This window comes from Aureimonas altamirensis (assembly GCF_023702225.1).
GTDB lineage: Bacteria > Pseudomonadota > Alphaproteobacteria > Rhizobiales > Rhizobiaceae > Aureimonas > Aureimonas altamirensis_B.
Window position 1 is genome coordinate 1 of the sequence record NZ_JAMQCO010000016.1, and the last position, 56,146, is coordinate 56,146.

General features: G+C 66.4%; 54 protein-coding genes, 1 tRNA gene and 1 pseudogene (1 of these 56 cut by a window edge). 22 read left to right on the forward strand and 34 right to left on the reverse strand.

The window, feature by feature from the left end; genetic code table 11:
• From NDN16_RS19435 to NDN16_RS19445, 3 genes and pseudogenes are all read right to left on the reverse strand, one after another.
• Nucleotides 1–248, reverse strand: a pseudogene (locus NDN16_RS19435) (hypothetical protein); the annotation flags it as partial.
• Between the two features lie 167 nt (nt 249–415).
• Nucleotides 416–491, reverse strand: a tRNA-Ala gene (locus NDN16_RS19440).
• A 131-nt stretch (nt 492–622) separates the two neighbouring features.
• A complete protein-coding gene (locus tag NDN16_RS19445) occupies nt 623–1,048 on the reverse strand; it encodes a TIGR02300 family protein (RefSeq protein WP_251115160.1) in 426 nt (141 codons plus the stop codon).
• A gap of 267 nt (nt 1,049–1,315) precedes the next feature.
• Here NDN16_RS19445 and aroA point away from each other — a divergent pair, with 267 nt between their 5' ends.
• The 6 genes from aroA to NDN16_RS19475 all read left to right on the forward strand — a co-directional run bounded on the left by aroA (nt 1,316) and on the right by NDN16_RS19475 (nt 6,423).
• A complete protein-coding gene (aroA, locus tag NDN16_RS19450; RefSeq protein ID WP_251115116.1) occupies nt 1,316–2,665 on the forward strand; it encodes a 3-phosphoshikimate 1-carboxyvinyltransferase in 1,350 nt (449 codons plus the stop codon).
• A complete protein-coding gene (gene cmk, locus NDN16_RS19455) occupies nt 2,662–3,315 on the forward strand; it encodes a (d)CMP kinase (RefSeq protein WP_251115117.1) in 654 nt (217 codons plus the stop codon). Before aroA ends, cmk begins: the two co-directional genes overlap by 4 nt.
• 261 nt (nt 3,316–3,576) lie before the next feature.
• Nucleotides 3,577–5,280, forward strand: coding sequence for a 30S ribosomal protein S1 (gene rpsA / locus NDN16_RS19460; RefSeq protein WP_251115118.1), 1,704 nt, complete (start codon nt 3,577–3,579; stop codon nt 5,278–5,280).
• Between the two features lie 146 nt (nt 5,281–5,426).
• On the forward strand, nt 5,427–6,041 hold the full coding sequence (locus NDN16_RS19465; protein ID WP_251115119.1) for a GNAT family N-acetyltransferase: 615 nt from the start codon (nt 5,427–5,429) through the stop codon (nt 6,039–6,041).
• A gap of 53 nt (nt 6,042–6,094) precedes the next feature.
• Nucleotides 6,095–6,232 carry a hypothetical protein gene (locus NDN16_RS19470; protein ID WP_353050238.1) on the forward strand — a complete coding sequence of 46 codons (138 nt, stop codon included), beginning with the start codon at nt 6,095–6,097 and terminating at the stop codon, nt 6,230–6,232.
• Nucleotides 6,233–6,285: 53 nt separating this feature from the next.
• Nucleotides 6,286–6,423: a hypothetical protein gene (locus NDN16_RS19475; protein WP_353050238.1), complete on the forward strand. Its 138-nt coding sequence runs from the start codon at nt 6,286–6,288 to the stop codon at nt 6,421–6,423.
• A gap of 6 nt (nt 6,424–6,429) precedes the next feature.
• On the opposite strand, the gene NDN16_RS19480 is transcribed toward NDN16_RS19475, so the two are convergent.
• From NDN16_RS19480 to NDN16_RS19510, 7 genes are all read right to left on the reverse strand, one after another.
• Nucleotides 6,430–7,056, reverse strand: a complete 627-nt coding sequence (locus NDN16_RS19480) for a ribonuclease D (RefSeq protein WP_251115120.1) — start codon at nt 7,054–7,056, stop codon at nt 6,430–6,432.
• 133 nt (nt 7,057–7,189) lie between these two features.
• Nucleotides 7,190–7,339: a DUF1127 domain-containing protein gene (locus tag NDN16_RS19485; RefSeq protein ID WP_082016246.1), complete on the reverse strand. Its 150-nt coding sequence runs from the start codon at nt 7,337–7,339 to the stop codon at nt 7,190–7,192.
• A 209-nt stretch (nt 7,340–7,548) separates the two neighbouring features.
• Nucleotides 7,549–8,397 carry a glycine betaine ABC transporter substrate-binding protein gene (locus tag NDN16_RS19490; RefSeq protein WP_251115121.1) on the reverse strand — a complete coding sequence of 283 codons (849 nt, stop codon included), beginning with the start codon at nt 8,395–8,397 and terminating at the stop codon, nt 7,549–7,551.
• Nucleotides 8,398–8,442: 45 nt separating this feature from the next.
• Nucleotides 8,443–9,285, reverse strand: a complete 843-nt coding sequence (locus NDN16_RS19495) for an ABC transporter permease (protein WP_251115122.1) — start codon at nt 9,283–9,285, stop codon at nt 8,443–8,445.
• Nucleotides 9,201–10,505: a quaternary amine ABC transporter ATP-binding protein gene (locus NDN16_RS19500; protein ID WP_251115123.1), complete on the reverse strand. Its 1,305-nt coding sequence runs from the start codon at nt 10,503–10,505 to the stop codon at nt 9,201–9,203. The genes NDN16_RS19495 and NDN16_RS19500 overlap by 85 nt, the downstream gene beginning before the upstream one ends.
• A gap of 176 nt (nt 10,506–10,681) precedes the next feature.
• Complete coding sequence (locus NDN16_RS19505; RefSeq protein WP_251115124.1) at nt 10,682–11,728, reverse strand: GlxA family transcriptional regulator; 1,047 nt, start codon at nt 11,726–11,728, stop codon at nt 10,682–10,684.
• A gap of 83 nt (nt 11,729–11,811) precedes the next feature.
• Nucleotides 11,812–12,855 (reverse strand): glycosyltransferase family 4 protein, encoded by a 1,044-nt coding sequence (locus NDN16_RS19510; RefSeq protein WP_251115125.1) that lies wholly within the window; start codon nt 12,853–12,855, stop codon nt 11,812–11,814.
• Between the two features lie 95 nt (nt 12,856–12,950).
• Here NDN16_RS19510 and NDN16_RS19515 point away from each other — a divergent pair, with 95 nt between their 5' ends.
• Nucleotides 12,951–14,129 (forward strand): NAD-dependent epimerase/dehydratase family protein, encoded by a 1,179-nt coding sequence (locus NDN16_RS19515; protein ID WP_251115126.1) that lies wholly within the window; start codon nt 12,951–12,953, stop codon nt 14,127–14,129.
• A 56-nt stretch (nt 14,130–14,185) separates the two neighbouring features.
• On the opposite strand, the gene NDN16_RS19520 is transcribed toward NDN16_RS19515, so the two are convergent.
• Entirely contained in the window at nt 14,186–14,515 is a 330-nt protein-coding gene (locus NDN16_RS19520; RefSeq protein WP_251115127.1) for an antibiotic biosynthesis monooxygenase family protein, read from the reverse strand.
• A 26-nt stretch (nt 14,516–14,541) separates the two neighbouring features.
• Entirely contained in the window at nt 14,542–16,647 is a 2,106-nt protein-coding gene (locus NDN16_RS19525) for a TonB-dependent hemoglobin/transferrin/lactoferrin family receptor (RefSeq protein WP_251115128.1), read from the reverse strand.
• A gap of 209 nt (nt 16,648–16,856) precedes the next feature.
• Here NDN16_RS19525 and hemP point away from each other — a divergent pair, with 209 nt between their 5' ends.
• From hemP to NDN16_RS19550, 5 genes are all read left to right on the forward strand, one after another.
• A complete protein-coding gene (gene hemP, locus NDN16_RS19530) occupies nt 16,857–17,039 on the forward strand; it encodes a hemin uptake protein HemP (protein ID WP_251115129.1) in 183 nt (60 codons plus the stop codon).
• Nucleotides 17,036–17,932: a heme/hemin ABC transporter substrate-binding protein gene (locus tag NDN16_RS19535; protein WP_251115130.1), complete on the forward strand. Its 897-nt coding sequence runs from the start codon at nt 17,036–17,038 to the stop codon at nt 17,930–17,932. The genes hemP and NDN16_RS19535 overlap by 4 nt, the downstream gene beginning before the upstream one ends.
• On the forward strand, nt 17,929–19,011 hold the full coding sequence (locus NDN16_RS19540; protein WP_251115131.1) for a FecCD family ABC transporter permease: 1,083 nt from the start codon (nt 17,929–17,931) through the stop codon (nt 19,009–19,011). The genes NDN16_RS19535 and NDN16_RS19540 overlap by 4 nt, the downstream gene beginning before the upstream one ends.
• A complete protein-coding gene (locus NDN16_RS19545; protein ID WP_251115132.1) occupies nt 19,008–19,790 on the forward strand; it encodes an ATP-binding cassette domain-containing protein in 783 nt (260 codons plus the stop codon). Before NDN16_RS19540 ends, NDN16_RS19545 begins: the two co-directional genes overlap by 4 nt.
• Before the next feature lie 122 nt (nt 19,791–19,912).
• Nucleotides 19,913–20,740 carry a lytic murein transglycosylase gene (locus NDN16_RS19550; RefSeq protein ID WP_435301135.1) on the forward strand — a complete coding sequence of 276 codons (828 nt, stop codon included), beginning with the start codon at nt 19,913–19,915 and terminating at the stop codon, nt 20,738–20,740.
• A 12-nt stretch (nt 20,741–20,752) separates the two neighbouring features.
• Here the strand turns inward: NDN16_RS19550 and NDN16_RS19555 are convergent, their stop codons facing one another.
• The 4 genes from NDN16_RS19555 to NDN16_RS19570 form a co-directional block, all read right to left on the reverse strand.
• Nucleotides 20,753–21,556, reverse strand: a complete 804-nt coding sequence (locus NDN16_RS19555) for an ATP-binding cassette domain-containing protein (protein ID WP_251115133.1) — start codon at nt 21,554–21,556, stop codon at nt 20,753–20,755.
• Complete coding sequence (locus tag NDN16_RS19560; protein ID WP_251115134.1) at nt 21,532–22,620, reverse strand: ABC transporter permease; 1,089 nt, start codon at nt 22,618–22,620, stop codon at nt 21,532–21,534. The genes NDN16_RS19555 and NDN16_RS19560 overlap by 25 nt, the downstream gene beginning before the upstream one ends.
• Before the next feature lie 69 nt (nt 22,621–22,689).
• Nucleotides 22,690–22,881 carry a hypothetical protein gene (locus NDN16_RS19565; protein WP_251115135.1) on the reverse strand — a complete coding sequence of 64 codons (192 nt, stop codon included), beginning with the start codon at nt 22,879–22,881 and terminating at the stop codon, nt 22,690–22,692.
• A complete protein-coding gene (locus NDN16_RS19570) occupies nt 22,866–23,858 on the reverse strand; it encodes a substrate-binding domain-containing protein (protein ID WP_435301136.1) in 993 nt (330 codons plus the stop codon). Before NDN16_RS19570 ends, NDN16_RS19565 begins: the two co-directional genes overlap by 16 nt.
• Nucleotides 23,859–24,028: 170 nt before the next feature.
• Between NDN16_RS19570 and NDN16_RS19575 the strand changes: the two genes are divergently transcribed.
• From NDN16_RS19575 to NDN16_RS19585, 3 genes are all read left to right on the forward strand, one after another.
• The gene (locus NDN16_RS19575) at nt 24,029–25,282 is read left to right on the forward strand and encodes an ROK family transcriptional regulator (RefSeq protein ID WP_285292858.1); all 1,254 of its coding nucleotides are present in this window, start codon (nt 24,029–24,031) and stop codon (nt 25,280–25,282) included.
• A 75-nt stretch (nt 25,283–25,357) separates the two neighbouring features.
• Nucleotides 25,358–27,532, forward strand: a complete 2,175-nt coding sequence (locus NDN16_RS19580) for a malate synthase G (RefSeq protein WP_251115137.1) — start codon at nt 25,358–25,360, stop codon at nt 27,530–27,532.
• Nucleotides 27,533–27,605: 73 nt separating this feature from the next.
• The gene (locus NDN16_RS19585) at nt 27,606–28,010 is read left to right on the forward strand and encodes a VOC family protein (RefSeq protein WP_251115138.1); all 405 of its coding nucleotides are present in this window, start codon (nt 27,606–27,608) and stop codon (nt 28,008–28,010) included.
• Between the two features lie 100 nt (nt 28,011–28,110).
• On the opposite strand, the gene NDN16_RS19590 is transcribed toward NDN16_RS19585, so the two are convergent.
• Entirely contained in the window at nt 28,111–28,884 is a 774-nt protein-coding gene (locus tag NDN16_RS19590; protein ID WP_251115139.1) for a L,D-transpeptidase, read from the reverse strand.
• A 173-nt stretch (nt 28,885–29,057) separates the two neighbouring features.
• On the opposite strand from NDN16_RS19590, the gene NDN16_RS19595 reads away from it, so the two are divergent.
• Nucleotides 29,058–29,564, forward strand: coding sequence for an MmcB family DNA repair protein (locus tag NDN16_RS19595; RefSeq protein ID WP_251115140.1), 507 nt, complete (start codon nt 29,058–29,060; stop codon nt 29,562–29,564).
• A 7-nt stretch (nt 29,565–29,571) separates the two neighbouring features.
• On the opposite strand, the gene NDN16_RS19600 is transcribed toward NDN16_RS19595, so the two are convergent.
• The 3 genes from NDN16_RS19600 to NDN16_RS19610 all read right to left on the reverse strand — a co-directional run bounded on the left by NDN16_RS19600 (nt 29,572) and on the right by NDN16_RS19610 (nt 33,892).
• Nucleotides 29,572–30,147 carry an ActR/PrrA/RegA family redox response regulator transcription factor gene (locus NDN16_RS19600; protein ID WP_285292860.1) on the reverse strand — a complete coding sequence of 192 codons (576 nt, stop codon included), beginning with the start codon at nt 30,145–30,147 and terminating at the stop codon, nt 29,572–29,574.
• Between the two features lie 89 nt (nt 30,148–30,236).
• Nucleotides 30,237–32,690 (reverse strand): ATP-dependent helicase HrpB, encoded by a 2,454-nt coding sequence (gene hrpB, locus NDN16_RS19605; RefSeq protein ID WP_251115141.1) that lies wholly within the window; start codon nt 32,688–32,690, stop codon nt 30,237–30,239.
• Nucleotides 32,687–33,892: an ABC transporter substrate-binding protein gene (locus tag NDN16_RS19610; protein WP_251115142.1), complete on the reverse strand. Its 1,206-nt coding sequence runs from the start codon at nt 33,890–33,892 to the stop codon at nt 32,687–32,689. Before NDN16_RS19610 ends, hrpB begins: the two co-directional genes overlap by 4 nt.
• A 125-nt stretch (nt 33,893–34,017) precedes the next feature.
• Here NDN16_RS19610 and NDN16_RS19615 point away from each other — a divergent pair, with 125 nt between their 5' ends.
• The gene (locus NDN16_RS19615) at nt 34,018–34,776 is read left to right on the forward strand and encodes an SDR family NAD(P)-dependent oxidoreductase (RefSeq protein WP_251115143.1); all 759 of its coding nucleotides are present in this window, start codon (nt 34,018–34,020) and stop codon (nt 34,774–34,776) included.
• 7 nt (nt 34,777–34,783) lie between these two features.
• On the opposite strand, the gene NDN16_RS19620 is transcribed toward NDN16_RS19615, so the two are convergent.
• The 3 genes from NDN16_RS19620 to NDN16_RS19630 all read right to left on the reverse strand — a co-directional run bounded on the left by NDN16_RS19620 (nt 34,784) and on the right by NDN16_RS19630 (nt 36,806).
• Complete coding sequence (locus tag NDN16_RS19620) at nt 34,784–35,383, reverse strand: HdeD family acid-resistance protein (protein WP_251115144.1); 600 nt, start codon at nt 35,381–35,383, stop codon at nt 34,784–34,786.
• A gap of 91 nt (nt 35,384–35,474) precedes the next feature.
• Nucleotides 35,475–35,762 (reverse strand): DUF2218 domain-containing protein, encoded by a 288-nt coding sequence (locus tag NDN16_RS19625; protein WP_251115145.1) that lies wholly within the window; start codon nt 35,760–35,762, stop codon nt 35,475–35,477.
• A gap of 66 nt (nt 35,763–35,828) precedes the next feature.
• Nucleotides 35,829–36,806 (reverse strand): Bug family tripartite tricarboxylate transporter substrate binding protein, encoded by a 978-nt coding sequence (locus NDN16_RS19630; protein ID WP_435301137.1) that lies wholly within the window; start codon nt 36,804–36,806, stop codon nt 35,829–35,831.
• Between the two features lie 183 nt (nt 36,807–36,989).
• Here NDN16_RS19630 and NDN16_RS19635 point away from each other — a divergent pair, with 183 nt between their 5' ends.
• The 5 genes from NDN16_RS19635 to NDN16_RS19655 all read left to right on the forward strand — a co-directional run bounded on the left by NDN16_RS19635 (nt 36,990) and on the right by NDN16_RS19655 (nt 44,337).
• Entirely contained in the window at nt 36,990–39,464 is a 2,475-nt protein-coding gene (locus tag NDN16_RS19635) for a transglycosylase domain-containing protein (RefSeq protein ID WP_251115146.1), read from the forward strand.
• A 190-nt stretch (nt 39,465–39,654) separates the two neighbouring features.
• Nucleotides 39,655–41,583 carry a molecular chaperone DnaK gene (gene dnaK, locus NDN16_RS19640; protein ID WP_251115147.1) on the forward strand — a complete coding sequence of 643 codons (1,929 nt, stop codon included), beginning with the start codon at nt 39,655–39,657 and terminating at the stop codon, nt 41,581–41,583.
• A gap of 186 nt (nt 41,584–41,769) precedes the next feature.
• A complete protein-coding gene (gene dnaJ / locus NDN16_RS19645) occupies nt 41,770–42,912 on the forward strand; it encodes a molecular chaperone DnaJ (RefSeq protein WP_353050239.1) in 1,143 nt (380 codons plus the stop codon).
• 145 nt (nt 42,913–43,057) lie between these two features.
• Entirely contained in the window at nt 43,058–43,666 is a 609-nt protein-coding gene (locus tag NDN16_RS19650) for a class I SAM-dependent methyltransferase (protein ID WP_251115148.1), read from the forward strand.
• A 41-nt stretch (nt 43,667–43,707) separates the two neighbouring features.
• Nucleotides 43,708–44,337 carry a class I SAM-dependent methyltransferase gene (locus NDN16_RS19655; RefSeq protein ID WP_251115149.1) on the forward strand — a complete coding sequence of 210 codons (630 nt, stop codon included), beginning with the start codon at nt 43,708–43,710 and terminating at the stop codon, nt 44,335–44,337.
• Here NDN16_RS19655 and NDN16_RS19660 read toward each other — a convergent pair.
• The 11 genes from NDN16_RS19660 to polA all read right to left on the reverse strand — a co-directional run.
• Nucleotides 44,326–45,660, reverse strand: a complete 1,335-nt coding sequence (locus NDN16_RS19660) for a bifunctional folylpolyglutamate synthase/dihydrofolate synthase (protein ID WP_251115150.1) — start codon at nt 45,658–45,660, stop codon at nt 44,326–44,328. The genes NDN16_RS19655 and NDN16_RS19660 overlap by 12 nt on opposite strands.
• A 21-nt stretch (nt 45,661–45,681) precedes the next feature.
• Nucleotides 45,682–46,575: an acetyl-CoA carboxylase, carboxyltransferase subunit beta gene (accD, locus tag NDN16_RS19665; protein ID WP_251115151.1), complete on the reverse strand. Its 894-nt coding sequence runs from the start codon at nt 46,573–46,575 to the stop codon at nt 45,682–45,684.
• A gap of 47 nt (nt 46,576–46,622) precedes the next feature.
• Entirely contained in the window at nt 46,623–47,456 is an 834-nt protein-coding gene (gene trpA, locus NDN16_RS19670; RefSeq protein ID WP_251115152.1) for a tryptophan synthase subunit alpha, read from the reverse strand.
• 8 nt (nt 47,457–47,464) lie between these two features.
• Entirely contained in the window at nt 47,465–48,685 is a 1,221-nt protein-coding gene (trpB, locus tag NDN16_RS19675; protein WP_251115153.1) for a tryptophan synthase subunit beta, read from the reverse strand.
• Nucleotides 48,682–49,389 carry a phosphoribosylanthranilate isomerase gene (locus NDN16_RS19680; protein ID WP_251115154.1) on the reverse strand — a complete coding sequence of 236 codons (708 nt, stop codon included), beginning with the start codon at nt 49,387–49,389 and terminating at the stop codon, nt 48,682–48,684. The genes trpB and NDN16_RS19680 overlap by 4 nt, the downstream gene beginning before the upstream one ends.
• A gap of 86 nt (nt 49,390–49,475) precedes the next feature.
• Entirely contained in the window at nt 49,476–50,243 is a 768-nt protein-coding gene (locus NDN16_RS19685; protein WP_251115155.1) for a M48 family metallopeptidase, read from the reverse strand.
• A gap of 91 nt (nt 50,244–50,334) precedes the next feature.
• Complete coding sequence (locus tag NDN16_RS19690; protein ID WP_251115156.1) at nt 50,335–50,760, reverse strand: DUF2852 domain-containing protein; 426 nt, start codon at nt 50,758–50,760, stop codon at nt 50,335–50,337.
• A 107-nt stretch (nt 50,761–50,867) separates the two neighbouring features.
• Entirely contained in the window at nt 50,868–52,205 is a 1,338-nt protein-coding gene (locus tag NDN16_RS19695) for a polyhydroxyalkanoate depolymerase (RefSeq protein WP_251115165.1), read from the reverse strand.
• A 116-nt stretch (nt 52,206–52,321) separates the two neighbouring features.
• Nucleotides 52,322–52,633, reverse strand: coding sequence for a DUF1330 domain-containing protein (locus NDN16_RS19700; protein ID WP_251115157.1), 312 nt, complete (start codon nt 52,631–52,633; stop codon nt 52,322–52,324).
• Nucleotides 52,630–53,337, reverse strand: coding sequence for an orotidine-5'-phosphate decarboxylase (gene pyrF / locus NDN16_RS19705; RefSeq protein ID WP_251115166.1), 708 nt, complete (start codon nt 53,335–53,337; stop codon nt 52,630–52,632). The genes NDN16_RS19700 and pyrF overlap by 4 nt, the downstream gene beginning before the upstream one ends.
• 8 nt (nt 53,338–53,345) lie before the next feature.
• Nucleotides 53,346–56,146: the 3' portion of a DNA polymerase I gene (polA, locus tag NDN16_RS19710; protein WP_251115158.1), read on the reverse strand. It continues 121 nt past the right edge of the window; the window shows 2,801 of its 2,922 coding nt (coding positions 122–2,922); the start codon falls outside the window, past its right edge; its stop codon occupies nt 53,346–53,348.

Here is a 56,146-nt window from a genome sequence, read left to right on the forward strand (position 1 = left end):
AAGGCCGCGTGCGCATCGAGCTTCAAGCGGGACGGTTGGCCCTGCCTACGCGCCATTGTCTCGCCAGTCTCGCGATAGCGGCAATACCAAGCCCCGGCCATCGAGATCCCGATCGAGAAGCGTCGCGCAGCCTCTCGCGTCGAAACTCCATCCTCGATCGCTGCAATCACACGACTACGAAGGTCGCTGCTAAGGCTCCTCGTCATCATCACCTTCTGGCAATCCACCAGGACCAGTGAATCAGACAAAGTCGACCGAGTGAATCCTCAATCCGACTCTGCGTTCATCGAAGATGCTCTAGCGTGAAAGATTGCCGATGGGTCTAAATAACGGCGACGACGAGCCTACCACTGCTCAAACGGAAAACGGCCTCCGCAAGGGGAGGCCGTTTTATCCTGTTTGGCCAGGATTTATCTGGTGGAGCCAATCGGGATCGAACCGACGACCTCTTGAATGCCATTCAAGCGCTCTCCCAACTGAGCTATGGCCCCAGGCGAAGCACCGGGATTTCCGCCCGGCATCGCGCTGTGTGGCGGCTTCGTATTGGAAAGCCGGTGGAAGATCAAGCGCTATTTGTCGCTTTTTTCTCCACCGGTCCCCGCAGCCCCCCCGGTTGCGCCGGTCAGGCGTCGTCCTCGTCGTCGCGACCGCCGCCGATGATGTCGGTCATGTCGTCGTCCTCGTCCTCGTCATCCTCGAGGAAGGTCGAATCGTCGTCGCCGTCGTCGTCGACCACGATGCCGTCGTCGTCGTCGCCGTCGACATCGGGCAGGTCGTCCTTGCCGCTGTCATCGTCTTCGTCGATGTCGTTGATCGAGACCGTCTCCTCGTCGGTGTCGGCCACCTCCGTATTCTCGTTCTCGCTCTCTTCTTCCTCGCGCGGGGCGGCGGCACGGCCGCGCGTCGGCGTGGCCTTGATGGCCTCGAAGAAGGACAGGGGATATTCCTTGCCCGTAAAGGGCGAGACGATGGGATCCTTGTTCAGATCGTAGAATTTGCGGCCCGTCTCGGGATCGACCCGTTTGGTGCCGAGTTCTGGTTTCGCCATCATGACCTCGTTGCCATCCTGAAGGGAAGAAAGCCGGAGCGCGCCGGCCGATTGCTGGCCCGGACGAAGGCCGACGCATGCGCGCCGCCCACCGGAAAAATCGTTGGTCCCTTACGGCCTTGCCTTGCCCTTGTCAAAGCATGTTCGGACGCACGCAAAAGGAAGTAAACCGCGTGACGCGACGCCGGGTTGCGTGATAACGCGGGTTGCGCCCGGACAGGGCGGTGCGAATGCGGCAAACGGCGGTGCAGGGGTTCGGGATACGACATGAGCGGACATGGTGATGGTGCGGGCCCCTTGCGAGCTGCCTTCGGAAGCGGCTTGAGCGGCACGGTCAGGGTGCCGGGCGACAAGTCGATTTCCCACCGCGCCTTCCTGTTCGGCGGCCTGGCCGCCGGCCGCACGCGGGTCACCGGGCTTCTGGAAGGCGAGGATGTGCTGGCCACGGGCCGTGCGATGCGGCAGATGGGCGCGCGCATCGAGCGGGACGGCGATGGCTGGGTCATCGACGGCGTCGGCAACGGCGCCCTGCTGGAGCCCGAGGGCCTCCTCGATTTCGGCAATGCGGGCACCGGCTCGCGCCTGACCATGGGCCTCGTCGGCACCTACGATTTCGCGACGTGCTTCACCGGCGACGCGTCCTTGTCCCGCCGGCCCATGGGCCGCGTCCTGGATCCGCTGCGCCGTATGGGCACGCAGGTCATCGCCCGTTCGGGCGACAGGCTGCCGCTGGCCATCCACGGGCCGCGCGTGGCGGCGCCGATCACCTACCGTGTCCCGATGGCATCCGCGCAGGTGAAGTCCGCCGTGCTGCTGGCCGGGCTGAACGCGCCGGGCGTCACCACGGTGATCGAGCCCGTCATGACGCGCGACCATACGGAACGGATGTTGCAGGGCTTCGGCGCCACCGTGTCGGTGGACACGGATGCCGAAGGCGTGCGCACCATCCGGCTGGAAGGGCAGGGGCGTCTGTCCGCCGTGCCGGACTTCGTCGTGCCGGGCGATCCGTCCTCCGCCGCGTTCCTGGTGGTCGCGGCGCTGATCGTGCCGGGTTCCGACGTGACCATCGAGAACGTGCTGATGAACCCGACCCGAACCGGCCTCGTGCAGACGCTGATCGAGATGGGCGGTTCGATCGACATCCTGAACCAGCGCGAATCGGGCGGCGAGACCGTGGCCGACCTGCGCGTGCGGCATTCCGAGCTGAAGGGCACCGACGTGCCGGCCGAACGCGCGCCGTCGATGATCGACGAGTACCCGGTGCTGGCCGTGGCTGCTGCGTTTGCGGCGGGCACCACCCGCATGAACGGGCTGGACGAGTTGCGCGTCAAGGAAAGCGACCGGTTGGCCGCAGTGGCGGCTGGCCTGGCCGCCAACGGCGTGGCCCACGAAGAGGGCCACGACTGGCTTACGGTCACCGGCCGTCCGGACGGTCGCGGCTATGGCGGCGGAATGGTCGCCACCCATCTCGACCATCGCATCGCCATGAGCTTCCTGGTGCTCGGCCTAGCCTGCGAACGGCCCGTCGCCGTGGATGACGGCGCGATGATCGCCACCAGCTTCCCCGAATTCGTCGGGCTCATCGCCACGCTCGGCGGTACGGTCGAGCCGGCATGATGACGAGCGACGCGGCCCCCGTACGCCTGACGATCGCCATCGACGGCCCGGCGGCGGCCGGCAAGGGCACGCTGGCCAAGCGCATATCGGTACATTACGGCCTGCCCTATCTGGACACGGGTCTGCTGTACCGTGCGGTCGGGCGGCTGGCGGCCGACAGCGGCGTCGACCTCGACGATGCGCAAGCGGTGGGGCGCATCGCGGCGAGCCTGGATACGAGCCATCTCGATGACGGCTCCCTGCGCGGCCGCGAAGCGGGGGAGCGCGCCTCGCGCGTTGCCGTCCATCCGCAGGTCCGCGCCGCGCTGGTCGATTTCCAGCGGCGCTTCGCGTCGGGGCCGCAGGGCGCCGTTCTGGATGGCCGGGACATCGGCACGGTGATCTGTCCCGATGCGCGCGTGAAGATATTCGTGACGGCCTCGCCCGAAGTGCGGGCCCGGAGACGGACGGACGAGCTGTCCGCCAAGGGCCGCGACGTATCCTACGACACGATTTTGGCGGAGGTGCGCGAGCGCGATGCGCGCGATGCCGGACGCGCCGCGGCGCCGCTGAAGCCCGCTGCCGACGCGCACTTGCTGGATACGAGCGAAATGGATATAGAAAGCGCGTTCCGTGCGGCTTGCGGTTTGATCGATCGCGCCACATCTTGAGCGGATGGCTCGGGTTCCATGCCCGATGCCACGCCGGCATGGCCGGAACGGGCCCCTGCGAAAGCGGTGACCATCGATCACGATAATGCAGAACAGCTCCTGGCCGGTCCGCCGCGCCGATTTTCAGCCTGCCGCGCCTTAAGGGCGTCGCCGGCTTCGCTTCCCGGGTTCTTTGTCGGGGAAGCTGGATTGGACAGGGGTTCGACGAAACACCAACCATGGCGCGCGTCCGCTTCGCAAGCGGGCATCCAAGGAGAACGAATGTCCAACACACAAACCGCGCGCGATGATTTCGCCGCATTGCTCGAAGCCTCCTTCCACGATCACGACGTTGCCGAAGGCACCGTGGTCAAGGGGACGGTCGTCGCCATCGAAAAGGACATGGCCGTCATCGACGCCGGTCTGAAGGTCGAAGGCCGCGTCGCCCTGAAGGAATTCGGCTCGAAGGGCAAGGATGGCGAGCTGAACGTCGGCGACACCGTCGAGGTCTATGTCGAGCGCATCGAGAACGCCCTCGGCGAAGCCGTCCTGTCGCGCGACAAGGCCCGCCGCGAAGAGAGCTGGGTCAAGCTCGAAGCCCGCTTCAACGCAGGCGAGAAGGTCGAAGGCCAGATCTTCAACCAGGTCAAGGGCGGCTTCACCGTCGATCTGGACGGCGCAGTGGCCTTCCTGCCGCGCTCGCAGGTCGATATCCGTCCGATCCGCGACGTCGGCCCGCTGATGAACACGCCGCAGCCGTTCCAGATTCTCAAGATGGACAAGCGCCGCGGCAACATCGTCGTGTCGCGCCGCACCGTGCTCGAAGAGAGCCGCGCCGAGCAGCGTTCCGAGATCGTCCAGAACCTCGAAGAGGGTCAGGTCGTCGACGGTATCGTCAAGAACATCACCGATTACGGCGCGTTCGTCGACCTCGGTGGCATCGACGGCCTGCTGCACGTCACGGACATGGCGTGGCGCCGCGTGAACCACCCGAGCGAGATCCTGCAGATCGGCCAGTCGGTCAAGGTGCAGATCATCCGCATCAACCAGGACACGCACCGCATCTCGCTCGGCATGAAGCAGCTCGAGGCGGATCCCTGGGAAGGCATCGGCGTCAAGTATCCGATGGGCGTGAAGGTCACCGGCCGCGTCACGAACATCACCGACTACGGCGCGTTCGTCGAGCTGGAGCCGGGCATCGAAGGCCTGATCCACGTGTCGGAGATGAGCTGGACCAAGAAGAACGTCCATCCGGGCAAGATCCTCTCCACCTCCCAGGAGGTCGAGGTCGTCGTGCTCGAGGTCGATCCGGTCAAGCGCCGCATCTCGCTGGGCCTCAAGCAGACCCTGCAGAACCCCTGGGAAGCGTTCCGCGACCAGTTCCCCGTCGGCTCGATCGTCGAGGGCGAGGTCAAGAACAAGACCGAGTTCGGCCTGTTCATCGGCCTGGACGGCGACGTCGACGGCATGGTGCACCTGTCGGATCTCGACTGGAACCGCCCCGGCGAGCAGGTCATCGAGGAGTTCAACAAGGGCGACATGGTGAAGGCGCAGGTTCTCGACGTCGACGTCGAGAAGGAGCGCATCTCGCTCGGCATGAAGCAGGTCGGTGGCGATCCGTTCGTCAACGCTGCCGAATCCGGCGACATCCGCCGCGGTGCGGTCGTCACCTGCGAGGTCACCTCGGTCAACGAGGGCGGCATCGAGGTCAAGATCGTGGATACGGACCTCACCTCCTTCATCCGTCGGGCCGATCTCGGCCGTGACCGCGAAGAGCAGCGCCCCGAGCGTTTCTCGGTCGGCCAGAAGGTCGATGCCCGCGTCACCCAGTTCGACAAGAAGGCGCATCGCGTCGGCGTGTCGATCAAGGCGATGCAGATCGCGGAAGAGAAGGAAGCCGTCGCGCAGTACGGTTCCTCCGACTCCGGCGCCTCGCTGGGCGACATCCTCGGCGCGGCCCTGAAGAACCGTTCCGACGACGAATAAGGCGTTCCGATATCGCATCATGCGACATCGGTCGAACCAGCCCGCGGCGCTTCATCGGCGCCGCGGGCATTTTTATGGGACAGGGTGCTTGCCAAGCCGGGCTCCAACTTTTTGGATCGCAGGCGGCGGGAATTGAGGACGGCTCGATGAGAAATTGGGAAGAACGGTTCGAGACGCTTCCACGCGGCAAGATCGCCGCGATCGCCACGTCGATGGAACTGGTCGAAAAGCCGGAGCTACGACCCGAGAGGCCCGGAGCGCCGGGTGTCATCCGGCCGGTCGAGCGTCCCGATATAGACTGGTATCTGGAAGTCTATCGGCGCGTCGGCGCGGACCATCTGTGGTTTTCACGGCTGTTCATGGAGCGTGAGACGCTGGCCGCCGTTCTGGCGGATGCGGCCACCTATGTGGCGGCATTGACGATCGACGGACAGGACGAGGGCCTCCTGGAACTCGACTTTTCGGAAGACGACACCTGCGAGATCAAGTATTTCGGCGTCACCGTTCCGCTGCAGGGCGTCGGCGCGGCGCGCCGCCTGATGAACCATGCCATCGAAACGGCCTTCGCGCGCCCGGTCAGCCGCGTCTGGCTGCATACCAACACGCTGGACCACCCCAACGCCATGGCCTTCTACCGGCGCACCGGCTTCGTGGCGGTTTCACAGCAGATCGAGGTTGCGGACGATCCGAGGTTGCGCGGCGTGCTGCCGATGAGCGCCGCGCCGCATGTGCCGATCTTTCCGGTGGAACCCGAAGCCTGAGGTCTGTCAGCCGCGTCTGGCTGCATACCAACACGCTGGACCACCCCAACGCCATGGCCTTCTACCGGCGCACCGGCTTCGTGGCGGTTTCACAGCAGATCGAGGTTGCGGACGATCCGAGGTTGCGCGGCGTGCTGCCGATGAGCGCCGCGCCGCATGTGCCGATCTTTCCGGTGGAACCCGAAGCCTGAGGTCTGTCAGCCGCGTCTGGCTGCATACCAACACGCTGGACCACCCCAACGCCATGGCCTTCTACCGGCGCACCGGCTTCGTGGCGGTTTCACAGCAGATCGAGGTTGCGGACGATCCGAGGTTGCGCGGCGTGCTGCCGATGAGCGCCGCGCCGCATGTGCCGATCTTTCCGGTGGAACCCGAAGCCTGAGGTCTGTCAGCCCCGCGTGACGGAGTGGGAGAAGATATCTTCCTCTCCCCATCCCATCAGGTCCAGGCGCGCGCGGGTCGACAGATAGCGGAAGGATTCGCGGGCGATGTCGAGCCTGCCCTCCCGCTCGAGGCGCTGCAGCAGCACGCCCATCAGGTCATGCAGATACAGGACGTCCGACGCCGCATAGTCGATCTGCGCCTGAGACAGTGTCTCCGCGGCCCAGTCCGACGATTGCTGCTGCTTCGAGAGATCGACGCCGATCAGTTCCTTGGTCAGGTCCTTCAGGCCGTGGCGGTCCGTGTAGGTGCGCGTCAGGCGCGAGGCGATCTTGGTGCAGAAGACCGGTCCGGGCATCACGCCGAAGGCATGATACAGGGCCGCCATGTCGAAGCGCGCGTAGTGGAAGATCTTGACCTTGCCGTCGTCGGACAGGAGCGCCTTGAGATTGGGGGCGTCGGTCTGCCCCTTCGCGATCTGCACGACATCGGCAGATCCGTCGCCGGGCGACAGTTGCACGACGCACAGTCTGTCACGGCGCGTATCGAGGCCAAGCGTCTCGGTGTCGATGGCCACAGCGCCGGTATAGCGGGCAAGGTCGGGCAGGTCGCCCTTGTGTACGCGGATGGGCATGAGCAGGTCTTCCAGTCAGGATGGTCCGTTTGTGTAACCCATCGTTCGGCGTGCTTCCAGCAAGCGCACGGCAAAAAGGGCGGCGCCCGGAGGCAGCCGCCCTTCGATCAGTGTCGCCTTGCAGCGATGAAGCTTAGAAGCGGCCGAACGTCACGGCGCGCTTGATGTCACCGCGCGAGACGCCGATGTCGGCGAGCTGGCGGTCGTCCAGCGAGGCCAGCTCGTTGATGACGCGCTGACGGTTGCGGAAGCTGCGGATACGGGATGCGAGCTGGGAGATCATTTCGGTTCACCTACGGACAATCAAATCTGTTGACAGTCATATAATTCGACTGCCTGCCCAATAGGAGAGCAATTGCTGCACACCAGTTGTGCGTTGCGCGCATGGCAGCGTCATTTTACCATCGTAAACGCCTATCCATCGCAGAAAAATGCACAAAAAATAACCGGCATCCAGTGGATGCCGGCCATCTGATCTAAAGTTGTGCTGTCTTATTGGCTGGCGGCCGTCCACTGGCCGACGGTATCGGCATTCGCCTCCACCCACGCCTTCGCCGTGGCAGCGGGATCGGCCCCCTCTTCGTTCTCCAGCATGACCTTCTGTTCTTCCTCGAGGCTCAGCTTGAAGTTCTTCAGGATGGCGTGGACCTCCGGCATGTCCTCGGCCAGGCCCTGACGCGCCACGGTGTTGACCGTCTCCTCGCCGCCGAAGGCGCCCTTCGGGTCGTCCAGATATTTCAGGTCCCAGCGGCCGAACATCCAGTGCGGCGTCCAGGTGGTGACGACGATGTCCTCCTTGCGGTCGATCGCGTCCTTGAGCGCCGCCGTCATCGTGGCGTCAGAGCCCTCGACCAGCGTGATCGACGACAGGTCGTATTCCTGGATCGCCTTCTCGGAGGCCTGCATCAGGCCGGCTCCCGGATCGATGCCGATGACCTGGTTGTCCACCAGATCGCCCTTTTCCTTCAGGTCCGCGACCGAGGCGATGTCCGTATAGGCCGGCACCGCCCATCCGATCTTGGCGCCTTCGACGTTCGGGCCGATCAATTCGACCTGGTCCTTCAGTTCCTCGTAATAGGCGGCGTGCGTTACGGGGAGCCAGGCGGCCACCATGGCGTCGGCCTCGCCGGTGGCGACGGCCTGCCACATGGCGGCAGCCGGCAACGGCGTCAGGTTGACCGTGTAGCCTTCCTGCTCCAGCACGGCCTTCAGGATATTCGTCGCAACGACGGCGTCGGACCATTCGACATAGGCAAGGTCGACCGTGCCGCCCGACTGGGCGCTGGCCGGCCCCGCGTAGGCGGCCGTGGCAAGGAGTGCTGCGGTCAATACGCGTATCATGTCTGTTTCCTTCCTGGGGTTATGAAACGAATGGGTGCGGCGCCCTCAGCTGGGGCGCGCGCGCTGCGCCATGGCCTGGGTGATGCGGTCCAGCACCACGGCCACGATCACGATGGCGATGCCGGCCTGGAAGCCCGATCCGGCGTCGAGACGCTGGATCGAGCGCCAGACTTCGCGGCCTAGGCCGCCGGCGCCGATCATGGATGCGATCACCACCATCGAGAGCGACAGCATGATCGTCTGGTTGATGCCGGCCATGATGGTCGGCAGGGCGAGCGGCAGTTGCACCTTGAAAAGCTTCTGCGTGGTCGTCGTGCCGAAGGCGTCGGACGCCTCCACCAGTTCCTTCGGCACCGAAAGGATGCCGAGCGCCGTCAGCCGGATCACCGGCGGCATCGAGAAGACGATCGTGGCGAAGACGGCCGAAACCGAGCCGAGGCCGAAGAAGGGGATCGCCGGTATCAGATAGACGAAACTGGGCATCGTCTGCATCATGTCGAGCACGGGCCCGACGGTCTTCCAGACGCGCTTGGACAGCGCGCACAGGATTCCGATGGGAATGCCGATGGACAAGGCCGCAAGCGTGGCCAGGATCACCAGCACCAGCGTCTCCATGGTGGGGCCCCACAGGCGCAGGTTCCATAGGAACAGGAAGCCGACGGCCGCCAGTATGGCGACGCGGCGTCCGGCAAGCCACCAGGCCAGGAGCACGATCGCCAGGATCACCACGGGGGCAGGCAGCGCCGTCAGAAGATCCGTCGCCGTCTCGATCCAGCCGCGGACGATGCGGCTGGTGCTGCGTGTCACATCCGAAAAGTGGGCTGTGAGCCAGGAGAGGGCGTTGTCGCTGTATCGGTCCAGTGGGAATTTGGGAACTGTCCAGTCCAAGACGCGTCTCCGCTTTCTTCGGTGGATTCTATGGCATCGGATGCGCCGGACAGCGCCTTCAGCGCCATCGCCTGCGTGATCTGGCCGAGATAGGTGCCGTCCTCGGCCACGACCGCGAGGCCATGCGGCTCCTGCGAAAGGCGCGGCAATATGGATTTCAGCACCTGCGATGCGCCGACGGTGGCGACGCCCCCCTGCATCAGGGCCTCCACCGGACGGTCGCCGCCGCGCGCGCCGCTGAGCGAATCACGCGAGATCCGGCCGATCGGCATGTTGCGGTCGCAGGTGACGATGAAGCCGTCGCCACGCCGCCCTTCGACCAGGGAGAACGCCTTGTCGGCACTGGCCTTGCACGGTACCGAGGGCACCTCCCGGGTGGCCAGGCGGCCGGCCGTGATGACCGACGAAACGTCGATATGTTCGACGAAGCGGCGCACATACTCGCCCTGCGGATCGAGCAGGATCTCTTCCGGATAGCCGCTCTGCACGATGGCCCCGTCCTTCATGAGCACGATGCGTCCGCCGAGATGGATGGCTTCGTCCAGATCGTGGCTGACGAAGACGACCGTCTTCTTCAGGTTTCGCTGCAGCGTGCGCAGCTCATCCTGCATGTCGCGCCGGATGAGCGGGTCGAGCGCCGAGAAGGCCTCGTCCATCAACAGGATGTCGGCATCCACGGCGAGGGCGCGGGCAAGGCCGGCGCGCTGTTGCATGCCGCCCGACAACTGGCTCGGATACCGGCTGTCCCATCCCTTCAACCCCACCAGTTCGATGGCCGCCAACGCCTTGTCGCGCCGCGTCTTGCGGTCGATGCCCTGGACCTCGAGCCCGTATTCGACGTTCTCTGCTATGGTCCGGTTGGGAAACAGCGCGAAGTGCTGGAACACCATGCCGAACTTGGCGCGACGGAATTCCAGCAATTGCTTGTGGTTGAGGCTGGTCACTTCGGTGCCGTCGACGCGGATCGAGCCGCCGGTCGGCTCTATCAGGCGGTTGATGCAGCGAAGCATGGTGGACTTGCCGGAGCCGGAAAGGCCCATGACCACCAGAATCTCGCCTTCATTGACTGAGAAGGAGACATCGTGAAGGCCGAGGACGGCGCCGGTCTCGTCGTGGATGGCGTCCTTGCCCTTGCCGGCCCGAAGCAATTCGAGCCCGGCTTGCGCGTTGTCGCCGAACAGCTTGACGACATTGTCGACGCGGATGCGTTCTTTCGTCATCGATGCTCCGTCGTTGCCGGCGGTTGCGCCAAGGGCTGCAAAACCACCGGTTGCAAAGGGATCGTGACGGGAAGCCTGTCCGCTGACGATGCCAGAACGGACACGGACAGGTATAAACCCGACAGAGGATAGATCAGCGCCTCATCAGAATGGCGCTTGGGAGGGTGTGCCCTTCGCTACTGCACAAGAACCGGATAGTCAACCGCCGCATCGCTGTGCAGAATGCCTCTTTCCGCAGCGCGGATATCTCTTGGTGCAGTGCCAAAAAACTGTCTGAACTGTCGCGCGAAATGCGCGCCGTCGCAAAATCCTGCTTCGACTGCGATTTCAGTTACGCTCTTCTTCGTCGTTTCCAGAAGTCGTCGCGCATAGCGAAGTCGAAGCTGCCTGTAGGCGAGCGCCGGACTCATGGTCAGCGTTTCATGGAACAGGCGCTCCAGTTGCCGCGTGGACAATTGCAGCCGGGCGGCGATGGCCTCAACGGACAGGGGCTGGGCGACATGCTGGTCCATCAGCAGGATCGCGCGGCGCACCCTGTCGTCGCCGATGCTGGCGGCGCCCGAATGGGGCTGTGCGTCGCTGCCCGAACGGGCATTCTGCAGTTGCAGGACATGCAGCCCCTTCTGCGCCGCCTGCGGGCCGATATGCCGCTCGATCAGGAAGGCGGCGAGGTCGGCGACACCGCTTCCGCCGGCGCAGGTGATGCGATCCCCGTCCTCGATGAAAAGGCGGTCCGCATCCGGCGTCTGGTCGGGGAACTCGGTTTCGAAATCGGCGAAATGATACCACGAGACGCAGGTGCGCCGACCCTTCATCAGGCCGGCGCGCGACAGGATGAACGAGCCCGTGCAGACGCCGACGAGGGTGACGCCGGCATCGGCCGCCGCACGCAGATAGCGGATGGAGGCGTCGTCGAGCTGGTCGCCGGCATGCAACAGCCCGCCGACGACGACGATGTAGTCGAATAGCGCCGGGTCGGTCAGCGGGGCGTTACGCTGGATCGTGACGCCGCAACTGGATCGGATCGGCTCCGGCCGCGCCGACATGACGGACCAGCTGCAGCGGATCTGCCGCGACCTGTCGCCTTCGTCGCCGGCCAGCCGAAGAACATCGATGAACAGGGAGAGTGCCGAGAGGGTGAAGTTGTTGGCCGGCAGGAAGCCGACGCGCAGCGCCGGCCGCTCGGCAAACCGTTTCGTATGGGCCGTCACCTGCGAGGCCATTCCCGCGTCCCGTCAAAACCGCTGATATTCGGATCATGCCTCCTATCAGGGCAGTTGGCCAGTCCGGAATCGTTACGAGCACCTCACGCGGCCTTGAGGGCCCAGAGCTGGTCCGGCACCGTCACGAGGTTGGCGCGGAAGTCGGCGGTGCATTCGGCCCAGGAGAAGGTCTCCGCAAAAGCGCGACAGCCGGCCCTGTCGATGTCCAGTGCGGCCAGCGCGGCCGAACGGAGATCTTCCGACAGGACCGCATGCGGCGTGCCGCCGACGATATCGGCGGGCCCAGGCACAGGCAGGGCGGCGACGGGTGTGCCGCAGGCAAGCGATTCCAGGACGACGAGGCCGAAAGTCTCGAATCTGGACGGAAATACGAAGACGTCCGCCGCCGAAAAGTGACGGGCAAGATCCCCTCCCGTTCGATAGCCTGTAAAATGCACGTCGCGATAGCGGGCCTTGAGGCTCGACAACTGGGGGCCGTCGCCGACGACGAGTTTCGAGCCGGGCAGGTCGAGATCGAGAAAGCCTTCGATGTTCTTTTCGGCCGAGACGCGTCCGAGATACAGGAAGATCGGTCGCGGCAGGCCCAGGAAGTCCTTGTCGAAGGACGGATCGTTCCGGCACGGGTGGAATGCCTGAAGGTCGACCGCCCGGCCCCAATGCGACATGTTGCGGAAGCCGCGCGCGCCGAGCTGGCGTTCCAGCGTGGCCGTCTGCACCATCATGCGCGCGCCGCCATTGTGGAACTGGCGCTGCAGCGCGTAGGCGAAGTCGACGCCGCGCCCGATCCGCTTTTCGATATAATCGCCGAACCGTGTGTGGAACGAGGTGGTGAACGGTATGCCGCGCCTGCGGCAATAGCGCCGGGCTGCGAGACCCAGCGGGCCCTCGACCGGGATGTGGATGGCGTCGGGGGCGAAATCCTCGATCATCCTGCCCAGCTTGCGCCCCGGCATCAGGGCCAGCCGCACTTCGGGATAGCCTGGCGCCGGAAGCGTGGGGAACATCGAGGGCTCGATGACCATCACCGTATCGCCGCTCCGCCGCAGAAGCTCCGCGGTCATGTCCAGAACGCGGACCACGCCGTTGATCTGTGGGTGCCAGGCATCTGTGATGATGAGAATTCGCATCCGATTTAACCCCCGCGCGCGGAACGCATTTGTCGCGACAGACAAGAATGCTAAATCACACTTCCGTATTGAAAGCGTGACGGAGCCGTGAAGCAATGAAAATCATCGTACTCGGAGGCGACGGCTTCTGCGGCTGGGCGACCAGCCTGCATTTGTCGGCGGAAGGGCACGACGTGACCATCGTCGACAATTTCGCCAGACGCCGCACCGACGAGGAGCTGGGGGTCCAGAGCCTGACGCCGATCCGCTCGATGGACGAGCGGCTGGCCGCCTGGCGCGAGACCCGCAATACGCCGATCGACTTCGTGGAACTGGACGTGGCAGAGGAATACGAGCGGTTGGAAGCGCTGTTCCATGCCGTCAAGCCGGATGCGATCGTGCATTTCGCCGAGCAGCGGGCCGCCCCCTATTCCATGAAGTCGCCGCGCCACAAGCGCTACACGGTCGACAACAACGTCAATGCCACCAACAGCGTCCTGTGCGCCATGGTGGAGGCTGCGCCCGACGCGCACCTCGTCCATCTCGGTACGATGGGGGTCTATGGCTACGGCAAGACCAAGGGCATGATGATTCCGGAAGGCTATATCGACGCTACGCTGCGTTCGGCCGGCGCATCGGCCGATGTCGAGATCCTGTATCCGGTGGACCCCGGCTCGATCTACCACATGACCAAGACGCTCGATCAGCTGCTGTTCTTCTACTACGCCAAGAATGACGGGCTGCGCATCACCGACCTGCACCAGGGCATCGTCTGGGGCACCACGACGCCGGAAACGCTGCTCGACGACAGGCTGGTCAACCGCTTCGACTACGATGGTGATTACGGCACCGTGCTGAACCGCTTCCTGATGCAGGCGGCCATCGGACATCCGCTGACGGTCCATGGGTCGGGCGGCCAGACGCGCGCCTTCATCCATATCCGCGATACGGTACGCTGCATCGCGCTGGCCGCAAGCTCGCCGCCGGAGCGGGGCGAGCGGGTGCGCATCATGAACCAGATGACGGAAACGCACAGGGTCCGCGACCTCGCGGAGATGATCTCCGGCATGACGGGCGTTCCGGTGGAGCTGCGCGACAACCCCCGCAAGGAAATGCCGGAGAACGACCTCGTCGTCGCCAACGACACGCTCATCAAGCTCGGCCTGGAGCCGACGCGCCTGTCGCAGGGGCTGATGTCCGAGGTGGTGGATATCGCCGCCCGGCATCGCGACCGTTGCGACGAAAGCCGCATCGTCTGCTCCAGCCTATGGGTCCGCCCGCTGGCAGCCGAATAGCAAAGGGCCCGCGCCGGTCGTCCGGCGCGGGCCCTCGCTACAAGACGGACGGGGCGTCAGGCGGCCTTGTCGGCGCGGCTTACGGTCTGGATCACCTCGAAGCCCTCGAACTCCGGATGGCCGAGATAGAGCGGCTTGGATGTCGGCGCCCCCCGATGGGCGGCGCGGAACGCCTCCGACCGTGTCCAGTTTTCGAAATCGCCTCGGCTTGCCCAGACCGTATGCGACGAATAGAGCGTATGGTCGTCCCGGTCCGGCCCCTTCAGCATATGGAATTCGATGAAGCCGCGAAGGTCCTGGAGGTGCGATTCGCGGTTGAGCCATACGGATTCGAATTCCGGCTCCGACCCCTTGACGACCTTGAAGCGGTTCATGGCGATGAACATGGGCGATCTGTCCTTTATGTCGTGGTTCAGCGCGGAACGCCGAGTTTGAATGTCATGCCCACCATGGCCTCGAATCCCGGCGCGGAAAAGGACTCGACGCTGGGCCCGCCCGTGTAGGCGACATATTTGTGATCGAAGACGTTCTTCAGCGAGACGTCGAAACGCGTATCGTCGTTCGGTTCGTAGGCAAGGAACAGGTCCACGAGGTTGTAGGCCGAGGTCGCCAGGTCCGGGCTGCTGACGTCGTCGACACCCTTGGCGTCCACCCAGTGCCAGCGCGCGCCGTAGCTCAGGCGGTTCTCCATGGCGCGGAAGCCTATGGTCGTCGTGACCTTGGCCGGGAAGATCGAATCCAGCCGCGCGCCCGTCTCGCGGTTCTTGCCCTCGGAATAGCTCCCGGCGAGACCCGCGAAGCCCCAGCCCCAATCGTAGGCGCCTTCAAGCTCCACGCCGCGGATGCGTGCCTCGTTGACGTTGACATAGGTGACGGCGTCGAAGGGCAGGCGATAGAAACAACGGCCGCCCGGGCCCGACGCGGCGCAGGGGTTGAGAACACCCGGCCGGTCGATCGATTCCATGTCGATGTAATCGTCCACGTCGTTCTGGTAGACCGAAAGCTTGGCCCGGAAGGCGTCGCCCGCCGTCAGGATATCGTTGTAGGCCAGGTTCACGCCTGCTTCCATCGTGTGCCCGACTTCGGGCGACAGTGCCGGATTGGGAATGAATTCGAAGGCGGCCGGGGCCGGGTGGAAGCCCGAGACGAGCGCTTCCTGCAGCGTCGGCGCGCGCAGCCCCTCCGCGTAGAGGCCATAAAGCTGGAAGCCGGTGACGGGCGTGATGCCGAGGCTGACCTTGGGCGAGAAGCGATCGCCCTTGTTGTCGGGCGCCGCCGCGCTCGACAGGTCGTAACGGTCGAAGCGGCCGCCGACCGTGAAATCGATCAGTTCCTCGTATTCGAACAGGGCCTGCGCGAAGCCGCCATAGACGGTACGGTCGCCATTGGGGTTGAACAGGGCCGTGGTGTCGTAGTCGCTGGACGCGTCCACTTCGTCGCGGAAGCCGTCCACCCCGTAGGTCATCGTGGTCGACAGCGCGGGGCTGATGTCCACGATCGAGGTGTTGTAGAGGTCGATACCCGTGGTAGCGACATCGACCTTGCGACGATCGCCCGAACCGTCCTGGAGGCGCTGACGGTAATCCGTATCGGTGCGGTAGATATTCAGCGTCATGTCGATCAGCTGCGAATCGACGGGGTCGAAGCGATAGCCGAGACGGTAGGTGCTGGTCGTCACGTCCGTATCGCGCGCGTCGCCATCGCCGGTCGCCGATTCGAAGTTCGTGTCGTAGAGGATGCCTGCCAGTTCCAGTTGATGGCCTTCGGCGGGCCGCACCCGCGTCTTGAAGATGCCGCTCTGCACGTCGAAGCCGGTGCGGTCCACCTGGTCGCCGGCGCCATCGTAATAGTCGGCGTTGCGGCGCAGCGCGAAGGCTCCGTAAACGTCCCACTGGTCGTTCAGGTAGCTGCCCGCTTCGAGGTTGACGAGGCCAGACGGGCCATTGGAGCCGAGAGTGACGCCCATGCGCGCGGCCGAGCGTTCGTCCGCATCGACCAGGTCGTCGATCCCGAGCGTGCGCATCGAGACGACGCCGCCGATGGCACCCGAACCATAGGCATTGGCGATCGGGCCGCGGATCACGTCCACCCCGGCCAGCAGCGAAGGTTCGACATAGAAGGCGTTGCCGGCATTATGGCCGGTCACCTGGAAGTTCTGGCGCGCGCCGTCGATCAGCACGTTGACACGGCCGGAATCCTGCAGACCCCGGATGTTCACCGCCGTCGCCGGATCGTCGTCGCGCGGGGCGGTGGCGACACCCGGAATCGTATCCAGAACGCCGTCGATCAGCGACGGATTGAAGCGGCCGATTTCGGAGCGGGAGACGACGGATACGCCCCCCAGCGTCTCGATCGGGCGCTGCAGGCGACGGTCGGAGAGTACCGTGACCTGATCCAGCTCGATCACGTCCGCTGAGGCGGGCCGTACGGCCTCCTGCGCCATCGGCGCGGTGGAAAGCAGGGCGGTGCCGGAAAGAAGGGCGGCACGAAGAAAGGTGAAGCGATATGGGCGCAGCATGGCGGGAACTTCGTCACGAGAGGTGGGAAGGGCTGGCTGGCTGCGCATGCGGCGCGCTGGCTGGCTGGAGGTCGTGGCCGCATGACGGCCTTGCCTTGCGACCGCTATTTAATATGATATAGCCAGTCAACTTTATTCAGAGGATTTCGGTCGTTGCGGTGCCACACTGCGGTATCGGCGCAACACGACCCGTCAGGAGAAGCTCGAAAATGGGCGGGGACCCCACAGGACAGGACAGTGGGCAGAAAACGCAGCGGCGGCCGGCGGACACCACGCGGGAGCTGGACAGCCGAACGCTGTTTTCCGACACGCGCGAGATCATCATCCAGCATCAGGACGAGCGTTACCGCCTGCGACTGACATCCAACAACAAGCTGATCCTGACCAAATGACCCTTCGCCCGCTCATTCTGGCCGCACTCGTCTTCCTTGCGTCGTCGGCCATGGCCGAAGAGCCCGCGGCCCATGATTCCTCCCGGATCGTGTCGATCGGCGGTCCCGTCACCGAGATCCTCTACGCACTGGGTGCGCAGGACCGCATCGTGGGGCGCGATTCCACCTCGACCTACCCGCCGCAGGCCGAAGCCCTGCCGGATGTCGGCTACATGCGCGCCCTGTCGGCCGAAGGCGTCCTGTCCCTGTCTCCGACGCTCATCCTCGCCGTCGAGGGCTCCGGTCCGCCGGACGTCATCCACCTGCTGGATGGAGCGAGCGTCGATTTCGTGACCATCCCGGACGGGCCCGACCCGAAGGGCGTCGCGGACAAGATACGGGCCGTTGCGGCGGCGATCGGCGAAGGGCAGCGCGGCGAAGACCTGGCCGCCGCGGTGGAGGCGGATTTCGCGACGCTGGAAGCAGAGCTTGCCGGCATCGAGGGACGCCCGAAAGCAGCCTTCGTGCTGACCATGAGCGGGGGCGCACCGCTGGTCGGTGGGGCGGGCACCTCGGCAGACGGCGCGCTTGCCCTTGCGCATGCGGACAACGTCTTTTCGGGACTGAGCGGGTTCAAGCCCGCGACCCCGGAAAGCGTCCTTGCCGCGGCGCCCGAGGTCATCGTGACGATGCAAAGCCCTGCGCATCGGCCCGAAACCATAGCGCAGAGCCCGATCTTCGCGTCGACGCCGGCCGGCCGCAACGCCAATATCGTGGCGATGGACGGGACATACCTTCTGGGCTTCGGGCCGCGCGCGGCCCATGCCATGCGCGACCTGGCGGCCAGCCTGCATCCGGAGGCGAATATCGCGGAGCTGCCGGCACGCCCATGGGTCGGGGCCGGCGGGCCATGACGGCAATGGCGGGGCAGGGCGTCCGGCGCCCGCCGCGCCTGCGGCGCGGCGTCCTCGCCATCGCGGCCTGCGGCGCCATTGCCATCGCGGCAGGGCTTGCAGCACTGACGGCCGGCGCGGCGAGCCTTTCCCTCGGCACCGTGCTCGCCACGCTCGTCGCCGGCGTGTCGGGTACGCGGGACACGGTCGATGCGGGCGCCGCCGCGATCCTTCTCGATATCCGGCTGCCGCGCGTGCTGCTGGCGCTGATGGTCGGAGCCTGCCTCGCCTTGTCCGGCGCCATCCTGCAGGGCCTGTTCCGCAACCCCCTGGCCGATCCCGGCCTCGTCGGCGTGTCGTCCGGTGCGGCCCTCGGGGCCATCTCGGTCATCGTGCTGGGGGCGCATGCCGCCCCGATGCTGCCCGATGCGCTGATGCGTCACTTCCTGCCCGTCGCGGCCTTCGTGGGCGGCGCGATATCGACCTTCCTCGTCTATCGCCTGTCCACGATAGGAGGCCGCACCTCCATGGCGACGATGCTGCTGACGGGCATCGCACTGGCCGCGCTGACGGGCGCACTGACCGGCATCCTCACCTTTCTGTCGACCGACCAGCAATTGCGGGAGCTGACATTCTGGTCGATGGGCGGCCTTTCCGGCGCGACCTGGGACAAGGTCGGGGTAGCGCTGCCCTTCATGGCGCCGGCCTTCTGCGCAGCGCCTTTCCTGGCCGGGGCCCTGGACCGGCTGGCGCTCGGCGAGTCGGAGGCGTTCCATCTCGGCGTCCGGGTCCAGACCGTCAAGCGCGTTGCCATCCTCGTCATCGCCGCCGGCGTGGGCGTCGCCGTATCGGTGTCCGGCATCGTCGGATTCGTCGGGCTCGTCGCGCCGCATCTGGTGCGGCTGGCGGTCGGGCCGGGGCATCGGACGCTGCTGCCTGCCGCGGCGCTGCTGGGCGCGGGCCTGCTGGCGATCGCAGATCTGGCGGCGCGCACCATCGTGGCCCCGGCAGAGCTGCCGCTCGGCATCGTGACGGCACTCATCGGCGCTCCCTTCTTCCTTTATCTGCTGATGCAGCGAAGCCGGGCCGGCATCCTGTGACGGCGGCCGCGATCAAGGCTTCCGGCGTGCGTCGCGTCATCGGCGGAAGGGCTGTCCTCGATGGGGTCGACCTGTCGGTCGAGACCGGCGAGGTCGTCGTGATGATCGGTGCGAACGGCGCCGGAAAGTCGACGCTCCTGAAGATCCTGTCGGGCGAAAGCGCTCCGGATGACGGCCATGTCGGCGGTCCTGTCGCCGAGGCGCGGCACCCATCGGCGATGGCGCGCGTGCGGGCCGTGGTTCCGCAATCGGTGGAGCTCGCCTTTCCGTTCACGGCGTTCGAGATCGTACGCCTGGGGGCCGAATCCGGCGGTGCGGGCGGCCTGTCGGCCGACCGGCTGTGCCATGCCGCGTTGTCCGATGTCGGGCTTGCGGGATACGGGGACCGGAAGGTCTCCAGCCTGTCGGGGGGCGAGGCGCAGCGCGTTCATCTTGCGCGGGCAATCGCGCAGGTGCGGGCCATGCCGGGGGCGCCACGCTTTCTGCTGCTGGACGAGCCCACGGCAAGCCTGGATCTTTGCCACCAGCTCCTGGTGGTGCGGCTGGCGCGTCGCATGGCGCAGGAAGGTGTCGGCGTTCTCGCCATCCTGCACGACATCAACCTTGCCTGCCTTGCCGCCACACGGCTTGCCGCATTGGCGGATGGCCAAGTCATGGCGAATGGCAGCCCCCGCGACATCGTCGACGACGCGTTGATCGAGCGCGTCTACGGCGTGCGCCTTCCGGTCGGCCACGCACCCACGCACCTGCCCTTCGTGCTGCCGCAGGCGGCGGGCTGATCGCGAAAGAGTGACGCCACAGGTTCGATCGACCGGCGATTGTGGTGCATTCGCACTACGTTAAACTGTAGATTGCTATTACTGCCTTCGGATTGATTACGCACCCGTTGCAGGAGGCTGAAATGGCGACAGGTCGCTCATTTATACGCAAGGCGGTCCTGGCCGTCGGCATGGTTCTGGCCGTATCGGCGACGCCCGCTTTGGCGCAGAGTTGCGGCAATGACGGCGCCGGCTTCGACCGCTGGCTCGCCTCCTACAAGCAGGCGATGAGCCAGCAGGGGGTTTCAAACCGGACGCTGCAGACCGCGCTCGGCAACGTATCCTACAACCGCGAGGTCATCCGGCTCGACCGCAACCAGCGCTCCTTCAAGCTGTCGCTGGACGAGTTCATGCAGCGCCGCGCGCCGGCCTCCTTCGTCAAGCGGGGCCAGGGCATCATCCGCGAGAATGCGCGGCTGCTGAATGCCATCGAGAAGCAATACGGCGTCCCGAAGGAAATCCTCGTCGCCATCTGGGGCATGGAAACCGGCTTCGGTTCCAACTCCGGCAACATGAACATCTTCCGCTCGCTGGCGACGCTGGCCTATGACTGCCGGCGGTCGGAATTCTTCACCAACGAGCTGAATGCCGCGCTGATGATCGTCGAGCGCGGCGACAAGCGGCCGGAGGACATGAAGGGCGCCTGGGCGGGCGAGATCGGCCAGACGCAGTTCCTGGCGTCTAACTACCTGCGCTACGCAGTGGATTTCGACGGCGACGGACGCCGCGACCTCATCCGCTCGCGGCCGGACGTGCTGGCCTCCACCGCCAATTTCCTGCGCCAGCATGGCTGGCAGCCGGGCGCCGGCTACATGCCGGGCGAGCCGAACTTCGCGCGGCTGCGCGACTGGAACAGGGCTGGCGTCTACCAGCAGGCCCTGGCCCTGTTTGCCTCGCGCCTGGCCGAATGACCTGAAACGGGCTTACGCCGCCATGGCGGGCTCGGGCGCCTTGGCTCCGGTCATCAGGGCGACGGCGTCGGACATGGTGATCGCCTTCGGGTCCACCACGCACAGGCGTTTGCCGAGCCGGTGGATATGAATCCGGTCGGCGATCTCGAAGACATGCGGCATGTTGTGCGAGATCAGCACGATGGGGATCCCGCGTTCGCGCACGGTGAGGATCAGGTCCAGCACCTTGCGCGATTCCTTGACCCCCAGAGCGGCCGTCGGCTCGTCGAGCAGAAGCACCCGTGTGCCGAAGGCCGCAGCCCGCGCGACCGCGACGCCCTGCCGCTGGCCGCCGGACAGCGTTTCCACGGCCTGGTCGATATTCTGGATGGTCATGAGCCCCAGCTCCGACAGTTTCTCGCGGGCGATGCGGCGCATCGTGCCCTTGTCGAGCATCCGGAACATCGAGCCCAGCAGGCCGCTGCGCCGGATCTCCCGGCCCAGGAACATATTGTCGGCAATCGATAGCGCCGGCGACAGCGCCAATTGCTGGTACACGGTTTCGATACCGGCATCGCGCGCCGCCTGCGGGTTGGCCAGCGTCATCGGCTTGCCGTCGAGCCGAAGCTCTCCCGCATCCGGCTGGATCGCGCCCGTCAGCGCCTTGATCATCGTGCTCTTGCCGGCGCCGTTGTCGCCGATGACGGCCAGGATCTCGCCGGGCATCAGGTCGAAATCGGCGTTGTCGATGGCCACGACGCGCCCGTAGCGCTTGGTGAGGTTGCGGGCCGAGAGGATCGGTTCTTGCGGGCTCATGCGGACACCTTCCTGATCCATTGGTCGGCTGCGACGGCGAGGATGATGAGGCCGCCCACGGTCAGGCGCGTCCATTGCGGGTCGGTACCCCAGATACGCAGGCCCATGGCGAAGACGCCCACGATCAGCGCTCCGATGAGCGTGCCGATGACCGAGCCGCGCCCGCCGAAGAGCGAGGTCCCGCCGATCACCACGGCGGTGATGGACTGGATGTTGGCCTCGTAGCCGGAGGTCGGCGAGACCGAGCCGAGACGGCCGATGAGCGCCCAGCCGGCGAAGCCACAGATGAGGCCGGCCACCGCATAGACCGAAATCAGCACGCGCCGGGTACGGATGCCCGACAGGCGCGCGGCGTCGGGATCGTCGCCCAGGGCATAGACATGCCGCCCCCAGGCGGTGTGGTTGAGGATGTAGTAGAACAGGGCGACGAGAACCACGACGGCGACGACCGCATAGGTGAAGACGGCGCCGCCGATGCGGAAGGTGGTGCCCAGGAACTGCAGGAGCGGCGCCGAGGCTTCGACGTCCTGTGCGCGGATGGTCGCGTTCTGCGAATAGATGAAGTTCGCGGCCTCGAAGATGAACCACGTTCCGAGCGTCACGATGAAGGGCGGCAGGCGGACAAGCGCCACCAGGAAGCCGTTGATCACCCCGCAGATCGTGCCGGTGAGGAGGCCGCAGAACAGGGCCAGGGGTGCCGGCATGCCATGCGTCACGGCCAGGTTGCCCATCAGGACGGATGACAGGACCATGATGGCGCCGACGGACAGGTCGATGCCTGCGGTCAGGATCACCAGGGTCTGGGCGATGCCGACGATGCCGACGATGGCCACCTGCTGCATGATGAGCGTCAGCGTGAAGGCGTTGAAGAACCGCTCGCCGATGATGGCCCCGAACGTCCCGACGCCGACCATCAGCACGAGAACCGGCACCATGGTCGGATAGGCGTGCAGGAAATGCTGCAACCTGTCCATCGGCCCGCGATGCAGGCCTTGAGAAAAGTCGGCAACCTGTCCGGCGCCGCCGGAAAGGCCCTTTTCGAAGCTGCCCGGGGTCTGCGTGTTCCTGCCTGTCGTATCCGTCATCGTCCTGCCTCCCTGTCCGAACGTATGTCCGGCCGCCGCCCCGTGCGACGGCCGGTCGTCATGCGCGGATCAACCCCAGCAGAGCTTAGCGGCTTCCTCGGAGGTCATGGAGGTGACGCCGTCGACCGGCTCGTCGGTCACGAGATCGACACCGGTGGCGGTGATCTCCAGCCCCTCGCTGGCCTCGGGCTTCTCGCCGGAATCGGCGAAGGCCTTGATGGCTTCGATGCCCATGGACGCCATCTTCAGCGGATACTGCATCGACGTCGCGCCGATGACGCCGTCCTTGACGTTGGTGATGCCCGGGCAGCCGCCGTCCACCGATACGATCGTGACGCTGCCTTCCAGTCCGACGGACTTGAGCGCCTCGAAGGCCCCTGCGGCGGCCGGCTCGTTGATCGTGTAGACGAGGTTGATGGAGGGGTCCTTCTGNTGGTGATGCCCGGGCAGCCGCCGTCCACCGATACGATCGTGACGCTGCCTTCCAGTCCGACGGACTTGAGCGCCTCGAAGGCCCCTGCGGCGGCCGGCTCGTTGATCGTGTAGACGAGGTTGATGGAGGGGTCCTTCTGGAGAAGGTTCTCCATGGCCTGGCGGCCGCCTTCCTCGTTGCCGTTGGTGATGTCGTGGCCGACGATCCGGGGATCGTCCTCGTCGCCGACGACGGCCTTGTCCTTGTTGTCGATGCCGAAGCCCTCCATGAAGCCCTGGTCGCGCAGGACGGCCACCGAGGGCTGCTGCGGCGTCAGGTCGAGGAAAGCGATCTTCGCGTTTTCCGCCTCGGCGCCCATCTTGCCCTTCGCCCACTGGCCGATCAGCACGCCGGCTTCGTAATTGTCGGTGGCGAAGGTGGCATCCGCCGAATCCACCGGCTCGAGCGGGGTATCCAGCGCGATCACGATCAGGCCCGCGTCCCGCGCCTGCTTGACCGCGGGTACGATGCCCTTGGTGTCGGAAGCGGCGATGAGGATGCCCTTGGCCCCGGCTGCAATGCAGCTTTCGATCGCCGCGACCTGCGACTCGGAATCGCCGTCGATCCGGCCCGCATAGGACTGCAGGTTGATGCCGAGCTCCTGGGCCTTGGCCGTGGCGCCCTCCTTCATCTTCACGAAGAACGGGTTGGTGTCCGTCTTGGTGATGAGGCAGGCCGTGACCTGGTCCTGCGCCATGGATGCCGCCGGCAATGCCAGCGTGGCGGCGCCGAGCGCGGCCGCATAGCCGAGATACTTGAGAATCATCGAATTTCCTCCCGATAAGGCGGTCGCCTTTCAGCGCCCGGCCCGGACCTCCCCGTCCGGCTCGCACGGATTGGACGGCAAAGAGCGGTCACTGTCAATCGATAAATCACGCTGATTTATTTATTGACACGAGGATGGCGCGAGATCATCGTTCGAGCGGGAGGACATCGATGGACATGGCAGGCGGAAGACCCACTGCTCCGGATACGGCGACGCTTTCCGCGTCCGGCGAGGCGGCGCTCCGCGAGGGCTTCCGCGCGTCGAGCCAGGCAGGCCTGCGCGCGCACAACGAACGGCTTGTCCTGTCCCTCATCCGCGCCGGGGGCGAATTGGCGAAGGCCGAGATCGCACGTCATTCCGGCCTGTCGCCGCAGACGGCCTCCGTGATCATGCGCGTTCTGGAAGCGGACGGCCTCGTGCTGGCCGGGACGCCGAGACGCGGCAAGGTCGGACAACCTTCTGTTCCCATGCGCCTCAACCCGCGCGGTGCGTTCTCGCTGGGCCTGAAGATCGGCCGGCGGACCAGCGAGATGGTGCTGATGGATTTCGTGGGGACGGTGCTCGACAGCCGTGCCATCTTCTATCGCCGCCCCCTGCACGGGCAGGTGATGGATTTCGCACAGGGAGCGGCGGAATCCCTGGTGGCGACGCTCGCGCCGGGTGAAAGGGCCCGCGTCGCAGGGCTCGGCGTCGGGCTGCCTTTCGAGATCTGGTCGTGGGGCGCCACAAACGGCGCGCCCGCCGAAGAGCTGGCCGTCTGGCGCGAGGCCGACATCGTCGCGGAGCTTGCCGGGCGCACGGGACAGCCCGTCACGATGGCCAATGACGTGACGGCCGCCTGCGGGGCGGAGCGCGCCTTCGGACGTGGTGCCGGCGCCGATTTCGTCTATTTCTTCGTGGGCGCCTTCATCGGCGGCGGCGTCGTGATGGACGGGCAGCTCGTGGAGGGGCGCGTCGGCAATGCCGGAGCGCTTGGGTCCATGCCGGTTCCCGCACCCGGTGGCGGAAGCCGGCAACTGATCGAGGCCGCGTCGATCCACCTTCTCGAACGCATGATCGAACGATCCGGAGGCGACGGTGTGGAGCTGTGGCGCAAGGATTGCGGCTGGGATGGTCTGGGGCAGCTTCTGGATGGCTGGCTGGCCGAGGCGGCCACCGGCATCGCCCATGCCGTCGTATCGGCTTCGGCCGTCTACGATTTCGAGGCGGCGGTCATCGAGGGCAGTTTTCCGCCCTTCGTCCGCGAGCGGCTCGTGGCGCGCGTGGCCGAGGCCCTTGCCGGGATGGATACGCGCGGCCTGGTGCCCGTGGCGGTCCGTGCCGGCACCATCGGCCGCGACGCGCGCGAGATCGGATCGGCGAGCCTGCCCTTCTTCGCCCGCTACCTTACCGATCGCCGGGTCCTCTATTCCGAACGGGCCTGACACGCTTGCGACATTTGACTTTGCGGCTCCGATGGCCGATGGCGTCCGCAGAGGAGCTTGCGGAAGGGAGCATTCATGTCGAGTTATGTCGCGGTGGCCGGGTTGCAGGTCGATTCCGAGCTGAAGGATTTCATCGAGAAGGAAGCACTTCCCGGCACGGGCGTCGACGCCGACCGGCTGTGGGAGGGCCTCGCCGGGCTCCTCGGCGATCTCGCTCCGCGCAACCGCGAGCTTTTGCAGATCCGCGACGACATGCAGGCGCGCGTCGATGCCTGGTGCACGGCCCACAAGGGCGGCGCCGTGGACGGAGCCGCCTATGAGGCCTTCCTGCGCGAGATCGGCTACATCGTCCCCGAGGGGCCGGCCTTCTCGGTCGAGACCGCCAATGTGGATCCTGAAATCGCTTCGGTGGCCGGACCGCAGCTCGTCGTGCCGGTCATGAACGCGCGGTATGCGCTGAATGCGGCGAACGCACGCTGGGGTTCGCTCTACGACGCGCTCTACGGCACCGATGCGATCGCCGAAGAGGGCGGCGCGGAAAAGGGCCGGGGCTACAACCCCGTCCGTGGCGAGAAGGTGATCGCCTGGGCACGCGCCTTCCTGGACGGGTCGGTTCCGCTCGACGATGCGTCGTGGAACGACGCGCGCGGCTTCTCCATCGAAAACGGCGCCCTCACGGTCAGGCTGGAATCCGGCGCGACCGGGTTGAAGAGCCCCGGCCAGTTCGCCGGATATCGTGGCTCGGCAAGCCAGCCGAGCAACCTTCTCTTCGTCACCCACGGCTTGCACAGCGACGTCGTCATCGACCCGACATCCCAGATCGGCCAGTCCGATCCGGCGGGCATTTCCGACGTTGTCCTGGAAAGCGCCGTGACCACGATCCAGGATTGCGAAGATTCCGTCGCCGCCGTCGATGCGGCCGACAAGGTTGTCATCTATCGCAACTGGCTCGGCCTGATGAGGGGCGATCTTTCCGACACTTTCGAGAAGGGCGGCAAAAGCGTCACCCGCCGTCTCAACCCGGATCGCGAATACACCGCGCCGGACGGCGGCACCCTCGTACTGCCCGGACGTTCGCTGATGCTGGTGCGCAATGTCGGCCACCTGATGACCAACCCGGCCGTCCTTCTGGCCGACGGATCGGAAGCGCCGGAAGGCATGCTCGACGGGCTCTTCACCGGGCTGATCGCGATGCACGACCTGAAGAAGCAGGGCGGCGAGCGCAATTCGCGCGCCGGCTCGGTCTATATCGTCAAGCCCAAGATGCACGGGCCGGACGAGGTCGCCTTCGCCGACGAGATCTTCACCCGCGTCGAAACCATCCTCGGTCTTGCGCCCAATACCCTGAAGATGGGCATCATGGACGAGGAGCGCCGCACCACGGTCAACCTCAAGGAAGCCATCCGTGCGGCGCGCAAGCGCGTCGTCTTCATCAACACCGGCTTCCTCGACCGCACGGGCGACGAGATGCACTCGTCGATGGAACTGGGCCCGATGATCCGCAAGGGCGACATGAAGGCGTCCACATGGATCAAGGCCTATGAGGATCGCAACGTCGATACCGGCCTGGCCTGCGGGCTCAAGGGCCATGCGCAGATCGGCAAGGGCATGTGGGCCATGCCCGACCTGATGGCCGCCATGCTTGAGCAGAAGATCGGCCATCCGAAGGCCGGCGCAAACACGGCCTGGGTTCCGTCACCGACGGCCGCGACCCTGCATGCGACGCATTACCACACGGTGGACGTGGCCGAGCGCCAGGCAGAGCTGGAAGGCAAGAGCCGCACCAGCCTCGAGGATATCCTGACCATTCCGGTTGCCGTCCGTCCGAACTGGACACCGGAAGACATCCAGGCCGAACTCGACAACAACGCGCAGGGCATCCTCGGCTACGTCGTCCGCTGGATCAATTCCGGCGTCGGCTGCTCCAAGGTGCCCGACATCAACGATGTCGGCCTGATGGAGGACCGCGCCACCTGCCGCATCTCCTCGCAGCACATCGCCAACTGGCTGCACCATGGCGTCGTGACGCGCGACCAGGTGGTGGAGACGATGGAGCGCATGGCGCGCGTCGTCGACGGGCAGAACGCATCGGATGCGACCTACGAACCGATGGCCCCCGACTATGCGGGGTCCATTGCCTTCCAGGCGGCGCTCGACCTGGTCCTGAAGGGACGCGAACAGCCCAACGGCTACACCGAGCCCGTCCTGCACCGCCGCCGCCTCGAAAAGAAGGCCGCCGCCCGCGCATAATTCGGGCCTGTTCAATCAGGGCGAAAAACAGACTACCCTCCCGCATGCGACAAACGCGGGAGGGGTTCGCGGCATGGTTTCCACCATCATTCCGACATTGCGCTATCGGGACGCACAGGGCGCCATCGACTGGCTGTCGGCCGTCGTCGGCTTCAACGTCGAAATGGTGATGGAAGACGATGACGGCGTCGTCGCCCATGCGGAGCTGACGCTCGGCGGCGGCATGATCATGCTGGGCAGCGTGCGCGACGACGCCTTCGGCGAAATGCAGATCACGCCGGACGAAGCCGGCGGCGTCACCCAAAGCCCCTACATCGTCGTCAAGGATGCCGACGCCCTGTTCGAACGCGTGACGGCGTCCGGCGCGGAGATCGTCATCCCCCTGCACGACCAGCCTTACGGAAGCCGGGAATTCTCGTGCCGGGATTTTGAGGGCCATCTCTGGAATTTCGGCACATACGACCCGTTTGCGCCGTAAGGGCGGAGGCAGGCGGCAGTCCGGAAAAAAAAGGCCGGGCGCCTCCCCCGAAGCACCCGGCCATGGCGGTCCCCCGCCTCGAAACTTCAGTGTTGCACGATCAGCTTGCCTGGGCTTTCCGGTTTTCCGCAACGCGCTTCTGGGCCAGCGTCTCGCCGGGCATCAGCACGATGACACGCGCCTGCAGCGGCACGCGCTCGTACAGATCGATGGCATCCTGGTTGATGAGCCGGATGCAGCCCGACGAAACGGATTTGCCGATCGACCACCATTCCGGCGTGCCGTGCAGGCGATACAGCGTGTCCTTGTTGCCCTGCCACAGATAGACGGCGCGGGCGCCGAGCGGGTTCTGCAGGCCGGGGTTCATGCCGACTTCATTGCCGTAGGGCGCAAGTTCGGGCCTGCGCTCGATCATCTCCTTCGGCGGAAACCACTTCGGCCAATGCTGCTTGTCGCGTGCATAGGCTTCGCCCGACCAGGAGAAGCCGGCCTTGCCGATGCCGATGCCGTAGCGCATGGCCGTGCCACGCGACTCGATGACGTAGAGGAAATGATCGCCCGTATCGACGACGACGGTGCCCGGTGCGAAGCCCATGCCGTCGTAGACGACACGCTGGCGCAGGAAACGCGGATCGATCTTCTCGACCGGAATCGCCGGCAGGTTGAATCCGCCGTCCTGGACGGCGGCATAGGCCAGCGGATCGACCGGCCCCAGGGGGCCGCCATCCAGGATGGCGTTGTCGGTGGATGCATAGGCCGTCGCAACCGGCGAATCGCCGCTGATCGCTGCGCGGTCGCCGGAGGTGGTGCAGCCGGCGAGGCCGAGCGCCAGGGCGGCAACGGCGAAAACGGATAGGGTAGAGTGGGTCGTCATCGAGAAGTCCGGTCGAGGCAGGCCGTGCCGGGTAAAGCTGTACGACACCGGCTGGCTGTCACCACCGATATGCCCTCGTTCCCCGACTGGCAATTGGCGCAAGCCTAACGCATGATGGTTAACAAACGTTTGTTGCGATGCGGGCACAGCCGCGTTGCCGGAGCCAGGTTCGCATGCCCATAGTCTCGTCCGTCCCCTATCAGCCGCTGCTCGACGGGCGGCAATCGGACCGCGCCATGCTGGTGCGGCGGGGCGTGCAGCGGCTGATGATGGCGCAGGCCCTGTCCGTCCTGCCGGAGATGCCCTTGGCCTCGGGCCGGCGCGCCGACCTTGTCTGCCTGTCGGCGAAGGGCGAATTCTCGATCGTCGAGATCAAGACGTCGATCGCGGACTTCCGGGTCGATCGCAAATGGCCGGACTACCGGTTGCATTGCGACCGCCTGTTCTTTGCGACGCACCCGGACGTTCCTATCGACATCTTTCCGCAGGATTGCGGGTTGATCCTGTCGGACGGCTACGGCGCCGAAATCCTCCGGGATGCGCCGTCGCATCGCATGCCGCCGGCGACGCGAAAGGCGCTGACGCTGCGGTTCGCAACCCTGGCGGCGAACCGGCTGCTCCAGGCGGAGTGGGCGGCAAATCCTTATATGACGGGCTCCCGGGAAGAGATCGCGGATTGACTGCGGGTCAGCGCGGCGCGTTCTTGGCCAGGATCCGCTGCAGCGTACGCCGATGCATGGACAGGCGGCGCGCGGTTTCGGAAACATTGTGCCCGTAAAGCTCGAAGACGCGCTGGATATGCTCCCATCGCACGCGGTCCGCCGACATGGGATTGTCGGGGGGCGTGGGGCGCTTCTCACCGCGCTGCGTGAGTGCCGAAACTACTTCTTCGGCGCTGGATGGCTTGCATAGATAGTCGACGGCGCCCAGCTTGACCGCCGCGACTGCCGTGGCGATGTTGCCATAGGCGGTCAGAACCACGATCATGCTGTCCTTGCGGCGGCGATGCAGGTCCTCCACGAGATCCAGCCCGTTGCCTCCGGCCAGCCGAAGGTCGATCACCGCCATCGCCGGAGGGGTGGAGGCGATTTCCTTCTGCGCTTCGGAGAAGCTGCCCGCCAGAACCGGGGTATAGCCCCGCTGCTCCAGCCCCCGCGACAGGCGGGCCGCAAAACCATGGTCTTCGTCGACCAGCATGATCTTGCGCTCTCCGGCTGCGGCGAGGGGGCCACGCAACTCCCTAGCTGGCGTCTCCACATTCATACGGAACTTCTCCCACGCGTAAGGCACGGTTTCACAACGTGAAAACACACCTGGAGGTTGCGTGTGCGGAAATTCGGAGTGGAAACGTCCTAATTGCCTCGCGGCTTCGCCCGCGCCGTCGGCGCGGCGAGGGCCGGATCCTCGGGCCAGACATGTTTGGGATATCGCCCGCGCAGGTCGGCGCGCACCTCACGCCAGGAGCCCGCCCAGAAACCGGGAAGGTCGCGCGTGATCTGGATCGGGCGATGGGCCGGCGACAGGAGTTCCAGTGTCAGCGGCACCCTGTCGCCGGCTATGGCGGGGTGCCGCGTGATGCCGAACATCTCCTGTACACGCACCGCCAGAACGACCTGCTCGGGCTCGTAGCGCAGAGGCAAGCGCGATCCGGTGGGCGCCTCGTAATGCGATGGCGCGAATTCGTCGACCTGCCGGGCCAACTGACCCGGCAGAAGTGAGATGAGGCCCTGCCGCAGCCGCTCCGGCCGCAGGTCCGACAGGCGGGTCGCATCCGGATGGAAGGCCATGACCCATTCGTCCAGCCGTTCCATGAGTGCGGCTTCGGCCAGATCCGGCCACGGCTCCCCCAGCGAGGCGTGCAGGAAACGCAGGCGCTCCAGCAACCGCTCGCCATCCTTGTCCAGCGGCAACAGCCGCATGCCCTCCTGACGGATCGCTTCCGCCAGCGCCGCCTGGACCTGGCCCGCAGGCGGATTCGGAAGGGGGGATTCCGATAGAACGGCCCGGCCGATCCGGCGTACCCGCCGCGCGCGGACGGCACCGGACGCCGCGTCGAAAAGGACGATATCCTCGTCGACCGCGCGCTCTTCCGCCAGGGCCGCAAGCTGCCGGCGGTCAAGGCCGATGGCCGAAGTGATGCGCCCGGCTCGCGCCTGTCCCTGCAGTTCGGCCACCACCAGCCCGGCCGACGCGGCCAGCGTGGAGGCGGCATCCACCTGGCCGCCGCGTCCGCTGGCCAGAAGGAAGTGGCCATGCGCCCCCCGCGCCACCGCGACGCGGTCGGTATAGGCGACGGCCAGCAGGCGTCCCGCATCGGCATCCTCGATGTCGCCGGGCGCGCCGGCCTGCCGTGCCAGGCGTTCGGCCAGGCCGCGCGCGGCGTTGCCACGCGGGGACCGATCGGTGCGCCAGCGCCGGTGCCGCTCCGCCAGGTCCGGGTCGTTGCCGCCCAGGCCACGCTCGGTCAGAAGAACGGCCAGCTCCGCCGCGAGGCGGCGCGGCTGGCCCGCGCCGGCGCGGATGACCATCGTGCCGAGGCGCGGCGGCAGCCCCACCTGCCTCAGTTCGCGTCCGATTTCCGTCGGCCGGCCATCGGCATCGAGGGCGCCGAGTTCGCGCAACAGAAGACGGGCTTCGGCAAGCGCCGGCTTGGGCGGCGCATCGAGGAATCGCAGCTCGGTCGGATCCCCGACCCCGAAGGCCGCACAGTCGAGGAGCAGGCCGGACAGATCCGTGGACAGGATTTCAGGCGGATCGAAAGCCGGAAGCGCGTTCGTCTGTTCCGCACGCCAGAGTCGGATGGCCGTGCCCGGCCCGGTTCGCCCGGCGCGGCCGGCCCGCTGCGTCGCGGCGGCGCGCGATACCGGCACGGTCTCCAGCCGCGACAGGCCGCTGGCCGGCTCGAACACGGGCCGTCGCGCAAGGCCGCTGTCGATGACCACCGTGACGCCGTCGATGGTGATCGAGGTTTCCGCGATGGACGTGGCCAGAACCACCTTGCGGCGGCCGGGCGGTGCCGGGCGGATTGCCAGGTCCTGGTCGGATGTCGCCAGCGCGCCGTAAAGCGGTGCCAGCATGACGTCCGGCGGAACGCATCCTTCCAGCCGTTCGCGCACCCGCTCGATCTCCCGCTGGCCGGGCAGGAAGGCGAGGATACTCCCCGGCACGTCGCGCAGCGTCTGACGGACGACGTCGGCGACGGCGTCCTCGAGACGCTCCGTGCCGTTCCTGTCGCGGTTTCGTATGTCCACCGGAAAGCTCCGGCCCAGCGTTTCGATGACCGGGGCGTCGCCCAGCAGCGTGGCGACGCGCGCGCCGTCCAGCGTCGCCGACATGACCAGGATCGCAAGATCTTCCCGCAGGGCGGCCTGCACGTCGAGCGCGAGCGCAAGTCCGAAATCGGCGTCCAGGGAGCGCTCGTGGAATTCGTCGAACAGCACGGCGGAAACGCCCGAAAGCTCGGGATCGGACAGGATCAGCCGCGTGAAGACGCCTTCCGTCACCACCTCGATGCGGGTAGCGGCGGAGACCCGTGTATCCAGCCTCATCCGCCAGCCGACCGTTTCGCCGACCGCCTCGCCCAGAAGCGAGGCCATGCGGGTTGCCGCGGCGCGTGCGGCGATGCGCCGGGGCTGGACAAGGATGATGCGCCCCGCAAGGTCCGGCTGCCGGATCAGGTGCAGCGGCACCATGGTCGTCTTGCCGGCGCCGGGCGGGGCTACCAGCACCGCGCGTCGCACCGTGCGCAACGCTGCCTCGACATCCGCCAGAACCGCCTCTACGGGCAGCTTTTCCTGCAGGATCATCGGGCTGCCAGATGCTCCGGGACCCGCTCGTCCAGCCATTCCATCCAGCTGTAGTGCGGTCGCGGGATGGCCAGGCCCGACATGCGCGGCGACCCGCTGCGCATCAGGGCGCGCAGATCCTGCGCTTCCTGCTGTGGCAGGCGGGAAGGATCGAGGATCGTGGCGTCGCCCCACATGGCGGGATCGGCCTTTCGGATCTGCGCGACGGGAGACAGCATGAAATCCGCCGCCACGAGAGCGGCTTCCGGGGCGGCGGCATCGGCGGCCACCGCCAGGAAATGGGTATCGGTCACTTCGCCATTGGCGAAACCGAACCCTTCCACGCCCTCGGGCCATCTTCCGCCGGCCCTTCCGGCGGCACCGGCCAGCAGATTGAAATCGGCGATCATGTCGACCTCGCCGCGTGCGAGAAGGTCGCGCGCCTCGGCTTCCGAACGCGGAAAGCTTTGCCCCTCCTGCCAAAGCAACGGGCGGATTTCGTCCAGCCAGGCGAAAAGCGGTGCGGCGACGGCGTCGGCGTCGGCAGCCGCGATCGGCCGATCCAGCACGGACGGGTCCTCGGCAAGGCTGCGCAGGACCTCTTCCACGAAGGCCGCCCCGGCAGGGGTGGCCGGATCTGGAAAGGCGAACCGGCCGGGATTGGCGCGGGCGTAGGTGAGGAGGGCGGCCGGCGAATCGGGCCGCGACGCCGTTGCCGCGCCGTTGGCGTAGAGCGTCAGGCTGCGCTTGCCCCACGGGACGGCGCTGTAATGGGTAGGCAGCCCTGCGGCGATGATGACGGAAGGCGTGCCCGCCCTGTCGACGAAATGCCAGTTCGGCAACCTGTAGGCGTAGCGCTCGGGCAGGAGCTGCGTGCGTCGCGCCTCGGCCACCGCGCGCGAGCCCAGCGCGGCCATGTCGATGCCGGATTCGTCCCCGGCGCCGAGCGCGTCGAGCAGCGTTCGCTGCGAGGGAAAATCCACGATCTCCAGCCGGATGCCGTAGAGCCGCTCGAGCTCGCCGCCGGCCCAGTCGAGAAAGCGCTGCTGCCCCGCGCTTCCGCCGGCAAGGCCAAGGCGCACCGTGCCGCCCTGCGCCGCGGTCGCGATCGCCGGCCAGTCCTTCAGGTCGGGCAGGGCCGCGGCCGGCGCGGCTATCGCAAAGGTCAGTATGGCGGCAAGGACGGCGCGGCGGAACGGCATGGCGAGCTTTCGACAGGTCATCGGATTATCCGGGCAGAGATGGGCTTTTCATGCATCGGCGTCAAAGACAATGCCCATCGAATGGCTTTTCACGATGGGCCTCACCATCTAAAGCACTCCTGGATACGAGCCTGCGGGGACCGAGCATGACGGACAGCGAGATCAAGGATGCACGCCCCGCGCTGGTGTTGACGGGTGCGTCGCGCGGCATCGGCCACGCGACCGTCAAACGCTTCTCTCGGGAGGGGTGGCGCGTCATCACCTGTTCGCGGCAAGATTTCTCGGCCGATTGCCCGTGGCCGGCGGGGCCCGAAGACCACATCCGCGTCGATCTGTCCGATCCGGAAGATGTCGGCTATGCGGTGTCCGAAATCCGGCGGCGGCTGGAAGCCAATGGCGGCCGGCTGCAGGCCCTCGTCAACAATGCCGCCATCTCGCCCAAGATGAAGGGCGGCGAGCGGATGGACTCCATCAAGACGCCGATGCATGTCTGGCGCGACGTGTTCCAGGTCAATTTCTTCGCGCCGATCATGCTGGCGCGCGGCCTCTACTCCGAACTGCATGCCGCCGGGGGATCGGTGGTCAACGTCACCTCCATCGTCGGCAGCCGCGTGCATCCCTTCGCGGGGACGGCCTATGCCACGTCCAAGGCCGCCCTGGCCTCGCTGACGCGCGAGATGGCTGCCGACTTCGGCCCGGCCGGCATACGCGTCAACGCGATCGCCCCCGGCGAGATCGATACAGCGATCCTGTCGCCGGGCACGGAGAAGATCGTCGAGACGATCCCCCTTCGCCGCCTCGGCAAGACCGCCGAAGTGGCCGATATCATCTATTTCCTGTGCTCCGGGCAGTCGTCCTACGTCAACGGCGCGGAAATCCACATCAATGGCGGCCAGCACGTCTGAGCCGGCATCAGGCGGAGGGTGCGCCGCGCCGCGCGTCGAGGGCCGCGAACAGAAGGCCGACGCCCGAGAAGATGAAGGATATGCCAAGATAGACGCCGACCGCCCAGACCGCGGTGCCGGGAAGGCCGAGCACCAGCAGGGCGGCAAGCACGAGGTTGAGGATGCCGGTCAGCACCAGCGCCCACCAGCCGCCCCGGCTGCCGGAGCGGACGGCCCTGGCCAGAGCGAACTCCAGGAAGGCCGAGAGCACGAAATAGGTGGCCAGCATCCAGGTCAGCGTGACCGCGCCGGCGAACGGATCGTAGACGATGACGGCGCCGAGGATCGTCACCAGAACCGCAAGGGCGAGGCTGGACCAGAAGCCGGAATGCCGGCGCGCCTGGAAGGCGGCGACGATGCCGATGACGCCGCCGATGATCAGCAGCCAGCCGAAGAACAGGGTGGAAGCCAGGGTGGCGGCAAGCGGCGCCATCAGCGCCAGGACGCCGACCACCAGCAGCAGCACGCCTTGGAAGGCATAGGCCTTCCAATGCTCGTGCAGCTCCGTTCGGAAGCGGGATTCCATGTTGCGGGAAATGTCTTCACGATCATCGGTCGGTATCGTCATGTCCTGCCTGCCCTCTGTTGCGGCCCCATGGCCCCTTCAAGCCACCCTTGTCGAAATGGTCCGGGCCGTGCGCCTGTAAAGGGCGCGGCGCTCAGCTCCAGTCTGCCTTCAAGGGCGCCTCGCGAAACGCGAAACGGTCGAGATGCTCGACGATAACGGTTTTCATCCGCTCCAGCGCCTCCGGCTCCGGGGCGTCGACGGCGATCGTCAGGCCCTCCGGGTCGGCGGAAAGACGGGCGACGGCGCCGTTCGGAAAGGGAACCGTTCCCTGGTTTTCGTCGAAGGTGACGTCGAACTTGTGCGCCCAGTGCTTGCAGAGCTGCTGCAGATAGCGGCTGGCGCTGGCGGTCTCGATGCGGCCCGTGGAGGATGTGGACATGATGTGTCTTCCCGTTTGTCGGCCAGACGGGCACTGGTGCGCCCGTCCGCGTGGTGATGCGCCTGTCTACTCGATCCGCGCGCCGGAGGCTTCTACGACGGGCCTCCAGCGCTCGACCTCGGTCTTCACGTGCTCGCCCAGTTCCTCGGGCGTGGAGCCGACGATCTGCGCGCCGACCTCGGCAAGGCGCTTCTGCACCTCCGGATCCTGGATCGCCTTGTTGGCGGCCTCGTTGAGGCGGGCGATCGCCTCGGGCGGGGTGCCGGCCGGAGCGAAGAGGGCGTTCCAGCTGTTGGTTTCGTAGCCGGGAACCCCGGCCTCTTCCATGGTCGGAATATCCGGGAAGTTCGGTGCGCGCTCCTTGGTGGTGACCGCCAGCGCACGAAGCTGGCCCGAGCGGATCGGTTCGGTCGAGGAGGGCAGATTGTCGAAGGAGATCGGCACCGCGCCGCCGATCACGTCCACGAGCGCCGGGCCGGAGCCCTGATACGGCACGTGAATGATGTCGACGCCCGCCATCGACTTGAAGAGCTCGCCGGACAGATGCAGCGGCGTGCCGTTGCCGGACGAAGCATAGGCATATTCACCCGGCTTTTCCTTCAGGAGCGCGATCAGCTCCTCGACGTTCTGGGCCGGGAACTGCGGGTTGACCGTCAGGACGTTCGGCACCGTCACGAGCCAGGCCACCGGGTCGAAATCCTCGACCGGGTCGAAGGGCGGGTTGGCGTAGAGCGAGGCGCTGAGCGCGTGCGTCGCGATGGTTCCCATCAGGATCGTATAGCCGTCGGGCTGCGCCTGTGCGACCGCCGTCGCCCCCAGCATCCCGCCGGCGCCGCCGCGATTGTCCACCAGCACCTGCTGCCCGAGCTCCTGGCTCATTCGCTGCGCGACGATACGGGCGACGAGGTCGGTCGAGCCGCCCGCCGCGAAGGGAACGACCATCGTCACCGGTTGCGTCGGAAACTCCGATTGCGCAGCGGCCGGGGCCGCACCGGCGGCAACCAGCGCCATCAGGGCGACGGCGTGACGGGTAATGGATCTCATAAGCACTAATGCTCCTCCTCAAACTCCTCATGGAACTTTTGATTGTGCGACATGCGTGGCCCGGCGGCAACAGCCGGCTTGGTCATTCGATAACGACCCGTTAAACCGCCATATTTACGCTGCAACGCGAAGGTCGCGCCTCTTGTCGGCGCAGGCAATTTCAATCGTGTCGAAGGGGTAGCCATGGGTCTGGGACGGAAGGAGCCACGGATCGAGCCGACTTTCGGGGATTCCCGGGAGACGCGCGGGAGCGACGGCTTCCGCGTATCGGCGGACGACCGTGCCGTCCAGCCCGGAGCCTCCCGCAAGGACCGGGGCGAGCGCAAGGCCTCCCGCAAGCCTCCGCGCGGCGGCGGTGGCGGTGGCAGCGGCCGCGGCGGCCGCAGGACGCGTCGCCGGCGTTCCCCGCTGGCACGGCTTGCCAACCTTCTCTTCATGCTCGGCTTCTGGGGCATGATCGCGGCGGCCGGTGTGGTCGGCTACTTCGCCATGACGCTGCCACAGGAAGCCTGGGTCGTGCCGGACCGTCCGCCCAACGTGCGGATCGTGTCCGTATCGGGCGATCTCCTGGCCAATCGCGGCGTCACGGGCGGCGAGGCGCTGGCGCTCGACCAGATGAGCCCATATCTGCCGAAGGCCGTGATGGCCATCGAGGACAGGCGATTCTATTCGCATCTCGGCGTCGACCCGGTGGGAATCGTCCGCGCGGCCGTCACCAACTTCACGGCCGGCGGCACCGTGCAGGGCGGCTCGACCCTGACGCAGCAGCTGGCCAAGAACGTCTTCCTGACGCCGGAGCAGACCCTGCGCCGCAAGGTGCAGGAGGCGATCCTGGCACTGTGGCTGGAACAGCGCTTCTCCAAGGACCAGATCCTCGAAATGTACCTGAACCGGGTCTTCTTCGGCTCGGGTGCGACGGGCGCGCAGGCTGCCGCACGGCGCTATTTCGACAAGAATGCGAGCGAGTTGACCTTGAGCGAATCCGCCATGCTGGCCGGCCTTCTCAAGGCGCCCTCGACGTTGAACCCGGTGCGCAATCCGGAGGCCGCCAAGGCGCGGGCCGACGTGGTGCTGAGCGCCATGCTGGATGCCGGCTATATCACGGAGGCGGAGTACAAGGCCGCGCTGTCCGAGGAGCCGACGAAGCCCAAGAGCTTCTGGACGGGGGCCGAGCATTACGCCGCCGACATGGTGATGCGGGACATCAAGGGTCTCGTCGGCGAGGAGATCAAGGACGACGTCATCGTGGAGACGACGATCGACCTGCCGCTCGAGAAGGCCGCCGAGGAGGCGATCCGGCACACGGTGGACACCGCCACCCAGAACGTCACGCAAGGCGCGCTCGTGTCCATCGACGGTACCGGGGCCATCCGCGCCATCGTCGGCGGACGCGACTATGCCGAAAGCCAGTTCAACCGCGCCGTCGATGCGCGCCGCCAGCCCGGCTCCGCCTTCAAACCCTTCGTCTACGAGACGGCCCTGGAATTCGGCTGGCGGCCCGAGAGCATGATGGTCGACCAGCCGGTTCATATCGGCAACTGGTCGCCGTCCAATTACGACAACAAGTTCCGCGGGCCGGTCACGATGGCGCAGGCCGTCGCCCAGTCGCTCAACACGACGGCGGCGGCGCTGACGGCGGAGCTCGGCCCCAAGACGGTGATCGAGACGGCGACCTCCATGGGGATCACGTCGCCCATGGCCGAAAACGCGTCCATCGCACTCGGAACGGCCGAAGTGTCGCTGGTGGAACTGACGGGCGCCTTCGCACCCTTCGCCAATGGCGGCTATCGCGCCACGCCGCATCTGGTGAACCGGGTGACCACGGTGGACGGCGAAGTGCTGTACGAGCGTCCGTCCGAGGTTCCGCCCGTCATCGTCACCTCTGACATCGCCGGAATGATGAACGCGATGCTGACCCGGGTGGTGACGTCCGGTACGGGGCGCCGCGCCGCGCTGGACGGCTGGCAGGTCGCCGGCAAGACCGGAACGACGCAGGACTTCAAGGACGCCTGGTTCGTCGGCTACACGGCCAACCTTACCACCGGCGTCTGGCTCGGCAACGACAACGGCAAGCCGATGCGCAAGGTGACGGGCGGCTCGCTCCCCGCGGATGCCTGGAAGGCCTACATGAAGGTCGCGCATGAGGGGCTGCCGCCGACGCCCCTGCCTGGCAACTACGTGATCGGGGGCGAACATGGCGAAGTGCCGATGGCCGCGAATCAACCCGGCGCAGGCGGTCTGCCCGTGCAGGGAGGGCAGCCGGTGCAGGGCGGCGGCGAAGCGCCGCGCGCCACCTATGTCGACGAATACGGAAACCTTCTCGACCAGTACGGCAACATGATGCCGAACCAGCCGCCTTCGCAGGCCGAGATGCAGGCGGGCGGCGGCTACGAACAGCCGGCAGCCGGTTCCGCGGCATCCGTGGCGCCGCCGCCCGGCGCACCGATGCCGCAGCAGCAGGCGCGGCAGGATCCGTATGGCGACGGGTATTACGGCGGCCCGCCCCCCGTCTACGGAGAGGGTTCGGGCGATGTCCTGGAAGGGCCGGCGCGTGTCGTCCGCCAGGATCAGCTTCCTCCGGACGCCGTGCTGGAAGGCCCCGCCCAGGGGGGCCGCGCATCCGACCGTTCCCTCTTCCGGGGCCTCTTCGGCGGCTGACCGCCGGCTCGTAAACAGGATGTGATCCAGCGCCTTGCGTCCGCCAAGGCCCGTTCATATATAGCCCTCAGCCAGCGCGACCGCCTCTTGCGGGCCGGGCGCGCGGCACCCGTATGGATAACTCACCAGGAACCGCCGCGCGGAACGCCTCAACGAGGGTCCGGGCAGTTCGCTCAAGAAGGAGACACCCATGGCCAAGGTGATCGGCATCGATCTCGGCACCACCAATTCCTGCGTCGCCGTCATGGACGGCAAGAACGCGAAAGTCATCGAGAACGCCGAGGGTGCGCGCACGACGCCATCGATCGTCGCCTTTCTCGACGACAGCGAGCGGCTCGTCGGCCAGCCCGCCAAGCGGCAGGCCGTCACGAACCCGGAAAACACCCTCTTCGCCATCAAGCGCCTGATCGGCCGCACCTACGACGATCCGCTGACGCAGAAGGACAAGGACCTCGTTCCGTACAAGATCGTCCGGTCCGACAATGGCGACGCGTGGGTCGAGGCCCTCGGCCAGAAATATTCCCCGTCGCAGGTTTCGGCCATGATCCTTCAGAAAATGAAGGAGACGGCAGAAGCCTATCTGGGCGAGAAGGTCGAGAAGGCGGTCATCACCGTTCCGGCCTACTTCAACGACGCCCAGCGCCAGGCCACCAAGGACGCCGGCAAGATCGCCGGCCTGGACGTACTGCGGATCATCAACGAGCCGACGGCGGCCGCGCTGGCCTATGGCCTGGAGAAGAACGACGGCAAGACGATCGCGGTCTACGATCTGGGTGGCGGCACGTTCGACGTGTCCATCCTCGAGATCGGCGACGGCGTCTTCGAGGTGAAGTCGACCAACGGCGACACCTTCCTCGGCGGCGAGGATTTCGACCTTCGCCTCGTCGATTACCTGGCGACCGAGTTCAAGAAGGATCAGGGCATCGACCTGAAGAACGACAAGCTTGCCCTGCAGCGCCTGAAGGAAGCTGCGGAGAAGGCCAAGATCGAGTTGTCTTCTGCCGCCCAGACCGAGATCAACCTGCCCTTCATCACAGCAGACGCTTCCGGGCCCAAGCACCTGACGCTCAAGCTGACCCGTTCCAAGTTCGAGAGCCTCGTCGAGGATCTCGTGCAGCGCACGGTGGATCCCTGCAAGTCGGCGCTCAAGGATGCCGGCCTGACGGCGGCCGACATCGACGAAGTCGTCCTGGTGGGCGGCATGACGCGCATGCCGAAGATCCAGGAAGTCGTGAAGAACTTCTTCGGCAAGGAGCCGCACAAGGGCGTCAACCCGGATGAGGTCGTGGCCATGGGCGCCGCCATCCAGGCCGGCGTGTTGCAGGGCGACGTCAAGGACGTCCTGCTGCTCGACGTGACGCCGCTGTCGCTGGGCATCGAGACGCTGGGTGGCGTGTTCACCCGCCTGATCGATCGCAACACGACCATACCCACCAAGAAGAGCCAGGTCTTCTCCACGGCCGAGGACAACCAGAACGCCGTGACCATTCAGGTCTACCAAGGCGAGCGCGAAATGGCCGCCGACAACAAGATGCTCGGCCGCTTCAACCTGGAGGGTCTCCCGCCCGCACCGCGTGGCGTGCCGCAGATCGAGGTGACATTCGATATCGACGCCAACGGCATCGTCAACGTATCGGCCAAGGACAAGGGCACCAACAAGGAGCAGCGGATCACCATCCAGGCGTCCGGTGGCCTTTCCGATGCCGATATCGAGAAGATGGTGAAGGACGCCGAGGCCAATGCCGAAGCCGACAAGAAGCGTCGTGCCGGCGTGGAAGCCCGGAACCAGGGCGAAAGCCTCGTTCATTCGGCCGAGAAGTCGCTGAAGGATTACGGCGACAAGGTCGGTGCCGATGATCGCAAGTCCATCGAGGATGCGATCGCGGATCTCAAGGCCGAGCTCGAGAAGGACGAAGCCGACGCCGAAGCCATCAAGACCAGGAGCGAGCGTCTCGCGGAAGTCTCGATGAAGCTCGGCCAGGCAATGTACGAGGCGTCGCAGGCCGAGGCCGCCGCCGGCGGCGAAGAGGCGCCGGCCGGCTCCTCCGATGGCCGGGACGACGTCGTCGACGCCGACTTCGAAGAGGTCAAGGACGACGATCGCAAGAAGTCCGCCTGAGCGGACTTCGCGCAGGCTGAAATCGGGGCCCCGGTCGCAAGACCGGGGCCCTTTTCTTGAACGAAGTTGCCGATTGGCAGCACCGCGCCTGTAGCAAGCGCCGCCGCCAATGCTTAAATCAGGGCAAGGCCCGTTACGCGGCTTTCGTCCTATTTCGACAACTTAAAATCGTGGGTTGGTGCTCAAGTGTCCGTAAAGGTCGATTACTACGAAATGCTCGGTGTCGAGAGGACATGCGACGACAAGGTTCTCAAGTCGGCATTTCGCAAGCTCGCCATGCAGTACCACCCGGACAAGAATCCGGGCGATACGACAGCGGAAAAGAAGTTCAAGGAGATCGGCGAGGCCTACGAGGTCCTGAAAGATCCGCAAAAGCGCGCGGCCTACGACCGCTTCGGCCATTCCGCCTTCCAGAACGGTGGTGGCGCCGCGGGCGGCTTCCGCTCGGATTTCTCCTCGTCCATGGCCGACATCTTCGACGATATCTTCGGCCAGATGCACGGCCAGCGGCGCGGGCGCACGAGCAATAGCGGGCGCGAGCGCGGCTCGGACCTGCGCTACAACATGGAAATCTCGCTGGAGGAAGCCTTCAGCGGCAAGACGGCCGAAATCCGCGTGCCCACCACCATCCAGTGCGAAGTCTGCACGGGCACCGGCGCCAAGCCCGGTACCTCGCCGCGCGCCTGCCCCACCTGTGGCGGCGCCGGGCGCATCCGGGCCTCGCAAGGGTTCTTCTCGGTCGAGCGGACCTGCCCCACCTGCCACGGCAACGGCCAGATCATCAGCGATCCGTGCGGCAAATGCGGCGGCGCCGGCCGCCTTCCGGAAGAGAGGAACCTTTCGGTCAACATCCCGGCCGGCATCGAGGACGGAACCCGCATCCGCCTTGCCGGAGAGGGCGAGGCCGGCCTGCGCGGCGGTCCATCGGGCGACCTCTATATCTTCCTCTCGGTGCGCAACCACGAGATATTCCAGCGCGACGGCGCGGACCTCTATTGCAAGGTTCCGATTTCCATGGTGTCCGCCGCGCTCGGCGGCGCATTCGAGGTGACGACGCTCGACGGCAGCAACAACCGCGTCAAGGTGCCGGAAGGCACCCAGGCGGGCACGCAGTTCCGCGTGCGGGGCAAGGGAATGCCCGTTCTTCGATCGAGCCAGGTGGGCGATCTCTTCATCCAAGTCACGATCGAGACTCCGCAGAACCTGTCGCGCCGCCAGCGCGAACTGCTGGAGGAGTTCCAGGAAATCTCCTCAACCGAGAATTCGCCCCAGTCCACCGGCTTCTTCTCCCGCATGAAGGAATTCCTCGGCGGCCTCGGCGACAGTTGAACGGACAATCAGGGGCGCTTGCGAAAAATTCACTTTCGCCAGGGTTCCGAATGACTACTCTCCCGCACGAGAAAGCCGGGCGGACGCTCGGCCGGAACGGGCGGAAGCGGTACCGATGCAATCCAAACAAGGAGTTTCTCCCTCCGTGCGCCGACGTGGCGTCGACGAGGCAAAATTCCTGGCGGGGTGGTTCCGCAAGCCACTGGTTACCGGCTCCATTTTCCCGTCGTCGCGCGCCTTGTGCGCCGCAATGGCGCGCCCCGTGCCGTCCTCGGCCCTTGCGCCGGGACAGGTCGTGCTTGAACTGGGGCCCGGAACAGGGGTCGTCACGCGCGCGCTGCTGGAGCATGGCGTGCCCGAAGCCAACCTGGTCCTCGTCGAATACTCGCGCGATTTCTGCGTGCTCCTGCGTGCTCGCCATGCCGCCGCGGCCGTGGTGGAGGGCGATGCCTATCGCCCCGGCGCCGCGCTGGAACGCGCCTTGGCCGGGCGCAGCGTGGCCGCCATCGTGTCCAGCCTGCCCCTGATGGCCCGTCCCGAGGACGAGCGCGAGCAGGCGCTGCGCGGGCACCTGGCGTTGATGGCGCCCGGCGCGCCCTTCATCCAGTTCACCTATGCGCTGGCGCCGCCCGTGCGCCCCGCGCGAATCGATGCCACGGCCGAATGCGCCGCATTCGTGAAGCGAAACCTGCCGCCGGCGCGCGTCTTCGTCTATCGCCGCGAAATTGCCGCCGATGCCGCAGCCTCGGCCTGAATAGCCGTTCAAACCGTGTCGAAACAGGAGCCGCTTGCCCGATGAGCGAACGGAACAGCAATGAGGCCCATGAGGCCGGGCGAATGGGAGAGAACAGGGGCGACTGGGCCCGCTTCCTCGGGACATGGCTGAAACACCCCCTCAAGATGGGGGCCGTGGCGGCCTCGTCGACGGCCTATTGCGACGAGATGGTGGCTCGGTCAGCGATCGGGAACACCGGCCGCATCCTCGAGCTCGGACCCGGCCTCGGCGCCGTAACGCGCGCGCTGCTGCGCGCCGGGGTAGAGCCGGAGCGGATCGTTTCCATCGAATATGACAGCCAGTTCGCCGCCGCGCTGAAGGCGCGCTTCCCCCGCGTCGACATCATCGAGGGCGATGGCTTCGACCTCGACAAGACGCTCGGCGACGGCGGGGCCGAGACATTCGCCACGATCCTGTTGGCGATCCCCATCGTCAACCTGCGCCAGGGCGAGCGGCAGGCACTGTTGCAGCGCTATCTCCGGCGGTTGGCTCCGGGCGGCAACCTCACCCAGCTATCCTATCTCTGGAAGCCCCCCATCGAGCCGATCGCCGGTCGCTTCTCCGTTTCCTCGTCCGACATCGTCTGGAGGAACATTCCGCCGGCGCGGGTATGGGTCTATACGCCGGCAGAGGACGGTTCAGCGCGGTGAAAGCCCGCTTGCCCGCAAGACCTCTCCGGCAAGGTAGAGCGACCCGCAGATGACGATCCGCGGCGCCGGCCGGCTGCTCCATCCGGTGGAGATCAGGCGGATGGCCTGCTCCACGCTGTCGCATGGTTCGGCTTCCAGCCCTGCGTCGTAGGCGGCGTCGGCCAGTTCGTCGGGCGACAGCCCGGCGTCGGACGTGCGCAGCGGCACGGTGAAGACATGGCGCGCCATCCCGGCAAAGGCTTCGAAAAAGCCGACCGGATCCTTCGTCGACAGCATGCCGGCGATCAGGAAAAGCGGTCTCGGGCTCCTGTCCTCCATCTCGGCGATGGCCTCGGCCACCACCGTGCCGGCGCCGGGATTATGCCCGCCATCCAGCCATAACTCCCCGCCCGGCACGGCCAGCTCGAACAAGGGCCCGCTGGATATGCGCTGCAGGCGGCCCGGCCATTCCGCCGCCGTGACGCCGGCTTCCAGGACCGGATCGGGCAGGGTGAAACCGGCTGCGCGCAAGCCCGCGATGGCCAGCGCCGCATTGGCCAGCTGGTGCCGGCCCGGCAGGCGCGGCAGGGGCAGGTCCACCAGCCCGTCCGCATCCTGGAAGACCAGCCGCCCGTGCTCTTCATAGGCCAGGAAATCCTCGCCATAGATCGTCGTCGGCGCGCCGACGCCGGCCGCCCGCCTGCGCAACGCATCGAGGGCGCCATCGTCGCCCTGCTGGCCGATGACGGCCGGAGACCCGTTCTTGAAGATGCCGGCCTTTTCCGCCGCGATCAGTTCCACCCGGTCGCCGAGATAGGACTGATGGTCGAGGGAGACGGTCGAAACCAGCGCGGCCGCCGGCCGCTGAATGACGTTGGTGGCGTCGAAGCGCCCACCGAGCCCCACCTCCACCAGGGCGGCGTCGGCCGGGTGCTCCGAGAAGAGAAGGAAGGTCACGGCCGTGAGGATTTCGAAGACGGTGATCGGGGCGCCGTCATTGGCGGTCGCGGCCCGGTGAATGGCGGCCGCAAGGGTTGCGTCGTCCACGAACCGGCCGGCTGCGCCGCGTCGCCCCAGCCTGTAGCGTTCGTGCCAGGATACGAGGTGCGGGGACGTGTGGACATGCACCGCCAGCCCTTCGGCTTCCAGCATGGCGCGGGCGAATGCGATGGTGGAGCCCTTGCCGTTGGTGCCGGCCACGTGGATGACCGGCGGTAGCCTGTCCTGCGGGTTGCCGAGCGCGTCCAGCAACCGCGCGATACGGTCGAGCGACAGGTCGAAGCCCTTGGGATGCCGCAGCATCAGTGCAGCGATTTCGGCATCCGCCAGGGTATCGTCCGTCATGTCCGGTACTTCGCAGGGCGTTCAGGCGGCTTCCGGCGCGGGCAGGGCGGGTTGGGCCGGCGCGACGGGCACATGCATCAGGATCTTGAGCAACCGGGCGATGGTCGGCTTCAGCTCATGGCGATGGACGACCATGTCGACCATGCCGTGCTCCATGAGGTACTCGGAGCGCTGGAACCCTTCGGGCAGCTTTTCGCGGATCGTCTGCTCGATCACGCGGGCGCCGGCAAAACCGATCAGGGCCCCCGGCTCGGCGATATGGACATCGCCCAGCATGGCGTAGGATGCGGTGACGCCGCCCGTGGTGGGGTTGGTCAAGACGACGATGTAGGGAAGCCCGGCATCCTTGACCATGTCCACCGCCACCGTGGTGCGCGGCAACTGCATCAGCGACAGAATGCCTTCCTGCATCCGCGCGCCGCCTGAGCCGGCGAACAGCACCAGCGGCCTGTGCAGCTCCACGGCCTTCTGCGCGGCCGTCACGATGGCCTCTCCCGCGGCCATGCCGAGAGAGCCGCCCATGAATGCGAAATCCTGCACGGCGGCCACGATCGGCTGGCTCTCGATGGCGCCGGTAGCCACGAGGATGCTGTCTTCCAGGCCGGTCTTGGAGCGATACTCCTTGAGACGGTCGGTATAGCGCTTGGAGTCGCGGAACTTCAGCGGGTCCACCGGCACCTTGGGCAGGTCGACCGTGTCGAAGGCGCCGTCGTCGAAGAAGGCCTGCAACCGCTCGCGGGCGCTGATCTTCATGTGGACGCCGGACGAGGGCACGACCCACTGGTTGGCTTCCAGATCCTTGCGGAAGACCATCTCGCCCGTTTCGGGACATTTGATCCACAGGTTCTCGGGCACCTCGCGGGGACCGAGCAGGCTGGTCAGCTTTGGGCGAACGTAATTGGTGATCCAGTTCACACGAAGGTTCCTTCGATCGATCTCTGTCGCTTCATATCGTCGCCAATTCAGGCGAAGGCAAGCCGGGCCCGCCGGACGCCGGCGGACAGGTCGCGGACGACATCCAGAACGGCATCCGCGGCCGCATCGCGATCCTTGCCCTCGGCCTCCGCCGCCTCGATGGCGGCCACCAGCGCCGAGCCCACCACCACGGCATCGGCCACCCGGCCCAGCGCCTCCGCCTGCGCGCCGGTACGGACGCCGAAGCCGACGGCCACGGGAAGATCGGTCTGCCCCTTGATGCGTGCGATGGACCGGGCGACGGCTTGCGTATCGGGCGCCGCCGAGCCTGTAATTCCGTTGATCGAGACGTAGTAGACGAAGCCGGATGTGTTCCGCAGTACGGCCGGCAGGCGCTTTTCGTCCGTCGTGGGGGTTGCGAGCCGGATGAAGTTCAGGCCGGCCTCGATGGCGGGCAGGCACAGTTCCGCGTCCATCTCGGGCGGCAGGTCCACGACGATCAGCCCATCCACGCCCGCCGCGCGCGCATCGGCCACGAAGCTGTCGACGCCGTAGATGTAGATCGGATTGAAATATCCCATCAGGATCACCGGCGTATCGCCGTCGCCCTCGCGGAAGCGGCGTACGGTGTCCAGTGTCCGGTGCAGGGTCTCGCCGCCCTTCAGCGCGCGCAGTCCCGCCTTCTGGATGGCGGGGCCATCGGCCATCGGGTCCGAGAAGGGCATGCCGAGTTCGATCAGGTCGGCGCCCGCCTCCGGCAGGCGCCGCATGACCGACAGGGTGGTGTCGCCGTCCGGGTCGCCCGCCATGATGAAGGTGACGAGGCCGGGGCGGCCTTCGCCGCTGAGTTTCCGGAACCGGGCTTCGATACGCGTCGTCATTGAAATCCTCAAAGCTCCACGCCAAGCATCGTGCCGACGGTATGGACATCCTTGTCGCCGCGGCCCGAAAGATTGACGATGATGGTCTTGTCCGGCCCCATCGCAGGCGCGAGCTTCATCGCCTGCGCGATCGCATGGGCGGATTCCAGCGCCGGAATGATCCCCTCAACCCGCGTCAGAAGCTGGAAGGCCTCCAGCGCCTCCGTATCCAGGATCGGTACGTAGGAGACCCGGCCCGTATCCTTCAGCCAGGAATGCTCCGGCCCGACGCCGGGATAATCCAGGCCGGCGGACACGGAATGCCCTTCCAGGATCTGGCCGTCGCCGTCCTGCAGCAGATAGGTTCGGTTGCCGTGCAGCACACCCGGGCTGCCGGCCGTCATCGAGGCGCAATGCTCCTGCCCGTCGAGGCCGCGCCCTCCGGCTTCCACGCCGTAGATCGCGACGTCCGGATCGTCCAGGAAGGGGTGGAACAGGCCGATGGCGTTGCTGCCGCCGCCCACCGCGGCGATGATGGCATCGGGCAGCCGGCCCTCCTGCTCCAGCATCTGGGCGCGTGCCTCCTGGCCGATCACGGCCTGGAAATCGCGCACCATCTCGGGATAGGGGTGCGGGCCGGCGGCGGTGCCGATGAGGTAGTAGGTGTCCTGCACGTTGGTGACCCAGTCGCGCAGAGCCTCGTTCATGGCATCCTTGAGGGTGCCGTGGCCGGCCGAGACGGGCTTGACCTCGGCACCCAGCAGCTTCATCCGGAAGACGTTCGGCGCCTGCCGGGCGACGTCCGTCGCGCCCATATAGACCACGCAGGGCAGGTTGAAGCGCGCCGCGACCGTGGCCGAGGCGACGCCGTGCTGGCCGGCTCCCGTTTCGGCGATGATGCGCGTCTTGCCCATGCGCTTTGCCAGCAGGATCTGGCCGAGGCAGTTGTTGATCTTGTGACTGCCGGTGTGGTTGAGGTCTTCCCGCTTCAGGAAGATGCGTGCGCCACCCAGATGGCGCGTCAGCCCCTCCGCGAAATACAGCTTCGACGGGCGCCCGGCGTAATGGGTGGACAGGTTATTCAGTTCGGCTTGGAATTCCGGATCGTTGCGCGCGTCCTCGTAGGCCTGCTGCAGCTCCAGGATCAGCGGCATCAGCGTTTCGGCCACGAAGCGGCCCCCATAGATGCCGAACAGGCCTTCGGCGTCCGGTCCGCCGCGCAGGGTATTGGGCTTGAGCTGTTCGTTCATGACGCCCGCCTTCCTTCATGAGGTTGCAATGCGGCCAGGACCGCATCGAAGAATTGGTCGATAAGGCCGATATCCTTGATGCCGGGGGCGCTTTCCACGCCGGACGAGACATCCAGCCCGGGAGGCGCCGCTTGACGGATGGCCGCACCGACATTGTCGGGCGTCAGGCCGCCGGACAGCATGTAATCGAGCCCCGCGGGAAGCCCAGCCAGCAGCGTCCAGTCGAAGGTGACACCGTTGCCGCCGGGCATTGCGGCGCCCTTCGGAGCCTTCGCATCCAGCAGCAGGCGGTCGGCGCTGCCACGATAGGACGCCACGGCCGCGATGTCGCGTGCGTCGTGCACGGACAGTGCCTTCATGACGGCAAGTCCCGTGCGCCGGCCGATCTCGGCCACGCGTTCGGGCGTCTCGGACCCGTGAAGCTGGATCGTATCGGGCCGAACGTCCCGGCGGATCGCCGCCAGAAGTGCGTCGTCCGGATCCACCGTCACGATGCTGACGGCGGCCCTGTCGCCCAGATAAGCGCGCAGCGCGGCCATCTCCGGCAGCGGGAGATGGCGTGGGCTGCGCGGAAAGTGGACGAAGCCGACCTCCGGCCCGCCGCGGCGCAGGACGGCGTCCACCGCCTCCGTCGTCCGGAGGCCACAGATCTTGATGCGCGGATGGCGCACGGCCGCTTCGTCCTTCCATGCAGAGATGATCATCGCCCATCGTCATGGGCACGCGACCCGCTTATCGCGCTGAAACGGCTGCAGGTAAACCCCCGTATCGCGTGCTCGCCGCGCCTTGTTCAGCCTTCTGCGGGAATGAACTCGATGGCCTGCAGGGCCGTTCCCTCTGCCTTAAGCCAGCGCCGGCTTTCCTGAGTGTGGGGGCATAGCGCGCGACACAGCGCCCAGAACTCGGCGCTGTGATTCATGTGCACGAAATGCGCCACCTCATGTGCCGCCAGATAATCCAGCACGGAAGGCGGCGCCATGACGATGCGGAACGAGAAGGACAGCCGCCGGTCCGCCGTGCAGGACCCCCATCGGCTGACCGTATCCTTGATGGCGATGGCGCGCGGCTGTTTCCCCACCGTCGTGGCGTGTCGCGCCACCGCGTCCATAAGGTCGGCCCGCGCCTGCCGCGCCAAAAAGTCTCGCACGCGACGGCCCATGAAGGCCGCCTCGCCGCCGACCTCCAGCACCGGACCTTCTCCATCCGCCTGCCGCAAGCGCGTCGCGCGAATGGATGGCCGGTGGACCAGCAGCAGCGTGCCGCCGCGAAAGGGCAGGCTGCCGCCATCCGCGATACGACCGGGCGGCCGGCGCTCGGTCAGCCGGCTGGCGGCCCAGCCCCTGTGCCGCTCCACGAACTCCAGCACCGTGCGGCGCGCCGTGCGCCTGGGCATGGTGACGACGATGCCCCCGGCCGGCGTCACGCGCATGATGAGCCGCTTGGCGGTCGGATGCTCGCGGAAGGACAGGGGGACGGAATGCGTATCGAGGTCCAGCCGCTCCGGCCATGGGGCTTCGCGCGCCCGGCGCTTCAGGAAAGCCGGCAGGAAAACGCCCATGGTCGTGTCGACATTGCTCCGAATCGAAAAAAGAAGGCCGCGGCGATGGTCGCCGCGGCCAGTGCGTAATGCAACAGCGAGGATGCTCGAGTCAGCTTGCGTCCACAACCGGGCCGGTGGAGCCGTTCCCGCGGCGGTCGCGCATGAAGCGGTCGAACTCTTCCTGGTCCTTGGCGCGGCGCAGTTCCCGCGCATAGGTCTCGAATTCGGCGCGGGCCTCGTCCAGCCTGCGGCGCTCCTGGTCCAGGCGCGACAGCTCGGCCTCGCGCCAGTCGTCGAAGGCCACGTTGCCGGTGCGCCCCTCGGTGAAGGGACGGCTCACGCCCGAGCGGCGGAAGCTGCCCATGAAACGGTCCGTCGAGCGGTTCACGTCCCGTCGGAACCCTTCCAGCCTGTCGCCCCAGAGGATGTAGGCGAGGACGGCGAGGCCGAGAGGCCAATAGACGATGAAACCCAGAACCATCAATGCGATGGTCGCCGGGGTCCACGCCGGGCGGATCAATGCTTGTGACGTCATGGGCTGCTCCAATCAAAGGCCGAAAACCGGTAAGCAGCCTTGCGCCGCTTCCGGTTTTCACATGGGGAGCCGATTGTGGCCGTTCAATCTTGCCGGCGTGAAAATCTTCAAGCGTTGGAATGGCTTGAAGGTGCGGCAGCCTTCTTCGTCGTCCTTTTGCGCGCCGGCTTCGATGCTGCGGGCGTCGGCTTCGATGCCGCGGGCTTCGCGCCCTGGTTCTCGGCCCGCCGCTGGCGCGCAGCCTTGCCGGCCTGGCCATGCGTCGACGCGAAGTCGATGATGCGGGGGCAGATCTCGGCACGGAACCGCGATCCGTTGAAGACGCCGTAATGGCCGACCTTGGGTTGCAGCCAATGGACGCGCATGTCGTCCGGTATGTTCGCGCACAGACGGTGCGCCGCCTCTGTCTGGCCGACGCCGGAAATATCGTCGTTCTCGCCCTCGACGGTCATCAGCGCCGTCTTGCGGATCGCCTTCAGGTCGACCGGTTCGCCGCGATGCAGGATCTCGCCCTTCGGCAGCGAATGGCGGATGAACACCTCCTCCACGGTCTGGAGATAGAATTCCGCGGTCAGGTCCATCACGGCGAGGTACTCGTCGTAGAAGGCCCGGTGCTTGTCGGCGCCGTCGCCATCGTCCTTCACCAGATGCCAGAAGAAGTCCTTGTGGGCGATGAGATGCCGGTCGAGGTTCATCGACATGAAGCCCGACAGTTGCAGGAAGCCGGGATAGACCTCGCGCATGAAGCCCGGTTGAGGAAACGGCACCTTCATGATGACGTTGTTGCGAAACCAGTCGATGCCCCTCTCTTCCGCCAGGCGGTTGACGGCGGTGGGGTTGGCCCGGGTGTCGATCGGCCCGCCCATCAGCGTCATGGAGGCCGGGACCGCAGGGTCGTCCCATTCGGACATGCGGGCCACGGCCATCAGCACCGGCACCGCCGGCTGGCAGACGGCAACGACATGGGTGTCGGGGCCAAGGAAGCGCAGCATCTCGATGACGTAGTCGACATAATCGTCCAGGCTGAACGTGCCGGCCGAAAGGGGCACCTTGCGGGCGTCCTCCCAATCGGTGATGTACACATCGGCATAGGGAAGCATCGCCTCCACGGTGCCGCGCAGCAGCGTCGCGTAGTGGCCGGACATCGGCGCCACGACGAGGATGCGCGGATCTGCCGCGCGGGCGCGGGGCAGATCGCGCTCGAAATGCAGCAGCCGGGCAAAGGGCCGCTCCCAGACGGCCTTGTCCGCGACCGGGATGCGCCGTCCGTCGACGAAAGTCTCGTCCAGGCCGAATTCGGGCTTGGCGTAGATGCGCGTGGAGCGCTCGAACAACTCGGCCATGGCCGCTGCTGTGCGCCCGAGGCTGGTGCGGGACACCGGATTGAGCGGGTTTTCGTAGAAGGCTTTGGTCGCATCGGCTACCGCCCGGAAGGGCGCCAGCATCGCATGGTTCCATTCGTAAAGCTGGTACAAGGCCCTTACCCCGCCGTAATCTCGCACCCCGCAAAATGAGCCCCAAGCGGCCGCTCGTCAACGCCCCGCCACGGCGTAGGCCGGCCCTATCCCTTTGCGGGGGCGGGAACTTCGTATCCTTCGACGATCAGAAGTTCGGCTTCCGAGACTTCCTGGCGGATCGCCTTGGCCTGCTGGTACTCGTCGCTACTGTAGCAGGCGAGCGCATCCTCGATGCTGGGAAACTCGATGATCACGTTGCGCGCGCGCGCCTTGCCTTCCAGTTCGTGGAAGGGACCGCCCCGCGCCAGGAAGCGCGCGCCGTGCCTTTGCATGGCCGGGGCCGCGGTGGCGACGTAATCCTGGTAGCGTTCCGGGTCCGTCACGTCCACGCGGGCGATCCAGTAGGCCTTGGTCATGCGACTTGCTCCCTTCGGGCGGCGGCCATTTCGGCCTTGATGGTTTCCGCGGCTCGCGCCGGGTCAGCCGCCCTTATTACCGGACGGGCAACCACCAGATGCGAGGCGCCCGCCTTCAACGCGTCGGCCGGCGTGACGATCCGCTTCTGGTCGTCGGCATCGGCAAAGGACGGTCGGATGCCCGGCGTCACGATGGCCATGCCGGGTCCAACGATGGCGCGGATCGCGGCGGCCTCGGCCGCCGAGGCGACGATGCCGCCGATGCCGGCCTCGCGCGCCTGCGCGGCCCGGCGCGCCACGAGATCGGGCAGGGGCGTGGCGTATCCCGCCTCGTCGAGGTCGGACTGGTTCATGGAGGTCAGCACCGTGACCCCCAGCACCGTCAGGCCGGACCCCTCCGCCGCGCGGGCGGCGGCGCGCATCACCTGCGGATAGGCATGCACCGTCAACATGGCGGCGCCCAGCCCGATAGCGCTTTCGACGCCCTTCTCCACCGTGTTCTCGATGTCGAGAAGCTTCATGTCCAGGAAGACCTTCTTGCCGGCGCGGGAGAGATCCCGCACCAGCGGCAGGCCGCCGGCCAGCGCCAGCTGGAAGCCGATCTTGTAGAAGGAAACCGTATCGCCGAGGCGGTCCACCATGGCCTCGGCCGCGGCGCGGTCGGGAAGGTCCAGGCCGACGATCAGCCGGTCGTCTGCGGGCAGGATGGCGGTCAATGGGCTTCTTCCCAGTTGGCGGCGGCCCGCGCGTCCACGACGAGGGGCACCGATAGTGTCACGACGGGGTCGGCGGCGTTCTCCATGACGCGCCGGACCAGCGGGATCGTCTCCTCCACCTCGTCTTCCGGAACTTCGAAGACGAGTTCGTCATGAACCTGCAGCAACATGCGGGCCGACAGGCCTGCGGCGGCGAGTTCGCCCTCCATGCGGATCATGGCGCGGCGGATGATGTCGGCTGCCGTGCCCTGGATCGGGGCATTGATGGCCGCGCGCTCGTTGAAGGCGCGGACGGACGGGTTGGAATGGCGGATGTCCGGGTAGTGCGCCCGGCGACCGAACAGGGTTTCCACATAGCCATCGGCTTTCGCGCGCGCCTTCGTCGCGTCCATATAGTTGCGGATACCGGGGAATCGCTCGAAGTAGCGCCGGATGTACAGCCCTGCCTCTTCGCGTGGAATGGATAGCTGCGCCGCAAGGCCGAAGGCCGAGATGCCGTAGATGATGCCGAAATTGATGGCCTTGGCGCGCCGGCGCACAGAAGGCTCCATGCCCTCTACCGGCACGCCGAACATTTCCGACGCAGTCATGGCATGGATGTCGATGCCGTCGCGGAAAGCCTGCGCCAACTGCGGAATATCGGCCATATGCGCCAGGATGCGCAGTTCGATCTGGCTGTAGTCGGCCGAGACGAGGCGGGTGCCGCCCTGTGCCACGAAGGCGGTGCGGATCGCGCGTCCTTCTTCGGTGCGCACCGGGATATTCTGCAGGTTCGGCTCGGAGGACGAAAGCCGCCCGGTGGTGGTGGACGCCATCGAATAGGACGTGTGGATGCGCCCTGCCGCATCCATGTGCAGCGGCAGGGCGTCGGTATAGGTGCCCTTAAGCTTGGTGATCTGCCGCCAGTCCACGATGTGGCGGGGCAGTTCATGACCCTCGGCGGCCAGATCTTCCAGCGTGCGGGCGTCGGTAGACCATTGGCCTGTCCGCGTCTTCTTGCCGCCGGGCAGGCCCAGCTTTCCGAACAGGATTTCGCCGAGTTGCTTGGGCGATCCGGGGTTGAAGCTTTCGCCCGCCAAAGCGTGGATATCGGCCTCCAGCGCCGCGGCCTTCTGGGCGAATCGGCCCGACAGGCGCGACAGGATCTGCCGGTCCACCTTGATGCCGCGCTGCTCCATCCGCGCCAGGACGGGCACCAGCGGCCGCTCGAGCCGTTCATAGACATGCGCCAGCCCGTCGGCGACGAGGCGTGGCTTCAGCACCTCCCACAGGCGCAGCGTCACGTCCGCATCCTCGGCGGCGTACTCGGTGACCTTCTCGACCGTGCAGGCGGCGATGGCCCTGGCACCCTTGCCGCTGCCGCACAGCTCCTTGTAGCTGATGGGCTTGTGGCCGAGGAAACGTTCGGACAGTTCGTCCATGCCGTGCCCGTCCAGCGAGGACGAGGCGTCGAGCGCATAGGAGATCAACATCGTATCGTCGAAGGGGTGGATGGCGATGCCGCGCTGGAGCATCACCAGGTAATCATACTTGAAGTTCTGTCCGATCTTCAGGATCGCCGGGTCGGTCAACACCGGCGCCAGGCGGGCGAGGGCTTCCGCCTCCCGCATCTGGACGCCCGGTCCGGATGCGGTGTCGCCGCCACCGAGGAGATCGCCTTCGCCCTCTGCCACATGCGCCAGCGGGATATAGGCCGCCTCGCCGGGCGCAACGGCGATGGCAAGGCCGACGATATCGGCTTCCATGGCGTCGAGCGCGGTCGTTTCGATATCGAATGCCAGAAGGCCGGTCTCGTGCGCGCGGCCGATCCAGCGGTCCAGGGTTTCGACGTCGCGGATCGTGGCATAGGCGCTGCGGTCGAAGCGCGTATCGGCCATGTCGGCCATGCGGCCCGCGGCGAAGGCGGCGGGCGTCAGCGGCAGATGGGCGTCGCTCTTCTCGCCGCCCGGCGTGCCGCCGGGGTCGAGGTCGGGCCCGCGTGCCGGGGCCGTCACGTCCACCTCCGCGGCCGGCACCGACGCCGCTTCGGTTCCCAGCTTCGCGGAGACGCGCCGCGTCAGCGTGGTGAACTCCATCGCCTTCAGGTAGCCGATCAGCTTTTCACCGTCGGGCTCGCGTATGGAAAGGTCCTCCAGCGGCACGTCGAGCGGCGTGTTGTCGTCCAGCGTCACCAGGCGCCGGGACAGCCGCGCCTGTTCGGCGAATGCGGACAGGTTCTCGCGGCGCTTGGCCTGTTTGATCTCGCCGGCCCGGGACAGCAGCGTTTCAAGGTCGCCGAATTCCTCCAGCAATTGCGCCGCTGTCTTGGGGCCGATGCCCGGCACGCCGGGAACGTTGTCGGAGGTATCGCCCACCAGTGCCTGAAGGTCGATCATCTTCTCCGGATAGACGCCGAACTTCTCGAACACCTCGGCCGGGCCGAGGCGCTTGTCCTTCATCTGGTCGTACAGGGTGACGCAGGGCCCGACGAGCTGCATCAGGTCCTTGTCGGACGAGACGATGGTCACGTCGCCGCCTGCCTCCAGCGCCTTCTTCGTATAGGTGGCGATCAGGTCGTCGGCCTCGAAGCCCTGCTTCTCGATGCAGGGCAGGTCGAAGGCGCGCACCGCCTCGCGGATCAGGGCGAATTGCGGGACGAGGTCTTCCGGCGGGGCAGGCCGATTGGCCTTGTAGCTATCGTAGAGGGCGTTGCGGAAGGTCGTGGAAGAATGGTCGAAGATGACGGCGAAGTGCGAGGGCACGACGCCGACCGAGGTGTCCTTGGTTTCCTCGACCAGCTTCCAGAGCATGTTGCAGA

Bases quoted from the DNA above. Each gene is read 5' to 3' on its own strand.
- NDN16_RS19590 (WP_251115139.1), bottom strand. From the start codon at position 28,884: ATGACGACCCACTCTACCCTATCCGTTTTCGCCGTTGCCGCCCTGGCG.
- NDN16_RS19630 (WP_435301137.1), bottom strand. From the start codon at position 36,806: ATGAGATCCATTACCCGTCACGCCGTCGCCCTGATGGCGCTGGTTGCC.
- NDN16_RS19475 (WP_353050238.1), top strand. From the start codon at position 6,286: ATGGCCTTCTACCGGCGCACCGGCTTCGTGGCGGTTTCACAGCAGATC.
- NDN16_RS19465 (WP_251115119.1), top strand. From the start codon at position 5,427: ATGAGAAATTGGGAAGAACGGTTCGAGACGCTTCCACGCGGCAAGATC.
- NDN16_RS19480 (WP_251115120.1), bottom strand. From the start codon at position 7,056: ATGCCCATCCGCGTACACAAGGGCGACCTGCCCGACCTTGCCCGCTAT.
- NDN16_RS19445 (WP_251115160.1), bottom strand. From the start codon at position 1,048: ATGGCGAAACCAGAACTCGGCACCAAACGGGTCGATCCCGAGACGGGC.
- NDN16_RS19540 (WP_251115131.1), top strand. From the start codon at position 17,929: ATGACGGCAATGGCGGGGCAGGGCGTCCGGCGCCCGCCGCGCCTGCGG.
- NDN16_RS19490 (WP_251115121.1), bottom strand. From the start codon at position 8,397: ATGATACGCGTATTGACCGCAGCACTCCTTGCCACGGCCGCCTACGCG.
- trpB (WP_251115153.1), bottom strand. From the start codon at position 48,685: ATGAACGAACAGCTCAAGCCCAATACCCTGCGCGGCGGACCGGACGCC.
- NDN16_RS19680 (WP_251115154.1), bottom strand. From the start codon at position 49,389: ATGATCATCTCTGCATGGAAGGACGAAGCGGCCGTGCGCCATCCGCGC.
- rpsA (WP_251115118.1), top strand. From the start codon at position 3,577: ATGTCCAACACACAAACCGCGCGCGATGATTTCGCCGCATTGCTCGAA.
- NDN16_RS19550 (WP_435301135.1), top strand. From the start codon at position 19,913: ATGGCGACAGGTCGCTCATTTATACGCAAGGCGGTCCTGGCCGTCGGC.
- hemP (WP_251115129.1), top strand. From the start codon at position 16,857: ATGGGCGGGGACCCCACAGGACAGGACAGTGGGCAGAAAACGCAGCGG.
- hrpB (WP_251115141.1), bottom strand. From the start codon at position 32,690: ATGATCCTGCAGGAAAAGCTGCCCGTAGAGGCGGTTCTGGCGGATGTC.
- cmk (WP_251115117.1), top strand. From the start codon at position 2,662: ATGATGACGAGCGACGCGGCCCCCGTACGCCTGACGATCGCCATCGAC.
- NDN16_RS19620 (WP_251115144.1), bottom strand. From the start codon at position 35,383: ATGACGATACCGACCGATGATCGTGAAGACATTTCCCGCAACATGGAA.
- NDN16_RS19505 (WP_251115124.1), bottom strand. From the start codon at position 11,728: ATGGCCTCGCAGGTGACGGCCCATACGAAACGGTTTGCCGAGCGGCCG.
- NDN16_RS19695 (WP_251115165.1), bottom strand. From the start codon at position 52,205: ATGCTGGCGCCCTTCCGGGCGGTAGCCGATGCGACCAAAGCCTTCTAC.
- NDN16_RS19555 (WP_251115133.1), bottom strand. From the start codon at position 21,556: ATGGATCAGGAAGGTGTCCGCATGAGCCCGCAAGAACCGATCCTCTCG.
- NDN16_RS19520 (WP_251115127.1), bottom strand. From the start codon at position 14,515: ATGTTCATCGCCATGAACCGCTTCAAGGTCGTCAAGGGGTCGGAGCCG.
- dnaK (WP_251115147.1), top strand. From the start codon at position 39,655: ATGGCCAAGGTGATCGGCATCGATCTCGGCACCACCAATTCCTGCGTC.
- NDN16_RS19635 (WP_251115146.1), top strand. From the start codon at position 36,990: ATGGGTCTGGGACGGAAGGAGCCACGGATCGAGCCGACTTTCGGGGAT.
- NDN16_RS19575 (WP_285292858.1), top strand. From the start codon at position 24,029: ATGGACATGGCAGGCGGAAGACCCACTGCTCCGGATACGGCGACGCTT.
- NDN16_RS19485 (WP_082016246.1), bottom strand. From the start codon at position 7,339: ATGATCTCCCAGCTCGCATCCCGTATCCGCAGCTTCCGCAACCGTCAG.
- NDN16_RS19510 (WP_251115125.1), bottom strand. From the start codon at position 12,855: ATGCGAATTCTCATCATCACAGATGCCTGGCACCCACAGATCAACGGC.
- NDN16_RS19615 (WP_251115143.1), top strand. From the start codon at position 34,018: ATGACGGACAGCGAGATCAAGGATGCACGCCCCGCGCTGGTGTTGACG.
- NDN16_RS19515 (WP_251115126.1), top strand. From the start codon at position 12,951: ATGAAAATCATCGTACTCGGAGGCGACGGCTTCTGCGGCTGGGCGACC.
- NDN16_RS19535 (WP_251115130.1), top strand. From the start codon at position 17,036: ATGACCCTTCGCCCGCTCATTCTGGCCGCACTCGTCTTCCTTGCGTCG.
- NDN16_RS19660 (WP_251115150.1), bottom strand. From the start codon at position 45,660: ATGACGGACGATACCCTGGCGGATGCCGAAATCGCTGCACTGATGCTG.
- NDN16_RS19470 (WP_353050238.1), top strand. From the start codon at position 6,095: ATGGCCTTCTACCGGCGCACCGGCTTCGTGGCGGTTTCACAGCAGATC.
- NDN16_RS19585 (WP_251115138.1), top strand. From the start codon at position 27,606: ATGGTTTCCACCATCATTCCGACATTGCGCTATCGGGACGCACAGGGC.
- aroA (WP_251115116.1), top strand. From the start codon at position 1,316: ATGAGCGGACATGGTGATGGTGCGGGCCCCTTGCGAGCTGCCTTCGGA.
- NDN16_RS19500 (WP_251115123.1), bottom strand. From the start codon at position 10,505: ATGACGAAAGAACGCATCCGCGTCGACAATGTCGTCAAGCTGTTCGGC.
- trpA (WP_251115152.1), bottom strand. From the start codon at position 47,456: ATGACGACGCGTATCGAAGCCCGGTTCCGGAAACTCAGCGGCGAAGGC.
- NDN16_RS19565 (WP_251115135.1), bottom strand. From the start codon at position 22,881: ATGCAGTATCCGCTGAAGATGGCGTCCATGGGCATCGAAGCCATCAAG.
- NDN16_RS19610 (WP_251115142.1), bottom strand. From the start codon at position 33,892: ATGACCTGTCGAAAGCTCGCCATGCCGTTCCGCCGCGCCGTCCTTGCC.
- NDN16_RS19560 (WP_251115134.1), bottom strand. From the start codon at position 22,620: ATGACGGATACGACAGGCAGGAACACGCAGACCCCGGGCAGCTTCGAA.
- NDN16_RS19600 (WP_285292860.1), bottom strand. From the start codon at position 30,147: ATGAATGTGGAGACGCCAGCTAGGGAGTTGCGTGGCCCCCTCGCCGCA.
- NDN16_RS19700 (WP_251115157.1), bottom strand. From the start codon at position 52,633: ATGACCAAGGCCTACTGGATCGCCCGCGTGGACGTGACGGACCCGGAA.
- NDN16_RS19690 (WP_251115156.1), bottom strand. From the start codon at position 50,760: ATGACGTCACAAGCATTGATCCGCCCGGCGTGGACCCCGGCGACCATC.
- NDN16_RS19595 (WP_251115140.1), top strand. From the start codon at position 29,058: ATGCCCATAGTCTCGTCCGTCCCCTATCAGCCGCTGCTCGACGGGCGG.
- NDN16_RS19525 (WP_251115128.1), bottom strand. From the start codon at position 16,647: ATGCTGCGCCCATATCGCTTCACCTTTCTTCGTGCCGCCCTTCTTTCC.
- NDN16_RS19625 (WP_251115145.1), bottom strand. From the start codon at position 35,762: ATGTCCACATCCTCCACGGGCCGCATCGAGACCGCCAGCGCCAGCCGC.
- NDN16_RS19685 (WP_251115155.1), bottom strand. From the start codon at position 50,243: ATGGGCGTTTTCCTGCCGGCTTTCCTGAAGCGCCGGGCGCGCGAAGCC.
- NDN16_RS19580 (WP_251115137.1), top strand. From the start codon at position 25,358: ATGTCGAGTTATGTCGCGGTGGCCGGGTTGCAGGTCGATTCCGAGCTG.
- NDN16_RS19655 (WP_251115149.1), top strand. From the start codon at position 43,708: ATGAGCGAACGGAACAGCAATGAGGCCCATGAGGCCGGGCGAATGGGA.